This is a genomic window from Actinoplanes siamensis, assembly GCF_016862395.1.
GTDB classification, from domain to species: Bacteria; Actinomycetota; Actinomycetes; order Mycobacteriales; family Micromonosporaceae; genus Actinoplanes; species Actinoplanes siamensis.
Genome location: NZ_BOMW01000019.1, coordinates 115344 through 172550 on the forward strand (window position 1 = coordinate 115344; position 57207 = coordinate 172550).

Below are 57207 nucleotides of genomic sequence, written 5' to 3' on the forward strand. Positions count from 1 at the left end.
CGAGGATCCCGCCGACCCGGGCGGCGCGAACATCCGCGCGGAGCAGTGCAGCCCGGAATATCTGCGGCATATGCTGCAGAACGACGTCAAACTCCGGGCCCTGCTGGAGGACCGTCCGGAGCTGCGGCCCGTCCTGCGCGGCATCGTCGGCTCCGAGCGCCTGGGCAGCCTGCGCTACCTGTTGGTGCACACCGGCGTGACCGGGCACGTCACCGCGACGGACTACCTGCTGGCCCACGACCGCCTGCGGCCGGGATCGATCCGGCTGGCCGGCGAGAAACCCGCCGAGGGACCACGACCATGACACTGCCACCCGCCATCGACCAGCCGTCGCTGGAGAAACTGATCACCGGGATCCGGGACACCGCGTGGTCCTGGGACCGGGCCGGATTTCCCGCCCTGGCCGAGCGTCTGGGCTGGACGATCCGGCTGGAGAACGAGGACGGCGCGATCGCCGGCGGCCCCTGGCCGGCCGGCGACGACGCGATCGAGGTGACGTACGACGACGGCCGCGCCGACGAGGTGACCGTCACGCTGGCCTCCACGGCGGGCGCCGGCGACGTGCCGCCGGAGTTCCTCACCGACGTGTTCGCGACAGCGGTCCGGACAGCCACGGCCGTCCTCGGCGAGCCGGCCACCCGGACCCCCGGCGCGCGGCGCAGGGCCCGGTGGCGCGGCCCGTCGCACACTGTCGAGATCGCCCACCTGGGGGCCGCGGTGAACCTGGCCTGGGCCGCCAACGACTGGCTGGACCTGGCCGACCGGCAGAGCGAGCGAGCCGGCCGGTGACCGGGGACGGGTGGGCGTCGCTGGCCGCGGAGATCGCCCGGATCGTGCCCACGCTGGCCGACGGGGACACCTACATCCTGCGGTCCGGGCCGTACTTCGTGGCGATGCAGCAGCTGCCGGCGTACCTGGCGGTCGAGGCGCCGGCCGGCGGCGGGCACCTGCCCGAGGACGGCCGGCTCACCGGGCGGGACCGGCGGCACATGGTGGAACTGGGCTGGCGGCCGCCGCCGTTCCCGGACCGGGTGGACAACTTCGAGCGGCACTTCCGGTGGCCGCTCGGCTCGGCGGACGCGGCCGAGGTGGCCGAGCTGTTCGTCCGCACGCTGCGCGAGGTGCACGGCGCGACCAGCCCCGCCGATCTGGTGCGGGAACGGTTCAACGCGCTGCCCGGTCGGTGAGCCGGCGATGACGTACCCGCTGGCGCGGACCCGGCAGGAGGCGCACCTGCACATCGACCTCACTCCGTGCGAGTGCGGCGACCGGCGGCTGGTCACCGCAGGCGAGGCGGTGACGCTGCCGGACGGCACGCCCGGGCGCCGCTACGCCGGCCGGTGTCCGGGCTGCGGGCGCGACCGGCTGTTCGTGTTCCGGGTGCCGGAGGTCCCCGAGGACTCGGCGGGCGCCCGGGAGATCGTGTACGGGCGCGGCACCCGGCCGTCCGAGCTCCTCGACCCGGGGCAGTGGCTCTGGGCGGCGGAACAGTACGCGGATGCCGTACCGGCGAATCCCGGACATCTCGCCGGCGAACCGCGAGCCACCGCGCGGACCTGGCTGATGGCGGCCGTGGCCGCCCTCCGCGAAGCTGTCAAGTTCATCCCGGACGGCGCCGACCGGGTGCCCGCCGAGGCGTTCCGCAGCGCGCCCGGCCGGGACCGCTACGTCCGGGAGCCGGCCGCCTTCACCCGGCAGCGCCTGGTCGATCTGCGGCTGGGTGTGGAACGGCGGCTGCGGGCCCTGCGCGACGCGCCGGCGGCGCCGGACCCGGACGCGGTCCGGCGGCAGGCCGCCGAGAGCCGGGCGGTGGAGGCGTGGGCCCGGAGGCACGGCCTGGAGCGGGCCGCCCTCGGCGCGGGCACCGCGGAGCAGAACCGCGAGATCGAGCGGGAGCTGCGCGCGCTGAACGGCCAGGACCCGGAGACCGGTCTGGGCCGCGCCGGCCCGCGTGGCGGGTTCGCCGCGTTCCGGCAGCTGATCAGCGGGCTCGAGGCGGAACTGGCGGGCGACGTGCCGCAGCGGGACCTGCGGATCGGGCTGGCGCTGGCCGCCTACCAGGCGTGGCTGGAGCGGCACCGGATCGACGACACCGCATGGCGCGACCGGCTCTGGACCGGCAGCGTGGTCTGGGACCTGACCGACGCGGACCTGCCGCCGGCCGGGGCGGTGTGGGAGATGGTCGCCGCGGCGCGCGCCGCGGCCCGGCGGCAGCTCTAGGACGCCCGCCGGTACATGTCGTCGGCCAGCTCGCGGGCCAGCCGGCTGAGCTCGCCGCCGGACCGGATCGGGCCGGACTCCACGCCCGGGCGCAACCGCGCGGCCAGCTCGTCCAGCAGGTCGGCGATCACGCCGGCGCGCTGGATGGAGATCGCCACGATGTCCCGCGAGCCCGGGGCGCGGCCGTCGACCGCGGCTCCGGCGGCCAGCGCCGGGCGGGCCTCGGCGGCGAAGTCGTCGAGCGGCTTGGCGCCGTCCAGTGGGGACTTGCTGAGCCAGTGCCGGGACGGATCGCCCATGCTCTCAATACCCCGTTCCGCTGCGCAGGTGCCGGGCGGTGCGCGCGGCCAGCTCGCTCAGCGATCCGTCGCCCTGCACCGGGCCGGCGCCGAGGCCGGGCGCGAGCCGCCGGGACAGCTCGTCGAGCAGGGTGGCGATCACCTTGGCCCGCTGCCGGGAGAACGCCGCGACCTCGTCACGCGCGTCGTCCGGGTCGAGCCGGGCCTCGGCCGGGCGGCCCGCCTCGATCAGCTCGGCGAACTCGGCGGCCGCCGCGTCCAGCGGGATCGGGCTGCGTCGCTGCGTGCCGTCCGGCAGCCGGTCGTAGCGCATCCGGGCCAGCAGGTGGCGGGCCGGGTCATGCTCCACGTCGGTCACCGGGCCACCTTATCAACGGCGCCGGTGTGGCAGGGTGGGTCGCGTGTTCTCCGCGCAGACCTACGCCGAGGCGTATCTCTTCATCGATCTCACCCCCTGTGAGTGCGGGGAGACCGGGTTCACGCCGTCCGCGGAGCCGGCCACGCTGCCCGGCGGGGACACGGGCCAGCGGTGGCACGGCGTCTGCCCGCGGTGCGGCCGGCAGCGCTCGTTCGTCTTCCGGTTCCCCGCGGGCGCCGACAGCCGGGAGTTCAGCAACCGTCGCGAGCCGTCCGAGCTGATCGACGCCGGCCAGTGGCTGTGGGCCGCCGAGCGGTACCTGTCCGGCGTCCCGGGCGGCATCGGCGAGATCCGCGCGCTGCCCGAGGAGGCACGCCGGACCGCCGGGATGCTGCTCGGCGCCGCCGAGTCCGCGCTGGACGAGGCGGCGAAGTTCTTCGACGGCGAGGACCTGCCCGACTCGGCACTGTGGACGGCGTGGAGCCGGCGGGCCCGGGACGCCGGGCCGGACCGGTTCCGCCGGTCCTGGCTGCGCGACCGGCAGAGCCACGTGCACCTGCTGATGAGCGCCCTGCCGGCGTCGGCCGGCTTCGACGGGCCGGCCGACGCCGGCCATCTGGAGGTGGTCCGCCGCCGCGCCGAGGTCCGCGCGATGTGGGTGGCACGGCACGGGCTGGCCGGGCTCGACGACGACCGGGCCACCCCGCGGCAGCGGCACGAGCTGGTCCGGGCCGAACGCGCGGCGTCCGGGCTGGACGTCGCGACCGGGTTCTCGCTGCTGTCGCCGCCGGACGCGCTCGCCGCGTACAACGCGCTGGTCTGGGCGGTCGAGCGGGAGTTCGCGCGGGCGCCGGCGGACCGCGACAGGCGCCTGGCCGCGGCGGCCGCGGTACGCGCCGGCTGGCTGGCCCGGACCGGGCAGCCGGGCTGGGACCCGGACGAGGACGTGTACGCGATCCCCGCCGACCGGCTGCCACCGGCCGAGGCGGGCTGGGAGATGGTGCGCTCGGCGCGGGCGGCGGCCGGGATGGATCCGTACACCGGGGACTTCGCCGGACCGCTGCCGTGAGCGAGCGGATCGCCGGAGCGCGGTACTCGTTCCGCGCGGCGCACCCGGCCAGCCCGATGCTGCGGGTGCGGTACCGCCACGGCGTGCCGGTCGACCCGTCCGGCTTCCCGGACTGGACGCCCTACGCCCGCCTGCTGATCGCGTTGCCGCCGGCCACCCCGGACCTGACCGTGGACGAGTCCCGCGTCGTCGACGTCCGCGCCGCCGACCTGGTCGCCCGCGCCACCGGCGACCCGATCTGGGCCGGCGCGACCGGCACCCCGGTCGGCTGGACCTGGGCGCACCTGGCGCAGAGCCGGCACCTCGCGCTGATCCCGGCCGAGCTGCACGCCGGCTTCCGGCACCTGGGCGGGGTCAGCGTGGGCGGAACCCGCGCCGCCGGGCGCGGCCTGACTGCCGGCGCCGGCGAGCCGCCGGGCATCGTCGTCACGGAACGCCTCACCGAGGCGGCGCTGGCGGTGGGCGAGGAGATCCTGAAGGTGCGTCTGCCCGGCGCCTACCGGGACTTCCTGTTGCGTACGAACGGAGCGGCGCCGTCCGTGCCGGCCGTGTACCCGGGTCACGGGTTCGTGCTCGACCAGCCGCTGTTCGGGTGGCGTGAGGACCGGCTGCAGGACCTCGGCTACCTGAACGCGTGGTTCGGCGACCGGCTCACCCCCGACTGGCTGGCCGTCGGGTACCTGCAGGGCGGGCTGCTCACCGTGAAGGTGCGCGGCGAGGACACCGGCGCGGTGGGATACCTGGACGACGACGACTGGCGGGACCGGGACCACTACACCGCGGCCGACGTGTGCGAGCGGCTGCTGCACCGGCTGGCCGGGGACTTCGCGTCGTTCTGGTTCGGGCTGCGGCCCGTACCCGGGCAATTGTCGGATCTTGCCGCGGCGGCCGCGAGCGGCGCCACTCCGGCCTCCCCGGACCGCCTCGGCGCCCTGCTGCCCGCCACGCACCGCAGGCCCGCGCCGTGACCTGGGAGCCGGCGAACCCGGTCGAGGAGGCCCTGCTGGCCGCCGGGCTGGAGAACGACAGGCAGACGTTCTTCCAGGTGCTGGCGTCGGCCGAGCTGTTCCTGCCGCAGTTGAGCGGGACCGGCGGGCCGCAGCGCTTCCTCACCGTGCACGCCCTCGGCCAGGTCCTCCTGCCGGTCTTCACGTCGGTGCGGGCGCTCGCGGCGCAGTACGGCCAGGCCGTCGACGGGTACACGGTGACCAACTTCGCCGAGCTCAGCCGCAAGTGGCCGGACCCCGACTGGCGGCTGGCGATCAACCCGGGGACGCCTGTGGACGCGTACCTGTCGATCGAGAGCCTGAGGCGGGCCGCGGTGGGCGAGATCCAGGTGCCGACCGTGCGGGAGCTGGTGGAGACCGCCGAACGGGACGAACTCGTCGACGTCGAGCTGCGGGAACGCCACCGCGCCGGCGGGCCGTATCCGTCGCCGCGGGACGCGCTCGACGCCGGGGACGTCTACGGATATCTCGACCAGCTGCTCGACGCCAACGTCCTGATCCCGGTGACCCGGCCGGCGGACCCGGAGGAGATCCTGACCGGGGACTTCCCCTGGCGGCCCGGCGCGGATCAGGTGATCGAGGTGTTCACCAGCGCGGAGGAGCTGGCCCGGCGGCACCCGGACGCGGCGCCGCCGGTGGTCGAGGTGGCCCTGGCGTTCGCCCTGGCGATGTGGCCGGACGGGCACGGGATCTCGGTGGACGGACTCTTCCAGCTGCCCGCCGACCAGGTGCTCGCGCTGCTCACCTTCGAACCTTAGACCTTCAGGTACCTCTCGGTGCTGACCTCCGCCCGCGGCGGCGCGGCGACCAGCACCGGGATGCCGAAGTCGCGGAGGTCGAAAGTGGCCTCGACGGTGCTCGCCACGATCGGGTGCGACAGGTCCCGCACGTCCCGGCTGCCGTCCGCCTCCAGGTGGTCGAGCACCGCGAAGACTCCCAGGCGCCGCAGCCGGCCGTCGTCGTCCAGCCAGACCCGGAGGTCGGTGGCCTGCGAGGTGTTGAACGCGTCGTCCAGCTCGGTCTCGTAGGGCGGCGGGCACTGCGCGACCGTCGCGAAGCAGCGGAACAGGAACTCGTGCGGCGCGCCCGGCACGTCCGGCAGGTCGTGCTTGGCCTGCAGCGCGTGGGCCCGGTCGACCCCGCCCAGGAAGCGCAGCCAGGTGGTGACGTCGGCGACGCCGGTGCGCGGCGAGGAGATCGGGCCGAACGTCACGCTGGTGACGTCCGGATCGATCCAGGCACGCTCGTCGGCCGGCCGCAGCGCGGGCGACGACAGGTACTCGGTGCGCTCGTCGAGGTGCAGGCGGCGCATCGGGGCGGTGCCGTCGCCGACCGTGGCCCTGTCGTACGACGTGTCCCAGACCGGTGTCTCGCCGAAACGCACAGCGCTGGTGCCGGCCCACGCCCCGCCCGGGATCATCGTGGCGGTGAAGGTGACCCTCGCGGTGCCGGCGCGCACCAGCTCCGCGTTGATCCGCGCGAACCGGCGGTAGGTCTCGTTCTCGCCGTCCGGCAGCCGGATCAGCCGGCCCCCGCTGATCAGGTCGGCGGCCACCACGCCGGCCAGGACCGCGGCGATGCCGTAGAGGATGACGCGCTTCTTCATCACGGCCTCACAGGGTAGCTTTCTGACTGTGCTGCCGGTTGCCAGGACCCGTGACGAAGCCCATCTCTACATGGACCTGCACGGCTGTCCGGAGTGCGGCGGGGTGGACGTCTCCTGGGCCGAGGCGCTCGTCGACCGGTCCGGTGTGCTGGCGCGCCGCTATCACGGATCGTGCCGGGCCTGCGGGCGGTCCCGGGAGTTCGTGTTCGCGCTGCCCGACCGGCCGACGCCGCCGCGGGCGGGGGAGCACGTGACGTTCGGCTCCGACACCTCGCGGCTGTTCGACGCCGGGCAGTGGGTGGAGATCGCGGACATGCTGACGCTCGCCGCGGGTCTGTCCGACCCGGACTCGGCGCGGATCGCCGCCGCGTGCCTCGACGAGGCGCTGAAGTTCTGCCCGGAAGGCGCCGCCGAACTGCCGGACGAGGCGTTCTGGAGCCCCGCGGGGCTCGCCTTCCGGGCGCGGTCGCCGGAGCGGTTCCGGCGCGCCGACCTGCTGGCCCGGCGAGCGGCACTGGCATGATCCTCGGTCGTACGGCCGCGGTGGCCCTTCTCGTCGCTCCGCTCCTGCTCACCCCGGCGCCGGCCCGCGCCGCCGACTGCGCGACCGCCGGGCAGGTCACCGGGACCGCCGCGTGGCCCCGGCAGATGCTTGCGGTCGACTCGGTCAGCCAGTTCACCCGGGGCGGCAACGTCGTGGTGGCGGTGCTGTCCACAGGCGTCCAGGCCAGTCACCGGCAACTCGCCGGGCGGGTGCTGGCCGGGCGCGACGCGGACGCCGGGCGGGGCACCGCCGACACCGACTGCCTCGGGACCGGGACACAGGTGGCCGGGGTGATCGCGGCGTCCCCCGAGGAGGGCAGCCCGGTCGCGGGGGTGGCCGGCCGGGCCACCATCCTGCCGGTACGGGTGGCGCCGTCCACGCCGGGCGACGAGCCCTCGGCGGCCGGGCTGGCCCGCGGTGTCGAGTTCGCCGTGCAGAACGGCGCCCAGGTGATCGTGGTGGCGTCCGCTGTCTACCAGGACAGTGACCGGCTGCGGTCGGCGGTGGCCGCGGCGGTGGCCACCGGCGTGCCGGTGGTCGCCGCGGTGGGTGATCTCGGATCGGCCCAGGACCGGAATCCGGTGCCCTATCCGGCGTCCTATCCGGACGTGATCGGCGTCGGGGCGATCGATCAGAGCGGGCGGATCTACGACAGATCCCAGCATGGGAGGTACGTCGACCTGGTCGCGCCCGGGGTGGCGGTGCCCACCCTGCAGGGTGGCGATGCCGGGCCCCGGGGGTTGGTCGAGTCCGACGGGACGGCGCTCGCCGCGGGATATGTGGGCGGGACGGTGGCGTTGATCCGCAGCCGGCTCGGGCGGATGCCGGTCGCCGAGGTGACCCGGGTGCTGAAGGCCTCGGCCAGTCCGGCTGTCGACGGCGACGCTTTCGGGGCCGGGGTGGTGAATCCGTACGCGGCGGTGACCGGGAAGGCCGCCACCGGAAAGGGACGGGCGCTGCCGGGTCTGACGGCGCCGCCGGCTGCGCCGGGGTCGGCGGAGAGCCGGCGGCGGATGGTGGCGTTCACCGGCGCGACGATCGCCGGGATGGCGGTGGTGGCGGTTCTGCTGGTGACCGCGGCGATCCGGCGGAGTCGGCGGCAACACTGGCGGCCGACCACGGCGCCGCCCCTGCCGGAGTACGACGAGCCGGTCGAGCCCGGCCCTCCGGTGATGCTCCTCGACCCCCCACCCGGCGGAGCCCGCTGACCCGGTCCAGTCGCTGTGCGAGGCGCCGACCCGCCGGCGTCGCGTGCCCGGCCGGTTCCAGAGGCTTCCAGCGGTCGTCGCGACTATCCGCGCCGAAAAGCCTTGACGTCCTCCCCCGGCCGCCACCGTGTGATGACCAACTCGTCACCCTCGACCGCGGTGAGCACTGCTTCGGTGAGGTCGAGCCGGAACGCGTGAAAGTCGCCCGCCGCCGTCGCCATGCCGATGATTGTTCCGCCAGCCGCCCGGTCGGGCGCGCCCGTGAGTCAGCTCCACGAACATCCGCTCAGCGGCATTGTGCGGGTGGCCCCGGTCAGGTGGGTGATCTTGGAGCGCGTCGTCGGACAGCGGATCGCGCGGGCCGCCAAGATCCCGCGTCGGCCGCCGGTCAGCCTCCCGACGACGAGATTCCGCCGGCCGTGGAGCCGCTGCTCGCGCGACCCACGATGTTGGTCTTCACGGTGCCGTTGGAGACACGCCCGGCGGTCGGCAGCTTGAACGCGCGCCGGCTCGTGGTGTCCCCGGGTGGGAAATAGTCACCGCCGTCCAGGTGAGCCCCCGGCCCGAGGCCGCGGGAGTAGGACGTGGAGTGCCAGATGAAATACCGGCCGGTGTCGTCGTCGCAGTAATCCTCGTCGGCGATCTCCCCCTCCTCGTCCGCGCAGTAGAACACCTCCTCGGCGGCCTCCTCGTCGAGAAACTCCTCCTCGGCCGGCTCCTCGTCGGTGACCGGGTCCTCGGTGACCGGATCCTCGACGACCGTACCGCCGCCGCTGCTGCCGGAGTCGTAGGCGTAAGCCGGCTCCTCGGCGTACTCCCGCTCTTCGCCGGCTTTGTTGCAGGCCGCGGTGCTGCCAGCCGCCAGGGCGAGGAACGTGGCCGTCAGGACGACCTTGCGTGAACTGACGCGCCGGGTGCTCACCTTGGCGTGCCCGAAAGGCTGGCCGCCAACGACACCGTGGTGAGCAGAAGGACAGACCGAGACAGACGCAACATGAACCATCCTCCGGCACGTGGGGTCAGCAACGTACCTGTTCCCGGCAAGCGTCGGGTCCGCTCCGTGGCCGGAGGTTCACAACCGGGCACCGCCGTCCACGAATCGGTTGGGTCCCGCCGAGCTTCCGAACGGTTGAAAAAACGCTGGTCACACGGGTTGCGCCGGCGGCTCGCCGGTGAGGTGGCGGTGCGGTGGGGTCGCCCCGGGGCGCTGGTGCGCCGGCGAATCGCCGCAGGGGCCGCTGGCTACCAGCCGGGCGCGGTGGGCTGGTTCTGAGGGGGATCCCGCGGTCCGGGAGGGGCTTCCGGGCGCCAGCCGGGCCGGCGGTGGCCGGTCTTGGTGCGCCGGGATTCTGAGGGGCCGACCCGGGGTGAGGCCGCGGGCGTGCGGTGGCCGGGGTCAGTTGGTGGGGGCGAGGCCGCTGAGGGGCGCCGGGTGTGCGGTGGCCGGGGTCAGTTGGTGGGGGCGGGCTTGGCGGCCGCCGCCGGGTCGAGGGTGACGCCCGCCGGGATGGCGTTGACCAGAGCTGTCGGGACCACCGTCGCCGAGCCCGGGGCGTAGCCGAGACGGCCCAGAGCGTCCGCGTCCGGCACCGCGTGCCGCAGACCGAGATCGGTCACCACCTGGTAGCCGCCCGAGCCGGGCACCCGGACCAGGGCGAACCGGCCCGCCGGAACACCCACCGCGTCGGCCAGGGCGCGGCCGCCGGAGGCGCCGCTGGTGGGGACCGCCGAGGACAGGGCGGAGGCGGCCCCGCCGACGCTGATCGCCGGGGCCTCGGCGGCGGCCCGGGTGACCGCGCAGGCGGTCGTACCGGCCGCGACGGTGGCCAGTGTGGGCGGCGTCTCCGGCGGCTGCACCTCGGCGTTGCCGGCCGGCTTGAGCTGCGGGGCCCCCGAGACCACGGTGACCGGGACGTTCTTCGGGTCGGCCGGGAAGCTCGCGTTGAGCACCGCGCGCTGCAGGGCGCTGATCGGCAGCAGCCCGTTGTCCAGCACCAGGTAGAACTGCTTGCCGTCGACACCGACGTCGACCGCCAGGACCTGGCCGTTGGTGAAGCCGGGGACCAGTCTGGACGCGGCGCCGCGGTTCTGCACCCCGACGGCGGCGATGTCCGCGCCGGCCGGGAGGGCGTTCAGCCAGGCCGTGCCGACGGGGGTGGGGTCGACCGCCCCGTACAGCGCGGGAAGTGTGGTCCTCGAGTTTTGGATCTTGTGTTTCCGGCCGTGCCAGATCAGCTCGGTGTCGGTGCCGCCGTCACTGACCAGCAGGCCTCGCTCGCCCAGGTCGGCGCCCGCGGGACCGGCCGCGCCGACCAGCAGGACGGCGGCCGGGTTCTCGCCCGGCACCAGGCACATCGCCCAGGGGAGGCGGACCTGCTGGCCGGCGGCGGGCAGCGACGCGGGGGCGTTCGGGATGCCGACGGTGACACCGCGCGGGACGCCGGCCAGGGCCTTCGCCGCGACGCGGTAGACCGTGGGGTTGGCGCGGCCGGCGGCCAGCTTGGCGGAGGTGAAGTTGAGCGCCGGGTTGAGCCGGCCGCGCAGGTAGACGAAGCTCGCCCCGGACTCGCGCTCGACCACCACCGAGCCGTCGCTCTTCCACTGGTCGGTGCCGACCTTGGTGAGGATGCCGTAGATGCCGAAGCCGGCGCCGATCAGGATGGCCAGCATCAGCCCGCCGAACAGCGCGCCGATGCCGCGCCGCAACGGGGACTGCGCCGGGTCGGTCTCGCGCATCACGAACGCGGAGATGACCCGCTGGTTCAGGAACTGGTACGACTGGAGCTGGTCGCGCCGCGAGGCCATCCGCGCCTCACCCGCCGATCGAGGAGAACAGCCCGCGGATGTCGTCGAAGACGCCCATCACCGCGCACGCCAGCGGGATCAACGCCATGATCGCGATGACGTCCAGCAGGTCGGCGGCCCGGCCCAGGTAGGGCGAGGGCTGCTTCTGGCTGTAGATCACCGCGGCCGGCAGCGCCACCGCCCCGGCCAGCATCGCGCCGGCCAGCACCAGCAGGCCCGGGACCGTACCGGTGACCACCGCGCCGATGCCCAGCACCGCGAGACCGGCGACCCCGGCGACCAGCAGCGGGCCGCGCTGCCGCGGGGTGGCCAGCAGGCGGGCGCGCAGCATCAGCGCGGTCACCGCGGCGACGATCAGCAGCACCGCGGACGTGCCCGGACCGGACCAGGTGAGGTGGAGGATCGTGACGATGCTGCTGAACGCGGCCGCGAGCAGCAGGCCGGAGAGCACCTCGTCGGCCCGGACCACCGCGGCGAAGACGTCCGCCCGGCGGGGCATCGGCTTGTCCTTGAGGATCTCCTCGGCGCGGCTCGGCAGCTCCGGGAACGGCAGCCGGCCGATCCAGCTGGCCAGCACCGGATAACCCGGGAGCAGGCCGATCGCGGCGGTCAGCGCCACCGCGGCGGCGCCGTCGGCGGACACCCCGGCGAGCGTGAGCAGCGCGGCGAGCAGGCCGGTCAGCGCTGTCGCGATGCCGGCGACGAAGAGCCGGGGCAGCCCGGCCACCCCGGCATGGCCGAGCACGCTGAGCACCAGCAGCACCGCGGAGCCGAGCAGCAGGGCCGGCGCGCCGACGCCGAGCAGGCGGGACCCGGAGTCGGCGATCAGCCAGGCCCCGCCGAGGAACGCGTAGGGCAGGCCGCTCGCGGCGACCACGGCGCCCGCGCCGGCGTCGGTGAACGCCCGGGACAGCAGGATGCCGACCACGGCCAGGCCGAGCGCGACAGCCAGCGCGACGATCGCCGAGACCGGCCGGGACGGGCCGCCGATCGCCAGGCCGAGCAGGCCCACCAGCAGGGCCGCGGCGAAGACGGCCAGGCCGCAGCGGCGGGTGGCGGCGGCGCCCCAGGACCGCCCGGCGCGGCGGGCGCCGCTCGCGATCACTTCGACGACGTCGTCGTACGCCAGCTCGGGCCAGTCCTCCCGGGCCGGCTTGAGGTGCAGCAGCTCGCCGTCGCGGACGCCCTGCGCGGCCAGGTTGCGGTGCGGCTCGAGCGCGGCGCCGGTGGCCCGCCGCAGCACCCACCCGCCGTGCCGTTCGGCCGGCTCGCCGAGCGCCCCCTCGGCGTGCCGCAGCAGATGCGGCAGCAGCTCCCCGACGAGCATGTTGTCGGGCAGGGCGACGTCCATCCGGCGGGTCGGCGCGGCGATCGTCACCCGGGCCAGACTCGGGCCACCCGGTGCGGTCACGAGGTCACCTCCAGCTGTGCCTTTGCGCCCACCCGAACTCAGGAACCGGTCCCGCGGACCCCGCATCGCGCCCGCGCGATCCGTGTGACAGACCCTAACAGGCCCACTCCTGTGGGATTCGCCGCGGCGAATGGCTGGCTAGGATGGGACGAAGGGGAGTTCAGCAGCTTCGGGGAGAGCCAGCGTGACCGTCAGCATCGTCAAGCGCCCTCCCCGCCGGCCCGCGCCGGTGATGCCGTCGGGCGAGGTGCTGCTGGATCCGCCCCCGGAGATCCCGCCGCCCGGCGGCAAGGGCTGGACCCGGATGCTGATGGTGCTGCCGATGGGCGCCGGCGCGGCGGCGATGGGCCTGATGATGGGGGTGCAGCGCGGCGGCCCGCTGACCTACGTCGCCGGCGCGATGTACGGAGTGTCCGTCCTCGGCATGATCGCGATGATGGCGACCAACACCTCGGGCCCGGGCAAGCGCGAGATGATCGAGTCCCGCCGGCAGTATCTGCGTCACCTCTCCCAGTTGCGCGCCCAGCTGCGCAACACCATCCGGCAGCAGCGTGAGGCGCTCTACTACCGCAATCCCGACCCGGCGACACTGTGGACCTTCGCGGACAGCGGCCGGCTCTGGGAGCGGCGGCGCAACGACGCCGACTTCACCGTGGTGCGGATCGCGGTGGGCGTGCAGGAGGTGGCGACCCGGCTGGTCCCGCCGCAGACCCGCCCGGTGGACGAGCTGGAGCCGCTGTGCGCGATGGCGTTGCGCAAGTTCGTCAACACCTACTCGGTCGTGCCCGACCTGCCGGTCTCCGTCGCGCTGCGCGACTTCTCGCATATCTACCTGCGTGGCTCCGAGGAGGCGGTGCACGGGTTCTGCCGGGCGCTGACCGCGCAGATCGCCACCTTCCACGCCCCCGACGACCTGCGCGTCGGTGTCTGCGTGCCGGACCACCAGCGGCTCCGCTGGGAGTGGGCGAAATGGCTGCCGCACGCCCAGCACCCGGACAAGACCGACGCGGTCGGCCCGGTCCGGCTGGTCGCGCCCAGTGTGCCGGCGCTCGAGGCCATGCTCGACGACGTGCTGGTCAACCGGCCGCGGTTCGACCCGGTCGCCCCGCCGCCGGCCGGCCCGCACGTGGTGGTGATCATCGACGGCGGCTCGACGGCCGGCTCCGACCACCTGATGACCGAGGGCGGCGTGGCCGGCGTCACCATCCTCGACCTGTCGGTGCCGCCGCCGCGGCTGCTCGACGACAGCTCGGTGGTGCTGGAGATCGCGCCGGACGGGACCGTCACCGGCACCACGATGGACGGTTCCACGCAGGTGGGCCGGGCGGACACGCTCGGGACCGCCGAGATCGAGGTGCTGGCCCGGGAACTCGCGCCGCTGCGGCTGTCCGCGGCGACCTACGGCGACGCGCCGGCCATCTCCCAGGACATGGGGCTGGCCGAGCTGCTGGAGATCGACGATCCGTACCAGATCGAGCTGGCCGACCTCTGGGCCAGCCGGCCCAACCGGGACCGGCTGCGGGTGCCGATCGGCATCGGCGTCGACGGCCGCCCGGTCGAGCTGGACCTCAAGGAGTCCGCGCAGGACGGCATGGGCCCGCACGGCCTGCTGATCGGCGCGACCGGGTCCGGCAAGTCCGAGCTGCTGCGCACGCTGGTGGTGGCGCTGGCGCTGACCCACCACCCGGAGACGCTGAACTTCGTGCTGGTCGACTACAAGGGCGGCGCCACGTTCGCCTCGCTCGACCGGCTGCCGCACACCGCCGCGATGATCACCAACCTGCAGGACGAGCAGCCGCTGGTCGACCGCATGCTCGGCGCCATCCAGGGCGAGCTGACCCGCCGGCAGGAGCTGCTGCGCAAGGCGGGCAACTACGCCTCGGCGCGGGACTACGAGCGGGCCCGCGCGGCCGGGGTCCCGCTGGCCCCGCTGCCCAGCCTGATCCTGATCGTCGACGAGTTCTCCGAGCTGCTCGCCGACCGGCCGGACTTCATCGACATGTTCGTCCAGATCGGCCGGGTGGGCCGGTCGCTCGGCATCCACCTGCTGCTGGCCTCGCAGAAGCTGGAGGAGGGGCGGCTGCGCGGGCTGGAGTCCCACCTGTCGTACCGCATCGGTCTGCGCACCTTCTCCTCCATGGAGAGCCGGGCCGTGCTGGGCGTGCCGGACGCCTACGAGCTGCCGCACCACCCCGGCCACGGATATCTGCGCGCCGGCACCGACGGCCTGGTCCGGCTCAAGGCGGCGTATGTGTCCGGCGCGGTCCGCCGGGAGGGTGTGGTCGCGGCCGGCGGCGCCGGGGCCGGCAGCCCGATCCGCGAGTTCGGCACGTATTACGTGGCCCCCCTGCTCCTCCAGCGCCCGGAGCCGGAGGAGGCCGGCCGGGAGTTGGAGGAGCAGGTTCAGGGCGACACGCTGATGGACGTCCTCGCCCGGCAGATGGAGGGCCAGGGCACCCCGGCGCACGAGGTGTGGCTGCCCCCGCTGGAGAAGGCGCCCACGCTGGGCCAGATGCTGCCGCCGGTGATCTCGATGCCGGACCGCGGCCTGCAGGTGGACGCGGCCGAGCGCTTCGCCGGCCTGCACGCCCTGCTCGGCATCATCGACAAACCGTTCGACCAGCGTCGCGATCCGATGTGGCTGGATCTCTCCGGCGCCGCCGGCAACCTGCTCGTGGTCGGCGGCTCACAATCCGGAAAATCCAATCTGCTGCGTACGATGGTGACCAGCCTGGCGCTCACCCACACGCCCCGCGAGGTGCAGTTCTACGGGCTGGACTTCGGTGGCGGCCCGCTCAGCGGCCTGACGGACCTGCCCCACGTCGGCGGCATCGCCACCCGTCGCGACGTGGACCGGGTCCGGCGCACGATCGCCGAGGTGCACGGCCTGATGCGCGGCCGGGAGGACCTGTTCGCCCAGCGCAACGTCGAGGGCATGTCCGCCTACCGGCGGGCCAGACAGCAGGGCCGGTTCGCCGAGGACCCGTTCGGCGACGTCTTCCTGATCGTCGACGGCTGGTCCACGCTGCGCGCCGAGTTCGAGGACCTCGAGCCGACCGTCAACGACCTGGCCAACCGCGGCCTCGGCTTCGGCATCCACGTGGTCGCCGCGACGAACCGCTGGATGGACGTCCGCCCGCAGATCCGCGACGTCTTCGGCACCCGCGTCGAGCTGCGCCTCGGTGAGCCGTCCGACTCGCTGATCAACCGGCGGGAGGCGGTGAACGTGCCGGATGCCTCGCCCGGCCACGGCCTGACCCCGGACGGGCACCACTTCCTCGCCGCGCTGCCCCGCATCGACCGCGAGCAGCGCGCCGACGACCTGGCCGAGGCGGTCGCCGAGCTGGTCAAGCACGCCACCGAGCACTGGAGCGGGCCGCCCGCGCCGCGGGTCCGCCTGCTGCCGCCGGAGCTGCCGTTCGAGGCGCTGCCGCCGTCCCGCGGCCCGCTCGTCCCGATCGGCATCGCCGAGTCCGACCTGCAGCCGGTCTGGCTGGACTTCGACGCCGAGCCGCACGCGCTGCTCTTCGGCGACGTCGAGAGCGGCAAGAGCTCGTTCCTGCGCAGCCTGGCCAAGTCGCTAGTGGCCGGCAACAGCCCGTCCGAGGCCCGGGTGCTCCTGGTCGACCTGCGGCGCAGCCTGCTCGGCGTCGTCCCGCCGGAGAACACCATCGGCTACGGCACCTCGCACCAGGTCACCGCGGACCTGATCAGCCAGGTCGCGGTGGCCATGCGGGAGCGGCTGCCCGGGCCGGACGTCACCCCGGAGATGCTGAGCAACCGGAGCTGGTGGAAGGGCCCGCAGCTGTACGTCCTGGTCGACGACTACGACCTGGTGGCGGCCGCCGCGCAGAACCCGTTGCTGCCCCTGCTGGAGTTCCTCCCGCAGGCGCGGGACATCGGCCTGCACCTGGTGATCACCCGCCGGATCGGCGGCGCGGCCCGGGCCATGTTCGACCCGGTCATCGGGCGGATCCGGGAGCTCGCGTCACCGGGCCTCATGATGTCCGGTCCCCGGGAGGAGGGCCCGCTGTTCGGCAACCTCAAGCCGCAGACCCTCCCGCCGGGCCGGGCCTGGATGATCACCCGGAAGCACGGTGCCCGCCTGGTCCAGCTGGCCTGGACCCCGCCGGTCCGCTGACCGCCCGGCCCACCCGCCCGAGCCGGCCGTATGCGACCGGATCGGAGATCACCGCGGCGGATCGCCGCCGCGATCCCCGAGCTGACCGGCATGTCATGGTCAGAAGCGGACGCCAAGGACATCCGCGGCTTGCCGAGCCGCCTCACCGGGGCCGGCATCGCCGGAAGCCCACGCGATGTGCCCGTCCGGCCGCACCAGCGCCACAGTCCCGCCGGGCTGGTCTCCCGAGGTGCTTCCCGCGCCGCGCCGGGTCAACTCCAGATCCGGGTGCGTGCCGATCAGGTCGCCGAACAGCTTCCGCAGCGCCTGCCCGGCCGGCGTGATGGCGGTGATCAGGGCGGTCTGCGCCAGGGTGTGTTCGGCGACGTCGTGACCCCACGGGCGCCGCTCCGCGTCGTAGCTGTCCAGCAGTTCCTCTCCGGTGGGGTTCGCCGAGCAGGCGGTGCTGAGCCGCATCGCCCGCCGCTGGTGGGGGATGAGTCCCACTCAGCTGCGCGCGGCCGCGTCCGGCCCCGGCCCGCGCCCCGCCCCGGCCCCGACGCACCCCTGACCCCAGCCACCGAGCCGCGGACGGCGCTGCGGGGTGCGACCTCGGGCGTGAGGGGCCCCGGGCCGTCAACCGGCAAGCGGGGGCTGGCGCTCGGAGTGGATCAACGGCGGGGGAGGCCCACGAACTGTTGCTCGGTCGGGGTCTGGGCCAGGAACAGGTAGCGGTCCGTGCCCTCGCCGATCAGCGCCAGCATGTCGTCGGCCATGAACTGCAGGAACTGGCTGCTGTGCGGGCGCAGCCTGAGCGCCGAGGCGGCCAGCGCGGCCTCGTCCCCGCCGAGGCGCTGGAGCAGGGCCAGTTGGGCGTCCTGCAGCGCGGCGACGCCGGGACGGTCCAGCTGGCGCAGGATGGTGAGCTGGGTACGCCACGGGCCGAGCGGCGGGGCGGTGGCCGGGCCGGTCATGCCCAGGTCGTAGACCGCCAGGGTGGGCGTCTGGGCACTTCCGGCCGGCGCGACGCCCTGGTCGCTGCCGTGCACGGTGAGCCGGTTGTACTGCCCGGTGGCGCGCTCGCCGAAGCCGGCCCAGGCACGGGGCTCGGTGGTCACCACGCTCACCCGGGCGCCCAGCGCGAACGCCCGGAAGATCAGCAACTGGGCCGCCCACACCCCGCCGACCAGGACGATCCGGACCGGCTCGGGGGCGAACAGGTGCAGCGGGACCGGGGCGTGCTGACGGTCCCGGCCGAGGACCAGCCCGGCGCCGGCGGCCGGCGCGACGGTCACCCGGCGCAGCGTCCTGCGGGAGATCGCGTGCCAGCCGATGTGCAGCGGGGACGTCTTGCCGGACGGGCCGGTGCGCGCCTGCTCGTCCTCGCCGGACGGCTCCTCGGGCGGACCGTCCTCCTGCCCGGCCTGCGCGGCGGCCAGCGCGCGACCCTGCGCCCCGGCCAGCGGCGCGGAGGTGAGCTGCGGAGCGGCCAGGCGCCGGGCGGTCGCGTCCGTTACGCCTTGTCCCTCGGCCAGGCGCTGTCCCCTCGCATCGGTAAGGTCCTGCTGACCGGCCTGCTGGAACGGCACGATCTGCGGCGGGGCCGGGAGCGGCGCCACCTGGGTTTGCGGCGGTGACGGCTGCGCCTGCGGAAAACCGGCCGGTGCGGGCCGCGCGGACGTGGCGGGAGGGAACTGAGCGGGCGTGGTCTGCGAGAAGCCGGCGGGCGGCGGAGGCAGCGAGGACTGCGGAGGGCGCACCTGCGCCCGCGCCACTGCCGACGGCGGGAGAACCTCGGGCGGCGCGGGCAGGGGCCGCTGGTCGCCCTCGCCGGAGCCGGGGTCCGCGGACGCGGGGGAGGGCTCCGAGGAGTCGGGGGTCCGCTGCTGAGGGGGCCGCCAGGCGCCCTCCCGATCCGGTGGCGTCATCCCGCCCCACCTCCTGTCGGCGCCGTCGCATAGGCGGCGGGCCCGTGCTCCCCGTCCAGCGGCTGCAACTCCGCGCCCACCCGTCTGACCCCCTCGACCAGCACCCGGTCGAGCGCGCCGAGGTCCGCGTCGGGCCGGGTGGCCAGCCGGATGAACGCCCGGACCGCCACGTCGTCCCCGTCGGCCGCCGCGTTGAGGACCAGAGCCACGCTGGTCTGTGCGGTCGGCGCGGTCGCCGCCCAGGCGAACAGCGAGCCGATCTCGCCGGCCGACGCCGGCCAGGTCTTCAACCAGTACGTCCGGTGCACCAGCCGCGCCGACCGCCAGTGCGTCCACTCCTCGTCGACCTGCGAGCCCTCGGCCAGCGACCCGGCCTCGACGTCACAGGACCGGGCCAGCACCGCGAGCAGCTCGCCGGCGTCCAGCACCCGGCAGCCGATGCCGATCCGGCGCAGGCTGGTCGCCACCTTCCGGCCCAGGCCGGCCACCAGGGCGGCGGCCTCCAGGTCGGCGGTGTGGTCGTGCAGCGCCTCGGCGAGCACCCGGGCGTCGACCCGGACGCTGATCGTGGACTCCCGGTGCGCCGGGACCGGTTGCGGGCTGAGCGATTCGACCAGCTGCCGGTACGACGATCCGGCCGGCGACGCCGCGTGCACGTCCGGGCTGGGCGCCGGCACGGTGTGCGTGACCAGCTCCAGCACCACGCCCGGCTGCTCGGTCGCGGCCAGCACGCCGACCAGCGCGTCCAGCGGGATCGGCGCGGCGTCGTGGTGCACCGGCGCGGCCGGGGCCAGGGCCAGGACGCTGAACCAGCCGGCCTCGTCCCGGGCCACCCCGGCGCGGGCGCCGTCCTGGGACGTCAGGTCCCGGACGGCCAGGCCGGGTGCGATGGTGCGGAGCGCGGCCAGCACCGGCCCGGCGCCGGTCTCCAGCGCGGCGGCGCGGCGGCGCGCGTGCCCGCGGGCGACCTGGCGGTGCTCCAGCCACCAGCGGCCCCGTTGCCGGGCGAAGAAGATGCCGATCAGGACCAGCCCGGGTACGCCGGTGACCAGCCCGGGGATCAGTCCCTGGGTGGCCGCCGCGACGGTGGCGAGCACCGCCAGCTCGGCGATCACGATCTGGGTGAGACTCAGCGGGCCGACCTGGCCGCGGCGCGGAATGGCCCGGACCCCGGCGTCGGTGGACGCGTCGGCGGGGCTGGACGGCGGTGCCGGGCGCGGTGGCACTCCGGAGGTGGGCACCGGAACACTGCCCCGGGCCTGCGTGCCGGGGCGGCGCAGGGGAGTGGCCGCGGCGGCCGCGTGAGCCTGCTGCGGGACACCGGCCTGCTGCGGCGCCCCGAACGCCCCGGCCGGTCCGGCCGCCTGCGGGAGACCGGTCGTCTGCGGCTGCCCGGCCTGCGGCGGGATCGGCTGCGCGGCGCCGGCCGGCGGGAAGAGCGGCTGGGAGGCAGGTGGGTAACCGTCACCTGGATTCACCACAAGCCTCCCCCCCATAGAGAGCCCATTCTATGGGTCAGCGGATCGCGGTCAGCAGATCGTCGAGGACCAGAGTGGTCAGATCGTCCCGGCTCGGCATCCGGCCCAGCGACCGCAGCCGCCCCGACTGCGCCTTGCGCATCCCCTCCAGCAGCTTGCGCGCCTCCCGCGCGTTGCCGAAGTTGCGGTCCCGCTCGATCTGCGAGAAGTGCTCGTGCAGCGCCTCGGCGAGGCCTGGCGCGAACGCGTAGTCGTCGTTCTTCGCGATCCGGGTCGCGATCATCACGAGCTCGTCGGGCCCGTAGTTCTCGAATTCGAGGGTCTTGGCGAACCGGGAGGCCAGACCGGAGTTGGCGTCCAGGAAATCGAGCATCTCCCGGGTGTAGCCGGCGACGATCACGGCGACCTGGTCGCGGTGGTCCTCCATCAGCTTGACCAGGGTGTCGATCGCCTCCTGGCCGAAGTCGGCGCTGGCGCCGCCGGCCCGGGACAGCGTGTACGCCTCGTCGATGAACAGGACCCCGCCCATCGCCTCCTCGAACACCGAGGTGGTCTTCTCCGCGGTGTGCCCGATGTACTGCCCGACCAGATCGCGCCGGGACACCTCGCGGAACCGGCCGTTCGGCAGCACGCCGAGCGCCTTGAGCAGCTGGCCGTAGACGCGGGCCACGGTGGTCTTGCCGGTGCCCGGGGCGCCCGTGAAGATCAGGTGGTGGCTGGCGGCGCCGACCGAGAGCCCGGCGCTGCGCCGCCACTCGTTCACCTGGATCTCGTCGATCAGCGCGCGGACCTCGTTCTTCACCCCGGCCAGTCCGATCATCGAGTCCAGCTCGGTGAGCAGCCGGTCGACCTCGGCGGCGTCCTGCCCGCCGCCGGACTCGGTGATCCCGGCCCGCGGCGCCGGCCCGTCCTCGGAGAGCGTCACGGTGACCCGCGCGCGCGGGTCGACGGAGACCTTCGGCTCGGCGGTGCCCTCCACCCGGCACTGCTCGACCACACCGGTGCAGCCGGCGCCGAACACGATCCCGGGCCCGGCGGTCTGGTGCACCCAGGTCTCCCGGATCGCCGGGGCGCTGCTGTTGGCCACCACGATGCCGGCGTCGCCGGTGCCGGAGACGTCGCAGCGCTCGATCACCGGCCGGCCGGACTGGTAGATGTAGATCCCGCGGTAGCCGCATCCGGCCACCGTGGTGTTGCGGATCGCCGGGTCGGCGCCGAGCCGGACGATGACGCCGTCGTCGTTCACCCCACGGATCTCGCAGGACTCGACGGTGCCGCCGGAGTCGGAGAAGACCAGCCCGTTCTGGCCGCGCAGCACGCGCACCTCGGTGGCGTCGACAGTGGACATGTCGGTGGCCTGCAGGCCCGGGCCGTAACCGGCCCGGAGCCGGCACTTGCGGACGGTCAGGCGGGCGCCGGTGGCGGCGATCGCCGGATAGTCCCCGGAGGTCAGATCCAGCCCCTCGACGGTCACCTCGCCGCTGAGCACGGCCAGCGCGGGGCCCTCCAGCGCGGCCGCGTCCACCACGACGGCGCCCTCGTCCCCGGTGCCGCGCAGGGTCAGCCGCCGGCCGGTCAGCTCGATCCGCTCCCGGTACGTCCCGGGGCCGACACTGATCACCGCGCCGTCCGGTGCCACCTCCAGCGCGTCTCGGATCGTCGGGTAGGTCCCGGGGACCGCCAGGATGCTGGCCACGAGGATCTCCTTATTGCGTGTACGTGCGGTCGCGGACGGTGTCGGCTACTTTCCTCACCTCGGCCGCGGCGGCGGCCGGCGCGGTCATCCGCAGGACGACCTCCCGGTTCAGCACCTCTTCCGGGGCGCCGCGCCAGAATCCGACGTAGAGCACGCCGTAGGTCGGCTTGCCGTCGACCTCGGGGTTCTCGATCCAGGAGCGCAGGGACGTGCCGCTCGTCCACCGTAGACCCCACGCCTCCTCACGCTGTCGCAGGGCGACGCGGGCGGCGTCGTCGCAGACCGCCGGGCAGGCGCGGACGAACAGGTCGCCGCCGGTGGTGACGGTCTCGCCCGCGAAGATGCCGCAGCGGTAGTGCACGGCGGCCGCCGCCTTCTCGGCGAGCACGCAGCTCCAGCCCTCGGGGATCCGGAAGTCGAAGCCGACCCCGTCCAGATCTGTCACGTCGCGCACGCCGGACTCCTGGCCCTCGAACGTCGGCCAGTCCTCGGGCCACTCACCGTCCGGCGCCGGGGGCAGTCCGGGCGCGGCCGGTGGGGTGCTCGGCAGCAGCAGTTGGGCGTCGGTCCAGGTGGCCGGCGCGGGACCGGCTGTCGCCGCCGGCTCGCCGCCGCCGGTCGCGGCGACCACAGCCGCGCCGCCGGCGGCGCCGACCAGGAGAGAGACCAAGGTCACGATCAGCAGCAGGAGGCGGTCCGGCCGCGGTCCGTCGTCGGCGGTGCGAGGGTACGACGTGGGGGTCGCGGAGACGGGAACCGCGGAGATCGGGTTGCCGAACGCCGGGAGGTTCGACATCGAATCACCGGACACCGGCTGCGCGGACACCGGCTGCGCGGACACAGGCTGCGCGGACACAGGCTGCGCGGACACCGGCTGGGCGGAGGCCGGGCGGGGCACGGCCTGGAACGGGATCGTCGGTGGCTCCGGCTCGGCGGGCGCGGACTCCGCACGTACCGGATCGGCGGGTGGCTCTGCCGTCGTCTCGCCGGCGGCGGGCGGCGGACCCGGCACCGGCGCCACCGGTTCCAGGGTCTGGCCGAGCGCCGTGAAGATCTCCGCGGCGCTGCCCTCCGGGCCCGAACAGGCCACCCAGGGGCGCTCGGCGGCATGGTCGGAGGCCGTGACCGGCAACCGGTCGGCGCCGGCCTGGCCGAGCGCCTCGGCAGCCGCCTGGAAAGCGCCTCGCCAGCGCTCGTCTGCCGACGCCAGCTCGTTGAGCCGGGCGACCGTCACCGGACGCCCCCGCTCGCCGGCGCCCGACCAGACGTCACCGACCTCGCAGCGGGACAGCTGACGCTCCAGGCGGTAAGGCCCAGCGGTTGGCATCTCGTCTCCGTCTTCGGTTCGCGGCCCGGTGGTGGGGGTGGACCACCGGGTAGGGCGCGAAGCTCAGCGCGGGCGCTGCTGCCGGAACGCGCCCTTGCTCGGGCGCATGTTCTTCGGGATCGCTCCCTTCGGCATCTGCGGGCGGGCCATCAGCGCGCCGAGCCGCTTGTCCAGCGCGTTGACGTCCTTGCCGGTGAGGTTGCGGGGCAGCCGCAGCATGGTCGAGCGCAGCTTGCGGACCGGGAGCTGACCCTCCTCGGTGCCGATCACGTAGTCGTAGAGCGGCGCGTTGCCGATCACCTTCGACAGGCGCTTCTTTTCCTGGCCGAGCAGCGCCCTGACGCGCTGCGGGTGGCCCTCGGCCAGCAGGATCACGCCGGGGCGGCCGATCACCACGTGGACCATGTCGAACTGTGTGGTGGAGCTGGCCGCCGGGCGGACCCGCCAGTCGCCGCGCATGTTCTCCATCAGCGAGGCGGCGGCGCCGGGCTGGCCCTCCGCCACGTTCATCATCGCGGTGTTGGAACGCAGGTTCAGCACGATCAGCACGGCCAGCAGGGTGACCAGCACGCCGACCGGGATCCAGAGCAACCCCCAGCCCAGGAGCACGGCGAGCACGGTCAGCGCGACCGGGATCAGCACCGCCGCGGCGACCAGCGGGACGAACCACTTGTCCTGTTTCGCGGTGAAGCTGAACACCTGGCCGATCTGCTTCAGGCGCTCGACGAACGACACCTTCTCCTGGGGTTTTGCCATAGCCGGAAAGTGTAGTCAGCCTCAGGTACCTTACGGCGTCCCGGGGACCCGGGCGCGTCCCGGCCGAGGCGGTACCGGGCCGGAACCGCCCGCTGCGCCGGGTTGCCGGACCGGTGCGGCGGGTTGCCGGGCCGGAGCGGATACCGAGCTCCAGCGCTCGTCGCGGCGGTCCCGGCGGGCGAAGGCTAATCCCGTCCGGCGGCTGCCCGATATGTGGGGCCGACCAACAGCCTAGGGAGCCGTCATGTACGACAAGTTCCGTTCGTCGCCGGGGAGCCGGTGATGGACAACGCCGTCGACACGAGTTACCGGGTGGTGGAGGTGTTGTTCGGTCCGGATTCCGGGATTCCCTGGTGGGCCTGGACGGCGCCGATCTTCCTGGTCTTCGCCCGACTGATGTACCCGGTGATGTTCCCCGAGACGGCCGCCGCCGAGGGCGAGACCGATCGCCGGCTTGCCGAGTTCCGCCGGGAACGCGACGGCAGGGGCAAGCAGAGCAAGGACAAGAAGGGCAAGAAGGGCAAGAAGTGACCCGGCCGAAGGCCCGCAATCACTCCAGGCAACGGATGACCTGTGGCGGTTGCGGGCCTTCACGGCCTTGCGGGACACAGCGTCCCGTGCGGGGCGCGGCGGTGCACCCAGCGCCGGCAAGCCGCGGGACACGGCGCTCCGGGGCGGTCCACCGGGCGCCGGCGAACCGCGCGGGAAACGCGCCGGCCCCGGTGCGGGGCCGGGAACGGGATCCGGGTGACCGGGATCAGCCGCGGGCGTCGAGGGCCTGACGGTAGAGGCGACCCGCCCGGTACGACGAGCGGACCAGCGGGCCGCTCATCACACCGGCGAAGCCGATCGCCTCGGCCTCCTCGCGGAGCTCGACGAACTCCTCCGGCTTGACCCAGCGCTCGACCGGGTGGTGCCGCGGGGTGGGGCGCAGGTACTGCGTGATGGTGATCAGCTCGCAGCCGGCCGCGTGCAGGTCGCGGAGAGCGGCGGAGATCTCCGCGCGCTCCTCGCCCATGCCGAGGATCAGGTTGCTCTTGGTGACCAGGCCGGCGGCCCGGGCCTGGGTGATCACGTCGAGCGAGCGCTCGTAACGGAAACCGGGGCGGATGCGCTTGAAGATCCGCGGAACGGTCTCGACGTTGTGCGCGAGCACCTCGGGGCTCGCGCCGAAGACCTCGGCGAGCTGGGCCGGGTCGGCGTTGAAGTCGGGGATCAGCAGCTCGACACCGCAGCCGGGCTGCAGCTTGTGGATCTGCCGGACGGTCTCCGCGTAGAGCCAGGCGCCGCCGTCGGGCAGGTCGTCGCGGGCCACGCCGGTGACCGTCGCGTAGCGCAGGCCCATGGTGGCGACCGACTCACCGACTCGGCGCGGCTCATCGGCGTCGAACTCGGCCGGCTTGCCGGTGTCGATCTGGCAGAAGTCGCAGCGGCGGGTGCACTGATCGCCACCGATCAGGAAGGTCGCCTCACGGTCTTCCCAGCACTCGTAGATGTTGGGGCAGCCGGCTTCCTGGCAGACGGTGTGCAGGCCCTCCTTCTGGACCAGCCCGCGCATCTGGGTGTACTCAGGGCCCATCTTCGCCTTGACCTTGATCCACGGCGGCTTCCGCTCGATGGGAGTTTCGGCGTTGCGCGCCTCGATGCGCAGCATGCGGCGGCCCTCGGGAGCAATAGTCACAACCCCGAAGATACGCCGGGGAGCAACCGCTGCGGCGTAGGGGCGACGAGGCTCACGTGCCCTAGTCTGTGACCGCGATCACCGGCGCACGCGGAAAACCCGTTGAACAGAAGGCGAGACGGGGCTTAACGTCGGCGCACGGCAGTGATGGGACCGAGTAACGCTCCGATCCGCCGGCCGAGAGAGCCACCGGCAGCTGTGAAGGTGGCCCGAGCGCCGGAGCGTGAAGACACCCCGGAGCCGAGCAGTGCAAGAGGCGCTCCCGCCAGCAGGCGGGGCGCGAAGGTGCGGTGGTACCGCGAGGATCCCGCTCGCCCGCACCTCCCTGGGGCCGCGTTGCAGCAACCCGAGGAGGTAACCGCCGTGCAACGCATCCTCTCCACCGAACTGGCCGCCCACCCGCACGAGAAAGTGCTGGTCGAGGGCTGGGTGCACCGCATCCGCCGGCTGAAGTCGGTGTCCTTCCTGATCCTGCGGGACGCCGCCGGCCTGGCCCAGGTGGTGCTCCACGAGCCCGGCGGGATCCAGGAGGAGAGCGTCGTCTCCGTCGTCGCCACCGTCACCCCGAACCCGCAGGCGCCGGGCGGTGTGGAGCTGACCGCGCCGGAGGTCCGGGTGCGCTCCGCTGTGGACGTACCGCTGCCGTTCGAACTGCACCGGCCGGCGCTGACCGCGAGCCTGCCCACCCAGCTGGACCACGCGGCCCTCGCCCTGCGGCATCCGGCCCGGCGGGCCGGCCTGGCCGTGGCCGCGGCCGTCACCGCAGGTTTCCGCAAGGCGCTGGAGGCGCAGCGATTCGTCGAGATCCACACGCCGAAGATCGTCGAGTCGGCGACCGAGTCCGGGGCGGACGTCTTCGAGCTTGACTACTTCGGCCGGCCCGCCTATCTGGCCCAGTCGCCACAGTTCTACAAGCAGATGATGGTCGGCGTCTTCGAGCGGGTCTTCGAGGTCGGCCCGGTGTTCCGCGCGGAGAACAGCGACACCGCCCGGCACCTGACGCAGTACACGTCGCTCGACGCCGAGATGGGCTTCGTCGCCGACCACCGCGACGTGATGGCGGCGCTCACCAGGACGATCGCCGGAATGTTCGGCGAGGTCGCCGGGCGCACCGGGCTCGCGGTCCCGGAGGTGCCGGCGGAGATCCCGGCGGTGCGCTTCGCCGAGGCGCTGCGGATCGCCGGGGCGCCGGACGACGAGCCCGACCTGGCGCCGGCGCACGAGCGGGCGCTGGGCGAGTGGGCGCGGCGCGAGCACGGCTCCGAGTTCCTCTTCGTGACCGGCTACCCGATGCGGAAACGGCCGTTCTACACGCATCCGGACCCGGCCGACCCGGCGTACTCGAACGGGTTCGACCTGCTCTTCCGGGGTCTGGAGATCGTCACGGGCGGTCAGCGGCTGCATCGGTACGAGGACTACGTCGCCGCGCTGAGCGCGGCCGGGGAGCCGCTGGCGGCCTACCGGGGCTACCTGGACACCTTCCGGTACGGGATGCCCCCGCACGGCGGCTGGGCGATCGGCCTGGAGCGGTTGGTGGCCCGGCTGACCGGCGTCGCGAACGTCCGCGAGGTCACCGCGTTCCCCCGCGACCCGCACCGGATCGCGCCGTAGTCCGGAGCAGCGCTGATCGACCTCGGCGTGGCTCCGGCCCCGGTGCCGGAGCCACGCCGGGCGCCCTGGCAGCACGGCCGGGGCCGCCGTCGCGGTGGTCCGGCTGCTCCTGCGCGGGCCCGCCGCCACGCCGGCGCGCCCGCACTCGACCTGCCCGATCCGACCCCGGCGTGCTGATGCCCACCGACGCCACGCCCTACGGGCGACCACCTGGCGTGCCCCGGAAGAGGTGGCCCGGTGGTCTTCCGGATCAGAAGAGGGTGGTGAGGTGCCGCTCGACGACCGGCAGCACCTCGGCCACCGTGACCGGGCGGCCCAGCTCGGCGCTCAGCGAGGTCACCCCGGCGTCCCGGATCCCGCAGGGCACGAACCTGTCGAAATTCGCCAGGTCGCAGTCGCAGTTGAGCGCGAACCCGTGCAGCGTCACGCCGCGCGCCACCCGGATCCCGATCTGGGCGATCTTGCGGTCCGGCCCGCCGTCGGTGGCCCGGACCCAGGCGCCGCTGCGGCCCTCGACCCGCCCGGTGGCCACGCCGAACTCGGCGCAGACGTCGATCAGCATCTGCTCGACGCGGCGTACGTAGGCGACCACGTCGACCGGGTCCGGCAGCTTGAGGATCGGGTACCCGACCAGCTGGCCCGGCCCGTGCCAGGTGATCTTGCCGCCGCGGTCGACGTCGACGACCGGGGTGCCGTCCCACGGGTGGTCGGCCGGCTCGGTGCGCTTGCCGGCGGTGAAGACGCTGGGATGCTCCAGCAGCAGGACCGTGTCCGGCCGGTCGCCGTCGGCCACGGCCTCGTGCAGACGCTTCTGCTCGTCCCACGCGTCGCGGTAGTCGACCAGCCCAGGGCGCAGAACGGTGAGTACGGAGGTTGTCACAGCGCTCAGCCTAGCTCCGTACTCATCAGTACCTAACGGTCGACGGGGTCCACACCGCGACGGATGCGCCACACCAGCACGCCCCCGTCGGTCACCTCGGGCTCGCCGAGCAGCGCCCGGGCGGTGGTCTCCAGCGCGCTGCGGTTCAGCGTCTGGTGGTCCGAGCCGGTGATCTCCGGGAGCAGGAACACCGCGTCCAGCCCCCAGTACCCGAAGTCGGCCCGCGCCTGCGCGCGGTCCCCGTTGTTCACGTTGGCGACGTAGCCGTACCAGGCGGCGCGCAGGAACAGCCAGTCGGTGGCCTTCGGCGGCGCCCCGATCCGGCCCTCCTTCTTCCGGCCCTGCTCGTCGTTGCTCTGCGGGCCGAGGAAGTACCCGTCCGGGATGCGGAACTGCCGCCCGCCGCGCGCCATCGTGTACGACTGCCAGCGCTGCCCGTCCGCCGTCACGTTCGCCGCGAACGGCAGCGCGGACATCGTCCCGCCCGCCGGCACGTACTTCTTCCAGGTCCCGTCCGCGATGAACGAGGGCTCCGGGGCGCGCAGCTGGATCCGCAGCGGGAGCGGGACGATCGGGAGCAGGCTCACCACGACGGCCGAGGCCAGCGCGGTGTGCAGGACCCCGATCCGGTTCGACGGCCGCCGCCGGGTCAGCAGCTGGTCGATGAGCAGCGCCAGCAGGATGCCGAAGACGCCGACCACGACCAGCGCGAACCGCATCGGCAGCGCCGAGTCGAACAGCGGCAGGTGGACCAGCGCGGCGTAGGGCAGCGGGATGTCGTCGTGCTCGTGCTTGTTCCAGTTCAGCCGGGGGCCGAGGGAGAGCAGGAAGAACACCACGCCGACCACGCCGACCGCGCGCAACGTGGCCCGGCGCCCCGGATCGGACCGGCGCCGGATCAGGAAGAACGAGAAGACCAGCAGGGCCACCAGGGGTACGCCCAAGAACGACGTCTCCTCGGTCCGGTTCGGCGCCAGATCGGCGTGCCAGCCGAGCCAGCCCGCCAGCGAGCGGTTCGGGAACGACAGGTACGCCGCGGCGTCCTCGACGAAGTACCGCTGGTTGAAGCCGGTCCCGGAGAACGTCTGCGGCCCGGCGAAGTGCATGTAGAGCGGGTACCCGAGGAACGTCCCGGCGACCACCGCGGTCACGCCGAGCGCGCGCAGCACGGTCGGCAGGGCCTCCCGGGCCTCCGCCCGCACCGGCTTGGCGATCGACCACACCAGCACGAAGACGCCGCTGGCCAGGGCGGTGAAGAACAGGCCCTCGGCGGCGATCGAGAAGCCGATCGCGAGCAGCACCCCGAGCACGATGCCGTTGCGCAGCCAGCGGCCCGGCTGGCGCAGGCGCAGCACCTGCCAGATCACCACCGGGGCGACCCAGCCCGCGGTCCAGTTCAGGTGCCCGTTGGCGTGCGAGATGAAGCCCGGGGCGAACCCGCAGAACAGGCCGGCCACGGCGGCCGCCCCGGCGTTGCGGACCAGCCAGCGGCGCAGGAACAGGTACCACGCGAAGGCCGACCCGGCCAGGTTCAGCGTCAGCACGGTGACGAAGCTGATCTGCGGCCCGGCCAGGTGCGTCAGCGGCGAGAACAGCACGGTGTACACCGTGATCGAGGTGTTCGCGGCCAGGTTGACGCCGTTCGGGGCGTTCAGCAGGTGGGTGAAGAACGGGTCCGCGCCCTGGGTGACGGTGTAGTACCCGTACCCCATCAGCCATTCGAAGAAGGCTTGGTCGCCGACGTTGTCGGCGAGGACGTGGGTGTACGGATCCGACCACAGGCCACTCGTCACGTACACGCCGAAGGCGAGTGCGACGACGGCGAACGTGAGGTGCGTCGGCCACTCGCGCGGCCGGTGGCCGGGCGTGGTGACGGGCTCCTCGGACGGGGGATCGGCGGACGCGGCGGGGGCGGGGGCGGCGACGGACATCACGCGCAGGTTAGCAGCGTCGGTGGGGATTCAGCGGGTCATGGCCGGTTGCGGGCGGAGAGCTGCCGCCAGAGCGGACTGGATGTCCGGGTACGCCCACGAGAACCCGGCATCGCGCAGAACGCCGGGAATCGCCCGCTGACTGCGCTGCGCCTCGCCGGCCAGCTCGCCCAGCACCAGGTCGAGCACCGGCCCCGGCACGGTCAGCAGCGCCGGCCGGCGCAGTTGCCGGGCCAGTTCCCGGGTGAACTCCAGGTTGGTGCACTGCTGTGCGGAGACCAGGTTGACCGGGCCGGCCAGTTCCTCGCGCTCCAGCAGGAAGTCCGCGGCGGCCAGCCAGTCGGCCAGGGCGATCCAGGCCATCCACTGCCGCCCGCCGCCGATCCGGGCCCCGCCGCCCAGCTTGAACAATGGCAGCAGCGGCTTGAGCGGCGAGCCCTGCCGGTCCAGCACCGGTGCGGTGCGCAGCAGCACGACCCGGGCGCCGGCGTCCTCGGCCGGCCGGGCGGCGGCCTCCCAGACGCGGCAGAGATCGGCCAGGAACGTGGTCCCGGCCGGAGCCTCCTCGGCGACCTCCTGGTCGCCGGTGTCGCCGTACCAGCCGACCGCGGAGGACTGCAGCAGGGTGCGCGGGCGGTCGCCGGGCGGCAGCTTCGCGATGGCCCGGGCGATCGTGTCGGTGCTGTCCACCCGGCTGGCCCGCAGCACGTTCCGGTAGCTCGCGGTCCAGCGGCGGGCGCCGATGTTCGCGCCGGCCAGGTTGACCACCGCGTCGGCGCCGGCGAGCACGGCCGGGTCGAGCCGGCCCTGCGACGGCGTCCAGGCCGCCTCGCCCGCCCCGGGCGGCCTCCGGACCAGCCGGGTGATGTCGTGGCCGCTCCGGCGCCACCTGTCGGCGAGCCGGGCACCGAGGAAGCCGGAGGCGCCGGCCATGACGATCCGCATGGGGTGACTCTTTCCCGGAGATCTTTCGAAGCAAAACAAAAAGCCGGGAGTACGTACGGCGTACGCACTCCCGGCTTCTCACAAGGCGGTCAGAGGCCCAGGTCGGCCTCGAAGTGCCCGGCCTCCAGGCGCTCCTTGAGGGTCATCAGGAAGCGGGCGGCGTCCGCTCCGTCCACGATCCGGTGGTCGTAGCTGAGCGCCAGGTAGACCATCGAGCGCGGCGCGATGATCTCACCCAGGTTCGGGTCGTTCACGATCACCGGGCGCTTGACGACCGCGCCCAGGCCGAGGATGCCGACCTGCGGCTGGTTGATGATCGGGGTGTCGAAGAGCGCGCCCCGGCTGCCGGTGTTGGTCAGCGTGAAGGTGCCGCCGCCGATCTCGTCCGGACCGATCTTGTTGTTGCGGGTGCGGTCCGCCAGGTCCGCGATCCGCTTGGCCAGCCCGGCCAGGTTCAGGTCGCCGGCGTCCTTGATGACCGGGACGACCAGGCCCTTCGGCGCGTCCACGGCGATGCCCAAATGCTCGGCGCCGTGGTAGGTGACGGTGCCGGCCTCGACGTCGATCGAGGAGTTGACCACCGGGTGCTGCTGCAGCGCCTCGACCGTGGCCAGGGCGAAGAACGGCAGGAAGGTCAGCTTGACGCCGTGCTTGGCCTGGAAGTCGGCCTTGGCCTTGTTCCGCAGCGTGGCGATCTTGGTGACGTCCACCTCGACCACCGTGGTGAGCTGCGCCGAGACCTGCAGCGACTCCACCATGCGCCGGGCGATGGTGGCCCGGATGCGGGTCAGCTTCTCGGTGCGGCCGCGCAGCGGGCTCGGCTCCGGCTTGGCCTTGGTGGCGGGCGCCTGGGCGGCCGGGGCAGCGGCGGCGGCCGGGACGGCCTTCGCGGCGGCCTTCTCCGCGGCGTCGAGCACGTCCTGCTTGCGGATCCGGCCTCCGACGCCGGTGCCGGTCAGCGAGGACAGGTCCACGCCCTTCTCCGCGGCGAGCTTGCGGACCAGCGGGGTCACGTAGCCGGCGTCGCCGGCGCCGTTCGCCCGGACCGTCTCGGCGGCCGGCGCGGCCGGCTGCGCGGGAGCGGCGGCCGGGGCCGGCGGCCTGGTCTCGGCCTCGGGCGACGGGGTCGCGTAGGACTCGCCGATCGGGGCCTGCTCCGCCTTCGGCTGGGCCTGCTGCGGGGCCGGCGCGGGAGCGGCCTTCGGCTCCGGCTCGGGTTCCGGCTTCGGCTCGGGCCGGGGCTCCGGCTTCGGGGCCGCGGCCGGCGCCGAAGCGGCGGACCCGACGATGGCCAGCACGCCGCCGACCTCGGCGGTCTCGTCCTCCGGGACCTTGATCTCCAGGACCGTGCCGGCCACCGGCGACGGGATCTCGGTGTCCACCTTGTCGGTGGAGACCTCGAGCAGCGGCTCGTCCACCTCGACGGTGTCGCCGACCTGCTTGAGCCAGCGGGTGACGGTGCCCTCGGTGACACTCTCCCCGAGCGCCGGCATCTTCACCTCGGTGCCCTCGGCCGAACCGCTCGTGGCGGTCTGCGGCGCGGGCGCCTCCTCCTCGACCGGCTTCTCGGTCGACGGCGTGGTGGGCGCCGGCGGCTCCGGCTCGGCCTGAGCCTCCTGCTGGGGAGCGGCGGCCGCCGATCCGGCGTCCTCACCCTCCCCGGCGATGACGGCCAGCTCGCTGCCGACCTCCGCGGTCTCGTCCTCGCCGACCACGATGCGGGTGAGCACACCCGCGGCGGGCGACGGGATCTCCGTGTCGACCTTGTCGGTGGAGACCTCGAGCAACGGCTCGTCGACCTCGACCCGCTCGCCCTCCTGCTTGAGCCAGCGAGTGACGGTGCCCTCGGTGACGCTCTCACCCAGCCGCGGCATGGTTACCGATACCGGCATTTTTCCCCAAACTCCTTAACGCAGTGATGCGATCGAATCAGCTGTTCAGCTGTGCGCGTGCAGGGGCTTACCCGCGAGCGCGAGGAAGGCCTCGCCCAGCGCCTCGTTCTGCGTCGGGTGGGCGTGTACGAGCTGGGCGACCTCCTCCGGGAAGGCCTCCCAGTTGTAGATCAGCTGGGCCTCACCGACCAGTTCGCCCATCCGGGCGCCGACCATGTGGACGCCGACCACCGGGCCGTCCTCCACCCGGACCAGCTTGACGAAGCCCGCGGTCTTGAGGATCTGGCTCTTGCCGTTGCCGCCCAGGTTGTAGTTGTACGACGTGACCTTGTCGGCGCCGTACCGCTCCTTGGCCCTGGCCTCGGTGAGACCGACCGAGGCGATCTCCGGGTCGGAGTAGGTGACCCGCGGGATGCCCGCCTCGTCGATGACCGCCGGGTTCTTGCCGGCGATCTCCTCGGCGACGAAGATGCCCTGCTGGAAGCCGCGGTGCGCGAGCTGCAGGCCGGGCACGATGTCGCCGACGGCGTAGATGTTGCCGACCCCGGTGTGCAGGCGCTCGTTGACGATCACGAACCCGCGCTCCAGGGTCAGGCCCTGCTCCTCGTACCCCAGGCCCGCGGTGGACGGGCCACGGCCGACCGCGACCAGCAGGACCTCGGCCTCGAGGGTCTCGCCGCCGGCGATGGTGACCCGGACGCCGTTCTCGGTCTTCTCGACCTTCTCGAACGGCTTGCCCACCTTGAAATTGATCTTCCGCTTGCGGAACGCGCGCTCGACCGTCTTGGAGATCTCCTCGTCCTCCGCGGCGACCAGGCGGGGGAGGGCCTCGACAATGGTCACGTCCGCGCCGAACGACTTCCAGACGCTGGCGAACTCGACGCCGATCACGCCGCCGCCCAGCACGATCGCGGAGCTCGGCACCCGGTTCAGCTTCAGCGCGTGCTCGCTGGCGATCACGCGGGTGCCGTCGATCTCCAGGCCCGGCAGGGTCCGCGAGTAGGAGCCGGTGGCCAGGATGATGTTGCGGCCGGTGTAGCGCTGCCCGTTCACCTCGACGGTGTCCCGGCTGACCAGCTTGCCGGCGCCGGCGACCAGCGTGATGTTCTTGTTGTGGCCGAGCAGGCCCTGCAGGCCCTTGTAGAGACGGCCGACGACGCCGTCCTTGTACGCGTTCACCCCGGCCATGTCGATGCCGACCAGGTCGGCCTTGACGCCGAACTGCTCGCTTTCCCGGGTCTGATCGGCGATCTCCGCCGCGTGCAGCAGCGCCTTGGTCGGGATGCACCCGCGGTGCAGGCAGGTGCCACCGACCTCGGCCTTGTCGATCAGCGCCACCGAGAGATTCAGCTCGGCGGCGCGCAGCGCGGCCGCGTACCCGCCGCTGCCCGCGCCGAGAATGACGATGTCGAAGGTTCCGCCGTTCGGCTGGCTCACGTTGACTCCAGTAGTCGAGTCGTCGCCATGTGGGTCACACAATGGAAACGGTCACAGTCCCGTCTCGGACATCTTGTCACTTGAAGACCCGCTCAATGCAGTCAGGTGCCCCAAGACACGTCGCGTCGTCGTACCCTTGCGGCATTCGGCGTGAGGAGGAGCAGTGGCGTGGTTTCGGCGTCGCCCGCGCACCAGTGGACCCGGCGGGCGGCCGTTGGATCAGGCCGATCTGGAGCATCTTACGCAATTCGTCCGCACCAGGACGGGCGTCGAGGCCTTTGTCGAGCCACGCACGACGGTGACCGAGACCACCGTGTTGCTCGTCGCGCACGACGGCGAATGGACCCGTCGGCGCATTCAGTCGCCCGAGGTCGCGCGCCGTTTCGCCCAGCAGCTGTCACTGCCGATCTATGACGTCCGCCTGCTCGGGTATCCGCAGCGGATGCGCGATTACAACGCCCGGCAGAAGCGTCGCCCGGCCTGATCGGGCCGGGCGACGCCGGTCTTCTCAGAGAGTCTCGACCACCTGCAGCAGGGTGCGGATCGGCACCCCGGTCCCGCCCTTGGTCCAGTAACCGGTGGCCTCGCCGGCGTGGTAACCGGGCCCGGCGATGTCGATGTGCGCCCACTCCACGCCCGGCTCGACGAACTCGCGCAGGAACACGCCGCCCTGCAGCATGTGCCCGGCCCGGTCGAGGCTGGAGTTGGTCTGGCAGATGTCGGCGATCTCCGACTCCATGCCCTTGCGCACGTCGTCCGGCAGCGGCATCGGCCAGGCCGGCTCGCCGACCACGTCACCGGCCGTCCGGACCAGCTCGGTCGCCTCCGCCGAACCCATCAGGCCGGCGATCCGCTTGCCCAGCGAGATCACCTGGCCGCCGGTCAGCGTGGAGGTCTCGAACAGGTAGTCGGCGCCGTCCGCGCAGGCTCGGGCCATCGCGTCGCCGAGCACCATGCGGCCCTCGGCGTCGGTGTTGAACACCTCGACCCGCTTGCCGTTGAACATGGTGATCACGTCGCCCGGCCGGTACGCCGACCCGGAGGGCATGTTCTCGGCGATCGCCAGGTAACCGGAGACCGCCACGCCCGGCTTGAGCGCGGCGATCGCCAGCATCGCGGCGCCGACCGCGGCCGCGCCGGCCATGTCCGACTTCATCTCCCACATGCCGGCCGCCGGCTTGATGCTCACGCCACCGGTGTCGAACGTGATGCCCTTGCCGACCAGCGCGACCCGCTTCGGCTCGGCGACGCCCTCCGGCGTGTAGGTCAGCTTGACCAGCCGCGGCGGCGCCTCGGAGCCCTGGCCGACCGCCACGATGCCGCCGTAGCCGCCGGCCTTTAGCTGGTCGAGGTCCAGCACCTCGACAGCCAGTCCGGCCTCGCCCGCGGCGGCCGCCACCAGGTCGGCGAAGTGCGGCGGGCGTAGCTCGTTCGGCGCCATGTTGACCCAGTCCCGGGCCTGGCGGACGGCCCGGGCGACCACCTCCGCGCGGACCAGCTCGGCGGCGGCCGCGGCGTCGGCGGCGTCCGGCACGTGCACCTGCAGCGCGCCGACCGGGTCGCGGCGGCCCTTCTGCGGCTTGGTCTTGTAACCGGCGAACCGGTACCCGCCGAGCAGCGCGCCCTCCAGCACGGCGCGCAGCACCGCCGGGGCGCCCTCGTCGTCGGGCAGCGGCAGGGCCAGCGCCACGGTGGCGCTGCCGGCCAGGGCACGGACCGCTGCGCCGGTGCCCCGGCGCAGCGTCTCCAGCTCGGGCGCGGGACCGGCCGGCTCGTCACCGAGACCCACCGCGACCAGCAGCGGGGCGGCGACCGTGCCGAGGGTGGCCAGCTTGGTCACCTCGCCCGGCGCGCCGGTCGCGCCCAGCAGGGCGAGCGTCGCGGTCAGCCGCCCGTCGAACGCCGCGGCGATGCTCTCCGCGCCGGGCGCCGGAAGCAGGGCGCCGTCCTGCAGGCCGATGACGATGGCATCGACCGCCAATTCGGCCGGGTCGGAGTCGACCAGGCTGAGGCTGGGTTGGGTCACTCGAGCACTCCGCGACGTCAGAGCCGGTTCCGCCGGTGGGCGGTGCTCCCGGCTGGTGGGAAACACTTGGCGTTCCCCGCGACTCTAACCAGCTCCAAGGTCACCGGTAAGTTGAGTCTCATGTCTGCCGACCTGCTCCGCTCGCCGCTGCACGATCGCCACGCCGCGCTGGGCGCGAAGTTCGCCCCGTTCGGCGGCTGGGAGATGCCGCTGGAGTACGCCGGTGGCGGCGTCCTGAAGGAGCACGCGGCGGTCCGCGAGGCGGCCGGCGTCTTCGACGTGTCGCACCTGGGCAAGGCCCGGGTGCTGGGGCCCGGGGCCGCCGAGTTCGTCAACTCCTGCCTGACCAACGACCTGGGCCGGATCGCTCCCGGCCAGGCGCAGTACACGCTCTGCTGCGACGAGTCGGGCGGCGTGGTGGACGACCTGATCGCGTACCTCTACGGTCCCGGCGACGTCTTCCTGGTCCCGAACGCGGCGAACACCGCAGAGGTGGTCCGCCGGCTCTCCGCCGCCGCGCCCGACGGCGTCACGGTCACCGATCTGCACCGTGACTTCGCGATCCTGGCCGTCCAGGGTCCGCGCTCGGCGGCCGTGCTGGCCGCGCTCGGGCTGCCGGACGGGCACGACTACATGTCGTTCGCCGAGGCCCGGTTCGGCGGCGCGCCGCTGGTGGTCTGCCGCACCGGGTACACCGGCGAGCACGGCTACGAGCTGGTCGTCCCGTGGGACGCGGCCGGCGCGGTGTGGGACGCGCTGATCGCGGCCGGCGTGCGGCCGTGCGGGCTGGGGGCACGCGACACGCTGCGCACCGAGATGGGCTATCCGCTGCACGGGCAGGAGCTGTCCCTGGAGATCAGCCCGGTGCAGGCGCGGTCGGGGTGGGCGGTGGGCTGGTCCAAGCCGGCGTTCTGGGGGCGGGCGGCGCTCACCGCCGAGAAGGCCGCCGGGCCTCGCCGGACCCTGCGCGGGCTGGAGCTGACCGGGCGGGGGATCCCGCGGGGACACATGCCGGTCTTCGCCGGGGACACCCGGGTGGGGGAGATCACCAGCGGCACGTTCTCGCCGACCAGGAAGGTGGGGATCGCGCTGGCGCTGATCGACACCGCGCCGGGCCTGGCCGACGGCGATCTCGTGGAGGTGGACGTCCGCGGCCGGCGGATCGAGGCGCGGCTGGTCAAGCCGCCGTTCGTGCGGCCCTCCGTGCGCTGACCCGGCCCGCCGCGCCTTCCAGGCCCTTTCCGCGGGTACGGCTTTTCCGGGTACGGCCTTTCCCGGTACCGCTTTCCGCGGTACGGCCGGAGCCGGGTTCAGCCCAGCGTGACCGTGATCAGCATGACCGTGGTGGCCAGCTCCACGCAGGCCCCGAGGACGTCGCCGGTGATGCCGCCCAGCCGGCGCACGCAGTGCCGGAGCAGCACCAGCACGGCGCACCCGGCGACGGCGACGCCCACCGGCCCCAGCCACGGACGGTCCGGGGCGGCGGGCACGGCGGCGGCCGCGACGAGCGCCACGGCGAGCAGGACCGCGGGCGTGGGGACCGTCGAGGCGACCATCGCGCCCAGGCCCTCCGGGCGGGCCGGCGGGACGCCCCGGCGGCAGGCCAGGGTGATCGCCAGGCGGCCGGTGGTCCAGGCGGCGACGATCGCCCACCACGGCACCGCGGCGATCGCCGCGGCCTGGATGAGCACGGTCACGGCGAGCGCCACCACCCCGAACGGGCCGATGTCCGGCTTCTTCATGATCTCCAGGGCGGCGGGGCCGGAGCGGTAGGAGCCCAGCGCGTCGACCGTGTCCGCCAGGCCGTCCAGGTGCAGGCCGCGGGTCAGCAGCGCGCCCGCGGCCACCGCCACCCCGGCGGCGACCAGCGCCGGGGCGCCGAGTACCCGCAGCCCTCCGGCCAGGCCCGCGACGGTCAGGCCGAGCAGGGCGCCGACCAGCGGGGCGAGGCCCATCGCCACGGCCGCGGTGGGCCGGTCGACCCGGCCGCCGCGTACCGGCAGCACGGTCAGCGTCGTCACCGCCAGCCGCAGCCCGTCGGCCGCCCGGCCCGCGGCGCGCTTGGTCACGATGCCCGGCGGACGGCGAGCCCGGTGGTCACGAGCGGCCGGCCGCGCCGTCTTCGACGCCGCCGGCCGCGCTGTCTCCATCCCTGCCGGCCGGGCTTTCCTCGGCTGCGCCGGCCACGCTGCCCCCGGCCACGCCGGCCGCGCTGCCCTGCGCTACCCCGGCCGCGCTGCCTTCGGCTGCGCCGGCCGGGTTGCCGAAGCCGTCCGGGGCGGTCGCGGTCGCCGGCTCGTCTGCCGCCTCCGGGTCGTCGTCCTCCTCGGTCAGCCCACCGTCCCCCGGCTCCGCGAGCAGTGCCGGATGCACCGGCAGCGACGCCGCCAGTCCCAGCACGGTCCGCAGCATCGGCAGCGCCGCCAGCGCGTTCGCGCCCTCGCCCAGGTCCAGCCCGAGCTCCAGGACCGGCGTCAGCCCGAGCACGTCCGCCCCCTGCTTGACCAGCGCCAGCGTCCCCGCCTCGGGCAGCAGGCACCAGTGCCGGGTCTGCCCGGCCAGATCCCGCGCGACCAGTCCGGCAGCGATGCCCAGCGGACCGTCGATCAGCACCGGCAGGCGCCGCGCGGCCGCGCCGAGCAGCACGCCGGTGGCCACCGCCAGGTCCAGGCCGCCGATCTCGCGCAGGATGTCGTGGGCGCCGCGCGGCTCCTGCCGGATCCGGTGCAGCGCGTCGCGGACGGCGGCGCAGCGCACCATCCACGCGTGGTCGTCGAACCGCCCGCCGGGCAGCAGCACCCGGGGCAGCGCCGTGGCGGCCTCGGCGCCGGTGGTCGCGGCCAGCACCGCGGTCGCCGCGGCCTCCACGCCCACGCCGATGCCGGCCAGCAACAACGCGTCCCGCCCGGCGTCGGTCGCCTCGTCGGCGAGCTGCCAGCCCTGGCGCAGCGCGGTCTCCACCGCGTGCGCCTCGGTCACCGGGCCGTCCTCCATCGCGCCGGAGGCCTGCACGCGCAGCACCGCGAGGTCCGCGCCGGCCTGCCCGGCCAGCCGGCCCAGCAGGCCGATGCCCAGCTCGGTCTCGGCGACCCGGCGCTCGACGTCGAGCGGGTCGGCGCCGGCCGCGGCCCCACCGCCGTGCCGGCCGGAGATCACCACGACCCGCACCGAGGACCACGGTTGCGGGCTGGTGGTGTCCTGAGTGGCCGCGGCGAACTCGACCGCCTCGGCGACCATGCCCAGCCCGGCGCCGGGCAGGTCGACCAGGCCCAGCCGGTCCCGCGCGTCCGGGCCGGCCTCGCTGCTGGGCAGCGGCAGGTCCATGCCCGGCTGGATTCTGGTGAGGCCGGACGAGACCAGCGGCAGGCTCATCGTGGAGCCGTCCAGCGCGTCCGAGACCGGGGGCTCCGGCAGCGGGTCGGCGGCCGGCGGCGCCACGACTGTCGCCTCGACAGGCGCCGTGGCGAAGGCCGGATCGGCGGCGGGAGTGACGAAGACCGGCGGCGGGGGCGGCGCCGGCGTGGCGGTGACCACGGGCGCGCGCCGTGGGGCCGCCGCGGTGACCCTCTTCAGCCAGGTCGGCTGCCCGGCGACCACGAGCACGACGCCGTCACAGGCCGCCGCGAGCGCCTGGTTGGTCGTGCCGAGCGCGTCGGCGAACGCCCGTCCGACCGGGGTGACCGGCACCAGCGAGAGCCCCACCTCTGGGCTGACCAGCACCACCCGGGCCCGGCAGGCGCGTACCGCCGCGGCCAGCGCCGTCACGTCCGCCTCGTCGTCGTTCGGCTGCCGGGCCGGGTCGAGCACCGCGGCCACCCAGCCGCCCAGGTCGTCGACGAGCAGCGTGTCCTCCGGCCCGGCAGAGGACAGCAGCTCGGTGAGCGCCGTTGGGTCGGCGCCGGTCTCCTCGGTCGACCAGGACTGCGGCCGGCGCCGCTGATGTTCCTCGATGCGTGCCAGCCACTCGGGATCGTCCTCGCCGCCGACCGCGGTCGCCACGTACCGCACCGCCGGCGCGTCCGCCACCAGCGCTTCGGCGAACGCGGATTTGCCGGAGCGGATCCCGCCGAGCACCAGGACCGTGTTCCACCGATCTTCGGACATGCCCCGTACCTTAGAGCCGGACCGCACACGTGCACGCCGTAGGGTGGAAGCCCACCGACAGACGACGTGAGGGGGCGGCTCAATGCCGTGGAGTTGGCGGTACGAGGACGTCGACGGCAAGCCGGTCGACGGGCCGGCCGAGACGTTCAGCAGCCAGGCCGACGCCGAGTCCTGGATCGGCCAGGAGTGGCGTCAGTTGCAGGGCGGCGGCGTCAGCACGGTCACCCTGGTCGAGGACGACCGGGTCGACTATCAGATGAGCCTGCAGCCGGCGGATTGACGTGACCTACGAACCGGTCTACACGCGCACCCCGCGGAACGCGTTCGTACCGAGCCCGGTCTTCGTCGCCATCGTCGCGATCTTCGCGGTGAGCGGCGTGATGATCTGGACGAGGTTCGGCAACGTCGGGTTCGACGCGTTCCTGTTCGTCGTCTCGGGCTGGCTGGTCTCGCTCTGCCTGCACGAGTACGCGCACGCCGTCGCCGCGTACTTCTCCGGCGACCTGACCGTGGCCGAGCGGGGCTACCTGCGGCTCAACCCGCTGAAGTACACCAGCCCGCTGCTGTCCATCGTGCTCCCGGTGGTCGTGGTGATCCTCGGCGGCATCGGCCTGCCCGGCGGCGCGGTCTGGATCGACCACCGGTACATCGACAGCCGCACCAAGGATTCGCTGATCAGCGCGTCCGGGCCGCTCACCAACGTCATCCTGGCGTTGGTGGCGGCGTCCCCGTTCCTGGTCGGACTCGGACCGGACATCGTGGAGACCGGCTTCCGGACGGTCGTCTACACCGACCACCCGGAGTTCTGGCAGGCGCTCTCACTGCTCGCGTTCCTGCAGATCACCGCGAGCGTGCTGAACCTGCTGCCGATCCCGGGCCTGGACGGCGGCAGCATCCTGCGGCCCTGGCTGAGCCCGGCCTACCGCCGGGCCTGGGACACGTTCGCCCCGTTCGGTTTCCTGCTGCTGTTCGTGGCGCTCTGGCAGACCGATCTCGGAAGGTACTTCTCCGATCTGGTCTCCTGGCTCGCCGAGTTCATCGGGCTGAACACCGGCCTGATCTCCGGAGGCCTCGATCTGATGCGTTTCTGGAGCTGAGATCGGTGGCCGCGCCCGCGCTCCGGGGATCGCGCCCCGGAGAGCCGTCGACGAGGACCGGAACGGACGAGGCGAAGCCGTGGTCCGTTCCGGCGCCCTCGCCGACGACGGGCGCAACCGGGTTTACGGGCGCTTGGCGGGGCTGGTCGTCAGCCCGGGGTCGCGGGTGACGATCGGGTCGACGATCTCGTCGATCGCCTTCAGCAGTGCGGGCTCCAGCTTCACCCCGGACGCCTTGACGTTGTCCCGGACCTGCTCGGGCCGGGACGCGCCGATGATCGCCGCGGAGACGTTCGGGTTGTTCAGCACCCAGGCGATCGCGAGCTGCCCCATGGTCAGCCCGGCCTCGTCGGCGAGCGGCCGGAGACGGGCGACCGTGTTCAGCACGTCGTCCTCCAGCCAGCGGGCGATGAACCCGGCGCCGGACTTCTCGTCGGTGGCCCGCGACCCGGCCGGCGGCTGCTCGCCCGCCTTGTACTTGCCGGTCAGCACCCCCTGCGCCAGCGGCGACCAGACGATCTGACCCAGCCCCAGCTCCTGCGACGCCGGCACCACCTCGGCCTCGATCACCCGCCACAGGATCGAGTACTGCGGCTGGCTCGACACCAGACGGATCCGCAGGTCGTCGGCGAGCGCCTTGGCGGCGCGGATCTGCGAGGCGTCCCACTCGGACACGCCGATGTAGTGCGCCTTGCCCGCCCGGACCACGTCGGCGAACGCCTCCATGGTCTCCTCCAGCGGCGTGTTGTGGTCGTACCGGTGTGCCTGGTAGACGTCCACGTAGTCAGTGCCGAGCCGGCGCAGCGAGCCGTCGATCGAGGTCATGATGTGCTTGCGGGACAGGCCGCTGTCGTTGGCGCCCGGCCCGGTCCGCCAGTACACCTTGGTGAGGATTTCCAGGCCGTCGCGGCGCTCGTCCTTCAGCGCCCGGCCCAGCACCTCCTCGGCCCGGGTGCCGGCGTAGACGTCGGCGGTGTCGAACGTGGTGATCCCGGACTCGAGGGCCGCGCGCACACAGGCGAGCGCGGCCTCCTCCTCCACCTGGGACCCGTGGGTGATCCAGTTGCCGTAGGCGATCTCACTGACCAGAAGGCCGGAACGGCCGAGATGACGGAACTCCATACCTAGAACCCTATCGAAGTACTAGAGAACCGGCCGCCGGTCCGGGCGTGCCCGCCCGATCTCCTCGACCGCGTCGGCGCGCTCCACGTACCGGGTCTCCACCAGCAGCTGGCCCTGCCGGTCCACGGCGCCCCAGCGCCCCGCCTCGTCGGCGATCAGGAACGCCGACGGGTGCAGCACCACGGCCTTGTGCACCGGCGCCAGCACCTGCTGCCCGGCCCGGTCCACCACGCCGAAGCCGGTGCCCGCGTCGACCACCGCGAATCCGGTGTCGCTGAAGCCGTCGACCGGCCCGCCGGTGCTCAGCACCGTGGCGAACTGCCGGTACTTCGGCTGCACCGCGATCCGCCCGTGCTTGTCGACGGCACCCCAGGCGCCGCCGCGCCGGAACAGCGCCAGCCCGTTGCGGAACGGCCGGACGTCCTCGAACCCGCCCGGCACGATCAGCCGCTCGTTCCGGTCGATCGCGAACCAGCCGCCCTCGGCGTCCCGGGTCACCCAGGCCACACCCTCGGCGAACCCGCCGGCCGCGAGATACCCGGAGTCCGCGCCGATCAGCACCGCCCCGGAGGCGTCGATCAGCTCCCAGGCCGGCGACTCGGGGCGCCGCACCCACGCGACCCCCTCGGCGAACGGCTGGGCCTGCGCGTACCGCGGCTCGACCGCCGCGGCGTACCCCCAGAGGTTCGTCCCGTCGTCGCGCAGCGGCACCGGCGCCGGTGGCAGGTTCAGCAGCTCCTCGCGGGAGCGGGGGTACGGGCCCCAGCCGTCGCCGGACCGCCGCGAGATCACGTCGAGCGCCAGCTCGATCCGCTCCACCAGCTCCGGATCGCCACCCTGACACAGGTCCAGCGCCCGCTCGAAGTGGTTCACCGCCTCCAGCAACCGCCCCTGCTCGAACGCCGACCGCCCGGCCAGCTCGCGGATCTCCGCCCGCACCCGCGCCGGCAGTTCCGGCGAGTCGGCCCGCGCGTACAGCCGGTCCGCCTCGCCGAACTCGCCACGCCACTGCAGCACGTGCGCCAGCCGGGTCTGCGTGATCGACACGGTCCGCGCCTCGCCGGAGGCCTCCGCGTGCCGCAGCGCCTCGCGCCCGTCGGCCAGCGCGTCGTCCAGCTCGCCGAGCACCCGGGAGACGACCGCGCGCAGGCTGAGCAGCCCGGCGCGCACGTTGTCCCGCTCGGCGAACTCCAGCCGGTCGGTCAGCCGGTCGATCAGGTCCCAGAGCCGGTCCGGCTCGTCGATCTGCTCGCGTAGCGTCCGCGGATCGAACATCCAGGGGTAGGCGGCGAGGATCTCCTCCGGGTCGGCACGCCGCCGGTCCGCCGGGGCGCGCTGGTCCCGCCGCTGCCGGATCGGCTCGATCGCCGCCTCTCCGAGGCGAGGACCAGGTTCCTGGTCCGAGCCGTCCGCCGCGGCCGGCTCGCTTCCCGATGCGACGGTACGTACGTCCGGGTCCGCGACCGGCCCGTCCACGATCCCAGCCGCCTCGGTCGCGACGGGCGTCTCCGCCACGGTGCCCGTGGTCTCAGCGACCTGGCTTGTGGCCGGCGCCTCGGCCGCGGTGTCCGCGGTGTCAGCGACCTGGCTTGCGGCCGGCGTCTCGGCCGCGGTGTCCGCGGTGTCAGCGACCTCGCTTGCGGCCGGCGCCTCGGGAACTCCGGCGGGTTCAGCCGTTCCGGCCGCGGCCGGCGTCTCGGCCGCGGTGTCCGCGGTCTCGGCCGACCCGGTCGCGGAAGTGTCGCCATCGACGGATGCGGACTCCCTGTCCGTCCCGCCCGCCACGGGCTCCTCGACGATGGGCGGGACGGCGGCGGTCGTCTCGGTCGCGGTGTCGTCGGCGAGTGCGATGACCGGCTCGGTCCCGCTGTGGTGGTGCGCAGCGACGGATCCCGGTTCGGACGAGCCGTGGGCGTCCCCGGACGCCGGTCCCGCACCGGCACTCGCCGTTCCGGCCGAGACACCGCCGTCCTTCGGAGCGCTCGCCGTCCAGGCGACTTCAGCCGCCGCAGCCGGGCCGTCCTCGTCCAGCTCACCCGCAGCAGCCGAGTCCCCCTCGTCCGGCTCACGCGCTCCAGCCGGGTCCCCTTCGTCGGGCTCGTCGGTCGTGGCCGGGTCCGCTTCGTCGGGCTTATCGGTCGTGGCCACGGGCTCCGCCACGGCGGGCGGCCACCCCGGAATGCTGACATCCACCTCAGCGCCGGCCAACTGCCCGGCAAAGCCGCTTACCGGACTGACCGGCCGTTCCGCGATCTCGGCGTCCTCCGTGCCGACCTCGGAGCCACCCACCCCGCTGACCGGCCGCGCCACGAGATCAGGCGTGGGGGCCGGGCTGGCCGGCTGGGCCGGGAGGTCAGGGGCCGGGGCCGGGCTGGCCGGCTGGGCCGGGAGGTCAGCGGCCGGGGCCGGGCTGACCGGCTGGTCCACCGGGGCGGTGGCGGGTACGGCGCTGACCGGTTCCTCCACGAGGTCGCGGACCAGCACGATCTCATCGGCGGATTCGGTAGGCACGGCGACGTCGCCGGGCGTCGGCTCGGCCAGCGGCACGCCCGCCCCGGAGACGGGCACCAATTCCGCCGGTTCCGGCTCACCCGGCGACGCCTGGTCCGCGGCTTCGTGCGCGCCGGCGGCCCGTTCGGTCTCCGGCTGCTCGTGCCGGCCCGGCCGCTCGAAGACCTCGGCCCGCTCATGCCGCCCGAACCCGGCGTGCGCGGCAGCGATCCACTCCGGAATGTCCCCGCCCGGGTTCTCGTTCCCGAGCGGACTCTCCTGCAGCTCCTCCACCCGCGCGTGGCTGTGGTGTCCCACCGGGCCGGCCGGGGACGCCATCTCCGGCTCGGCGGCCTCCGACGTGGACTCCTCCCAGTCGCCCGCCGCCGGAACGTCCTCCAGCGCCAGCCGTGCCTGCGTGACCTCCAAGGCGCTCGGCTCGGGACCCTCGATCGTCAGGCGGGTCTGGGTGATCTCGGCATCGTCCGGCATCGGAACCGTCAGCCGAGCGTGCGTGATCTCCGCATCGCTCGCCGCAACAACCTCCGCCTGGCCGGTCCGGGCCGGAGCAGTCTGTGCCGCGGCGGCGTCAGGCGAAGCAGTCGGCGCCGCGGCGACCTCGGCCGGAGCGGCCTGCGGCGCGGAGTTCTGAGCAGCGGCCTCGGACTCGGCGCCCGGGGACTCCGCGTCCGAGGCGGCCTCGGCCTCGGCGATGAACCACCCGGCCGGCCTGGCCGGTTCCGCCTCGACCACGATCTCCGGGTCCGCCAGCGGCGAGGTCTCCGGAACCGGCGTCTCGGCGCCGAGCCCGCTCATCGACAGCAGCCAGCCGAGCCCACGCGGCTCCGTGGCGGGTTCCGCCGCGCCCGCGGGCTGCGGCGTGCCCTCTCCGAGCGGAAGCCCGGTGACCGGCCGCTCGACCCCTGCAAAGGACTGCGGCGTGGCCGGAGCCTCCGCCTCCGCAAAGGACTGCGGCGTGGCCGGAGCCTCCGGTCCTGCGAACGGCATGTCCGAGACGGCCCGGCGGGGATCGATGGCCTGGGTGCGCTCCTCCGACGGGAACGAGGCTCCGGCGGGCTGACCCGGCTGCACCTGGCCGTGCGCGAACTGACCCTGGCCGAGTTCCTGCTCCGGCACCCCGGCGGCGCGCCACCCGGCAATCCCGGAGACGGGGGCGGCCCCGGCGGCCGGACCCTGCCCAGGAACCGGCGCCGACGCGATCCCGGAGACGGGAGCGGGAGCCATCCCGGAGACGGGTGCCGGAGCCATTCCGGAGACGGGTGCCGAGGCGATGCCGGAGACCGGAGCGGAAGCCACCCCGGAGACCGGATGCACCGGAGCCGGCCCGGGCCGCGGGGCAGTGCCCGGCCGCCCCTGGCCCGGATGCGCCGGAGCCTGCCCGGGATGCGCCTGGGCCGGCGGCGGGGTGTACCCGGGCGGCAACGGCGCGCCCGGGTAGACCGCCGCGGGCGGCACCACCGGCTGCTGCGGCGTCACCCGGGTCGGCTGAGCAGCCGGCCGCGCAGGAGCCGGACTGTTCCGCTCCTGCGGGACCGGCCGGAGGTCGAAGGGCGCCTCGGGCGTACGCCCGGCGTCACGCCGTGCCGGGAACGCGCTCGGCGGGGCAGGTCGCGCACTGCCGTAGGTGGGTCCGGCCGGCGAGACCTGCCGTGGCCCCGGACCGGTCCGCGGCCCACCCTGCTCGGGCATGGGCCGCCGCTGGGGAAGCCCGCCCTCCTGTTCGGGCGCGGGCCGGCGCTGCGGGAACCCGCCTTCCTGCTCGGGCATGGGCCGGCGCTGCGGGAACCCGCTTTCCTGCTCGGGCCGCCCCGCGAAACCACCCTGAGCCCCGAACCGGGACTGCGACGGGGGCGGAGGAACCGGCGCACCCGGCGCCGCGGCCCCACCCCGCACCGGCTGCCCCGCACCAGGCCCCGGCCGTCCCCACTGCTGCTGCGGCTGGGGGCCGGGCTGCTGCGGCTGGGGGCCGGGCTGCTGCCCCCACCCCTCCGGCCCGCGCGGCGCGGGCCCGTCCGGGCGGGGCACCCGGGCCGCTCCGGCAGCACCGGACCGCCCCGGCGACACCGGACCGGAGGCGGGCCGGCCGGGCGAGACGGGCGCCGACGATCCCGGGACGGAGCCGGGATTCACCGGTACGGAAGGAGCCCCGCGCCCGTAGACCGCAGCCGCCCCACGCCGCTGATCCCCGTACGGCCGGTTCCACGACGCTTCGTCCCGGGAGTCACGCCGGCCACCGCCGTACCGCTGCGGATCCTCGGCCGGAACCCGGCCACGGCCCTGCGGCGCGCCGCCTCCCGGAGCCGAGCTGACCGGCGCCGCCCCGGACGAGCCGTGCGGCGTCTCGGAGACCGGGGTGTACACGGCCTTGCGCCGGCCCGGATCGCCGGGGTACCGCTGGCCGGGAAGCGGCTCCCACTCCCAGGTGATCTCGTAGACCCACGCCGGTTCGTCGTCCCAGCCTTCCGCGCCCGGGCGGGAGCTCCAACCGTTCATCGGGCAGCCAGGCCCGGCGATTGGCAACGCTCCGTCACGGCGAACTCCAACGTGTGTCAAAAAATCGAGCCGTGGCCGGCCGGGGACCCGGGTACAGTCTCCCGGCTCCACTGCGGGTCGGTGGAAAGGAGACTAGCGGCGTGGCCGGGAAGGACGCCAGCGTGCTCACGATCTCTCCGGATGGGCCGTTACGCGGCTCGATTACTACTTTCGGTGCACTGGCCGGGTCGGGTTTCCGGCGCTACACCACCTATCGTCAGGCCACCATAGCCGGAACGTTCACCAATGTGGTCTTCGGCTACCTGCGCTGTTATGTCCTGCTCGCGGTGGCGGCGAGCACGCTGGGCAACCGACCGGCCGGGTACGACACGGAACAGCTCGCCACGTACGTCTGGTTGGGTCAGGGGCTACTCAGTGTAGTGATGCTGTGGGGCTGGTCGGAGCTCGCCGAACGCATCCGAACCGGTGACGTCGCGTCCGATCTGTTACGTCCGGTTCCGCCGCTCGTGGCATATCTGGCGGCCGACCTGGGCCGGTCGGCGCACGCCATGCTCACCCGGTTCGTCGCCCCGGTGGTGGTCGGCGCCCTGTGCTTCCCGCTGCGGGTGCCGACCCGCTGGCAGACGGTCCCGCTCTTCCTGGTCTCGGTGCTGCTCGCGGTGGTGGTCAGCTTCGGCTGCCGGTACCTGGTGAACGCCACCGCGTACTGGCTGCACGACGCCCGCGGCCCGATCATGATGTGGGTGCTCGGCGCCGGCGTGCTGGGCGGCCTGTACTTCCCGCTGCGCCTGCTGCCGGACTGGCTGGCGATCACGCTCTGGCTGGGCACCCCGATGCCGAGCATCCTGCAGACCCCGCTGGACGTGGCCGCCGAGCGGGACGGCCCGGACCTGCAGCTGGCGCTGGTCGCGCTGCAGGCCGGCTGGGCGGTCGCGTTGCTGGCGCTGGCCGCGGCGGTGCAGCGCCGGGCCGAGCGCAGGCTGGTGGTGCAGGGTGGGTGAGCTGCGGGCGTACGCGGCCCTGGCGGGCGCCCAGGCCAGATCGGTGCTCGCCTACCGTGCCTCGTTCGTCGTCGAGCTGCTCGGCAACGTCGGTGCCACGGTCTTCGACGTGCTCACCGTGCTGGCGCTGTTCCGCGCCACCGACCGGATCGGCGGCTTCGCGCTGCCCGAGGCGCTGCTGATGACGAGCATCACGTCCGCCGGTTTCGCGCTGGCCGACTTCCTGATCGGCAATGTGGACCGGCTCAAGACCTACGTCCGGGCCGGCACTCTGGACGCGGTGCTGGTCCGGCCGCTCGGCGCGCTGCCCCAGTTGCTGCTCATGGACCTGCCGATGCGCAAGCTGCTGCGGGTGGTGTTCGGGTTCGGCGTGCTGGCCGTCGCGCTCGGCCTGAACGACATCGACTGGACGCCGGCCCGAGTGTTGTTGATCACCCTCTCGCCGCTGTGCGGCATGGTGTTCCTCGGCTCGATCTTCGTGATCAGCGCGAGCCTGGCGTTCTGGTGGGTGGACTCGGGTGAGGTCGGCTCCGCGTTCACCTACGGGGGGCGGGACTTCGCGTCATACCCGATCACCGTCTACGGCCCGGTCTTCCGCGGCCTGTTCGCGTACGCCCTCGGTTTCGCCTTCGTCTCCTACCAGCCGGCGCTGGCCCTGCTCGGCCGCGCCGACCCGCTGGGTCTGCCGTCCGGGGCCGGCTTCGCCGCGCCCTTGGTCGCGCTCGCCGCGGCGGCCGTCGCCACCGGTGTCTGGCGCACCGGGATCCGCCACTACCGGAGCACTGGATCATGATCAGAACCGACAACCTCACGAGGAATTTCACCGTACGGATCAAGCGCGGCCGGTTCCGCCGGGAGAAGCGCACAGTCGAGGCGGTCGCCGGCGTGTCCCTGGACATCGGGGCGGGGGAGATGGTCGGCTACATCGGCCCGAACGGCGCCGGGAAGTCCACCACGTTGAAGATGCTGACCGGGGTGCTCACCCCGTCCAGCGGCGAGGCGCGGGTGTGCGGCCTGCGCCCGGTCCCGGAGCGCACCAAGCTGGCCCTGCGCATCGGGGTGGTCTTCGGCCAGCGCTCGCAGCTCTGGTGGGACCTGCCGCTGCACGAGTCGTTCGCCCTGCTCCGGCACATCTACCGGGTGCCGGCGGGGGAGCATGCCGCCCGGCTGCGCCGCTGCCGCGAGCTGCTGGACCTGGACGACTTCCTGGACACCCCGGTCCGCCAGTTGTCCCTGGGCCAGCGGATGCGCGGCGAGCTGACCGCGGCGCTGCTGCACGGCCCGCGGGTGCTGTTCCTGGACGAGCCGACGATCGGCCTGGACGTGGTGAGCAAGCAGGCGGTCCGCTCGTTCCTGGCCGAGCTGGGCGCGAGCGGGGACGTCACGCTCGTGCTGACCACGCACGACCTGGCCGACATCGAGCGGCTCTGCGAGCGCCTGGTGGTGATCGACCACGGGCGGGTGGTGCACGACGGGACGATCGAGGCGCTGCACGCCCGGTACGGGTCGCGCCGCAGCCTGGTCGCCGACCTGTCGTCGCCGTTGCCCGAGGGTTTCGAGCTGCCCGGCGCCACGCTGGTCGGCGTCGAGGCGGACCGGCACCGGGTCACGTTCGCGCTGGACGGCGTGACCGCCGGGGCGGCGGTGGCGCAGCTGGTGGCCGCGGTCCCGATCCGCGACCTGTCGGTCGTCGAGCCCGACATCGAGGACGTGGTGGCCCGCCTCTACACCACTTGACCACACCCGCGGCTTGCGGTTGCCGGCCGGCTTCCGGAGGCGTCTCGGCCCCGGAGGGCCTCTCGGAGCCGGCTCGCGGCCGATGCCCGGCTGTCAGGGGTGCCTCGCGCGTTCTGGTCAGCGGTGTTCCATGATCAGGACGGCCCAGGACGGTTCGAGCGCCTCGTACCGGTGCGCCACGTCACCCGCGAACGTCACGTAGTCGCCAGGCCCCACCTCGACCGGCTCCTCCACCGGCCCGGTCCGGATCCGCCCCGCGCCCACCACGATGTGCTCCACGCTGCCCGGGATGTGCGCTTCCGCCTCCCGGGCTTCGCCCGGTTCGAGCTCCATCAGATACAGATCCCGCCGTACGTGCGGTGAGCCGGCCGCCAGCAGCGTCGCCACGAAGTCGGCGCGGTCGGCGCGCAACCGCGTCGTTCCCTCGCCCGCGCGGATCACCCGCACCCGGGCCGGCTCCGGCTCGACCAGCCGGCTGAACGGCACCCCGAGCGCCACCCCGAGCGCCCACAGCGTCTCGATGCTCGGGTTCCCGCTGCCGGCCTCGAGCTGCGACAACGTCGACTTGGCCAGTCCGGCCCGGCGGGCCAGCTCGGCCAGCGAGATCCCGGCCCGGTCGCGCTCGCGGCGCAACGCGGCGGCGATGACGGCGAGCGGCGGCGCCGGCTGATTCATCCCTGTTCGCTCCATCGTTCACTTCGTTCGGTTTGACGAACGCTCGACCTTCGTTCAGCATAACGAACCATGGGTACGTTATATCGAACGCGCGCCCGCCCCCGCGACGTGGCCGCGCTGGCCGCCGCGACACTGGCCACCGGGGCGTCGTTCGGCGCCATCACGATCGCGTACGGCCTTCCGGCCTGGCTGCCCAGCCTGATGTCGACAGTGGTCTTCGCCGGCGGCGCCCAGTTCCTCGCCGCCGGTCTGCTGGCCGCCGGCAACCCGGTCGCCGCGGTCCTGGCAGGCCTGCTGCTGAACGCCCGCCACCTGCCGTTCGGCCTGGCCGTCGCGGACACGCTGGGCCCGCGGTGGCGCGATCGGCTGATCGGCAGTCACCTGATGACCGACGAGGTGGTCGCGTTCACGCTGGCCGAGGAGACCCCCGCGGCCCGCCGCCGGATCTACTGGCTGGTCGCCGTCGCCCTGGTCATCGCCTGGAACATCGGCACGGTCCTCGGTGTCCTGTTGGGCGGGGTCACCGGCGACCCGGACACGTGGGGCCTGGACGCGGCCTTCCCGGCGGCGCTGCTCGCCCTGATCCTGCCGTCGCTCAAGGACCGCGACACGCGCCGGGTGGCTCTCTCCGGAGCCGCGGCGGCGGTGCTGCTGACGCCGGTCCTGCCGGCCGGGGTCCCGGTGCTCGCCGCGCTCCTGGGCCTGCTCACCCTCCTCCGCCCCGCCCGCTTCACCCGTGCCCACGCGGTCGCCGCCACGCCCGTCGATGCCCACGCGGTCGATGCCCACGCGGTCGGCGCCGCGCCGGCCGGTGCCGACGCGGGTGAGATCCGCGCCATCGAAGCCCACGACGGCGCTGCCCGCGCCGAGCCGATCCCCAGCTCCCGGCCGGACGAGCCGGATCTGGCCGTCTCGGAGGAGCCGGTACCCGGGAGGAACCCATGTTGATCGCCGCGATCGTCGCCCTCGGCGTCGGCACCTACGCCATGCGCCTGAGCGGCGTTCTGCTCCGCGACCGCCTCGAACTCTCGCCAGCCCTGCAGCGGCTGCTCCCGATGACCGCCGCCGCTCTGCTGGCTGCCCTCACCGGAACCGCGGCCCTGATGGCCGGCACCGAGTTCGCCGGTGTCGCGCGCCCGGCCGGCGTGGCCGTCGGCGCCCTGCTGGCCTGGCGCAGAGTCCCGTTCATCCTGGTGGTGGTAGCCGCCGCGGCCACCGCCGCCCTGCTCCGCCTGGCCGGCGTGCCGTGATCCGGGTCCCGGCGCCCGCCGGGCCCGGCCGGACCTCAGATCTTCGCGCCGAGCTCCACCTTCGGCTTCGGGACACGCATCCGGCGGAACGTCAGGGCCCGCATGATCCCGTAGAGATACAGCGAGCCCATCCGCTGCGTCGTGTCCGGGAAGCGCGCGCTGATCGCGCGCTTGATCCGCCGTGCGATGAAGATGCTGTCCACCACCACGGCCAGCGCCAGCAGCGCCCACAGCACGTTGCTGGCCAGCTGGACCGTCGTGTTCCGGATGACCGAACCGACCATCACGATCACCGCGCCGGCGATGAAGAACGAACCGACCGTGCGGCGGGAGTCGACGATGTCGCGGACCAGGGAACGCTCCGGGCCGCGGTCGCGGGCCAGCAGGTAGCGCTCATCACCGTTGCGCATGCCCTCGGACGCCTCGGCACGCTCCGCCCGCTGCCGCTCGCGCATCTGCTTGAGCGCTTCCTTGCGGTCGGCCGGCGCCGCCTCCACCCGGCGGCCCTGCGGGACGCGCTTGGGCGTCACCACGCCGAGCTCCTTCTTGCTGGGCGTGTAGCTCTTGCGGCGGTTCTCGGCGGCGGCCGTCTCCTCGGCTAGCGAGGTGGTGGCGTCTTCGACGAGGTCGGCTGGCTTGCGGCGAAACAGCGGGGACACGACACGAGCGTAGCCAAACGGCGCGGTGCGTCGTACACCGCGCCGTTGATCGAAACGAAAATGCAGCTCAGGGACGTTCGACGTGCGCGCCCAGGGCGGCCAGCTTCTGCTCGAAGTCCTCGTAACCGCGCTTGATCAGGTTGACTCCGTAGACCCGCGAGGTGCCCTCGGCGGCCAACGCCGCGATCAGGTGCGCGAATCCGGCCCGCAGGTCGGGGATGACCAGGTCGGCGGCGTGCAGTTTGGACGGGCCGGCGATCACCGCGGAGTGCATGAAGTTGCGGCGGCCGAACCGGCACGGGGTGCCGCCCAGGCAGTCCCGGTAGACCTGGATGGTGGCGCCCATCGAGTTGAGCGCCTCGGTGTAGCCGAGCCGCTGCTCGTACACCGTCTCGTGCATGATCGAGATGCCGCGGGCCTGGGTCAGCGCGACCACCAGCGGCTGCTGCCAGTCGGTCATGAACCCGGGGTGCACGTCGGTCTCCAGCGCCACGGCCTTGAGCTCGGTGCCCGGGTGCCAGAATTTGATGCCGCCCTCGGCGCCGGTCACGCCGTCGCGGGCCACCCGGTCGTCGGTGATCTTCAGCTCGCCGCCGATGTTCCGGTAGACGTTGAGGAACGTCATCATGTCGGTCTGCCGGGCGCCGAGCACCTCGATCTCGCCGCGGGTGGCGAGCGCGGCGGCGGCCCAGCTGGCGGCCTCGATCCGGTCCGGGATCGGCTTGTGCTCGTAGCCGTAGAGCTTCGGCACGCCCTGGATCTCGATGACCCGGTCGGTGTGCACCGTGATGATCGCGCCCATCTTCTGCAGGACGCAGATCAGGTCGATGATCTCCGGCTCGATCGCGGCGTTGCGCAGCTCGGTGACGCCCTCCGCGCGGACCGCGGTGAGCAGCACCTGCTCGGTGGCGCCGACGCTCGGGTACGGCAGCTCCAGCTTGGCGCCGTGCAGCCCGTTCGGCGCGCTCAGGTGCATGCCCTCGGGCGTCTTGTCGACGACCGCGCCGAACTCGCGCAGCGCCTTCATGTGGAAGTCGATCGGGCGCGGCCCGATGTGACAGCCGCCCAGGTCCGGGATGAACGCGTGCCCGAGCCGGTGCAGCAGCGGGCCGCAGAGCAGGATCGGGATCCGGCTGGAGCCGGCGTGCACGTTGATCTCGTCGGTGCTGGCGCTCTCCACGTTCGTGGGGTCCATCACCAGCTCGCCGTCCTCGGCGCCGTCACTCACCTTGACGCCGTGGAGTCCGAGCAGGCCGCGGACCACTTCGACGTCGCGGATGCGCGGCACGTCGTAGAGGCGGCTCGGCGACTCGCCGAGCAGCGCGGCGACCATCGCCTTGGAGACCAGGTTCTTGGCGCCACGGACCCGGATCTGTCCCTGCAGCGGCGTCCCGCCGTGCACGATCAGGACATCTTCGGTCAACGTAACCTCCAGCCGGCGGGCGCGCTGCGCCCAATGATCGAGGGGCAGGAAACTCGGGCGGGGGTACCCGATTCTGCAACCGGGGAAGCATAGCGCTGAGTGACAACTTTGCCAGTCGTGGCGCGGCTGGAAAACGGAGTAGCCGGGCAATCACCCAACGGTAGGAGATCTCCCGACTACACAGCGTTACGGCAGGGCCAGCATCTGGTCGAGCGCGACACGCGCCTCGTGCGCGGTCTTCTCGTCCACCGTGATCACGTTCGGCACGCGGCCGGCGACCAGCTCCTCCAAGGTCCACACCAGGTGGGGGAGGTCGATCCGGTTCATCGTCGAGCAGTAGCAGACCGTCCGGTCGAGGAACATGATCTGCTTGTCGGGGTGTGCCAGGGCCAAGCGGCGGACCAGGTTGAGCTCGGTGCCGACGGCCCAGGCCGATCCGGCCGGAGCGGCGTCGAGGGTCTTGATGATGTATTCGGTCGAGCCGACCTGGTCGGCGGCGCGCACCACCTCGTGCCGGCACTCCGGGTGGACCAGCACGTTCACCCCCGGGACGCGCTCGCGCACCTCGCGCACGCTGTCCAGGGTGAACCTGCCGTGCACCGAGCAGTGCCCGCGCCAGAGGATCATCCGGGCGTTGCGCAGCTGCTCGTCGGTCAGGCCGCCGTGCGGCTTGTGCGGGTCGTAGAGCACGCAGTCGGCCAGATCGAAGCCCATCTCCAGCACCGCGGTGTTGCGGCCCAGGTGCTGGTCGGGCAGGAAGAAGACCTTGGAGCCCTGCTCGAAGGACCAGGTCAGCGCGCGCTTGGCGTTGGACGAGGTGCAGACCACACCCTTGTTGCGGCCGACGAAACCCTTGATGTCGGCTGACGAGTTCATGTACGTCACCGGGACGACGTCGCCGGCGATGCCCAGGTCCTGGAAGTGCTCCCAGGCGGTCTCCACCTGGCCGAGCACCGCCATGTCGGCCATCGAGCAGCCGGCCGCCAGGTCGGGCAGGACGACCCGCTGCTCGGGCTTGGTCAGGATGTCCGCGCTCTCGGCCATGAAGTGCACGCCGCAGAAGACGATGAACTCGGCCTCCGGGCGGGCCGCGGCCTGCTGGGCGAGCTTGAACGAGTCGCCCGTGACATCGGCGAACTGGATCACCTCGTCGCGCTGGTAGTGGTGCCCCAGCACGAACACCCGGTCGCCGAGCGCGGCCTTGGCCGCCGCGGCGCGGGCGACCAGATCCGGGTCGCTGGGGGCGGGCAGCTCGCCGGGGCAGTCCACGCCCCGCTCGCTCGCCGGGTCGGTGCCCCGGCCGAGAAGCAGCAGGGCAACGGGGGTGTTTCCGGGTTCGGTCCAGGTCGACGTCACGGGACTCATGGTCGCACAGCCCCCCGGACGGCAGCTGCGGCCCGACGGGGTGTGCTGGCACACTCCTGGGGTGCGCGTACTGATCTGTCCGGACAAGTTCGCCGGCACCCTTTCCGCCCCGGAAGTCGCCCAGGCGATCGCCGACGGCTGGGCCGTCCCGTCCGACGAGCTGATCCGGCTGCCGATCGCGGACGGCGGGCCGGGCTTCGTCGACGTGCTGGCCACCGCGCTGGACGGGCGCCGGATCCCGGTGCACACGGTGGATCCGCTGGGCCGCCCGGCGCGCGGGGAGATCCTCTACGCGAACGGGACCGCCTATGTGGAGAGCGCGCAGGCCTGCGGCCTGCACCTGCTGACGCGCGAGGAGCGGAACCCCAACACCACCACGTCGTACGGCCTGGGCCTGCTCCTGGCTGCCGCCGTCGAGACCGGCGCGGCCCAGGTGGTGGTCGGCCTCGGCGGGTCGGCGGTGAACGACGCGGGCGCCGGCATGCTCGCCGCGCTGGGCGCCGCCCCGGTCGACGCCGCGGGCTACGCGCTGCCCTACGGCGGCGCCCCGCTGATCACCGCCGCCGCGCTCACCGGCCCGCCCCGGTTGCGGCAGGTCGCGCTGGTGGCGGCCACGGACGTGGACAATCCGCTGACCGGGCTGCACGGGGCCAGCAACGTGTTCGGGCCGCAGAAGGGCGCGACCCGTGACGACGTGCTGCGGCTGGACGCCGCGCTGGAGCACTTCGCCGCCGTGCTGGAGCAGGCTTTCGGTCTCGAGGATCTGGCCACCCGGCCCGGAGCCGGAGCGGCCGGCGGGTTGGGGGCCGCGCTGATCGCCCTCGGCGCCCGGGTGACCTCGGGGATCGGCCTGGTCAGCGAGCTGATCGGGCTGAACCGGGAACTGGACGCGGCGGATCTGGTGATCACCGGGGAAGGCAGCTTCGACCACCAGTCGCTGCGCGGGAAGGTGGTGGCCGGCATCGCGGCCGGCGCGCGCGACCGGGGCCTGCCCTGCGTGGTGCTGGCCGGGCGCAACGAGACCGGGCACCGGGAGGCCTCGGCGGCGGGGGTGACCGAGACGCACACGCTCGTGCAACATTTCGGCTCGGTCGCGACCGCGATGGCGGAACCGGCGCGCGGCCTGCGGGAACTCGCCGGACGCCTGTCCCGGCAATGGAGTCGCTGATCTCGGCCCGCCCGGATTGGGAATCCCGGGGAATAGGGTTAGCGTTGCGTGGTACGGCACATGACCGCACTTGGCAGGGAGATACCCAGTGACCACTGAAGCGCACACCGAGGCGACCGAGGCGACCGCCCCGACCGGCGTCATCTTGACCGACGTCGCGGCTGTGAAGGTCAAGGCCCTGATCGAGCAGGAAGGGCGCGACGACCTGCGCCTGCGCATCGCCGTACAGCCCGGTGGCTGCTCCGGCCTGCGCTACCAGCTCTTCTTCGACGAGCGTTCGCTCGACGGCGACGTCGTGAACGACTTCGGCGGCGTCGAGGTCGTGGTGGACCGGATGTCCGCGCCGTACCTGGCGGGCGCCACCATC

The 57207-nt window shown here is 73.6% G+C and carries 51 protein-coding genes (2 of these 51 running past the window's edge); 23 read left to right on the plus strand and 28 right to left on the minus strand.

Going from position 1 to position 57207, the window contains the following annotated elements; genetic code table 11:
- The 4 genes in view from Asi03nite_RS09905 to Asi03nite_RS09920 are tightly spaced (at most 7 nt apart) and all read left to right on the plus strand, a layout consistent with a single transcriptional unit that may run on beyond the window.
- A protein-coding gene (locus tag Asi03nite_RS09905; RefSeq protein ID WP_203678266.1) for a glycosyltransferase crosses the window boundary here: on the plus strand, positions 1-304 show its end. Its footprint begins 10409 nt before the window's first position; 304 of the gene's 10713 nt are visible here — the last part of the coding sequence; its start codon lies off the left edge, out of view; it ends in the stop codon at positions 302-304.
- Positions 301-789 carry a DUF6301 family protein gene (locus Asi03nite_RS09910; RefSeq protein WP_203678267.1) on the plus strand — a complete coding sequence of 163 codons (489 nt, stop codon included), beginning with the start codon at positions 301-303 and terminating at the stop codon, positions 787-789. The genes Asi03nite_RS09905 and Asi03nite_RS09910 overlap by 4 nt, the downstream gene beginning before the upstream one ends.
- Positions 786-1187: a TY-Chap domain-containing protein gene (locus Asi03nite_RS09915; protein ID WP_203678268.1), complete on the plus strand. Its 402-nt coding sequence runs from the start codon at positions 786-788 to the stop codon at positions 1185-1187. The genes Asi03nite_RS09910 and Asi03nite_RS09915 overlap by 4 nt, the downstream gene beginning before the upstream one ends.
- Positions 1188-1194: 7 nt before the next feature.
- Positions 1195-2220, plus strand: a complete 1026-nt coding sequence (locus Asi03nite_RS09920) for a hypothetical protein (protein ID WP_203678269.1) — start codon at positions 1195-1197, stop codon at positions 2218-2220.
- Here Asi03nite_RS09920 and Asi03nite_RS09925 read toward each other — a convergent pair.
- On the minus strand, positions 2217-2519 hold the full coding sequence (locus Asi03nite_RS09925; RefSeq protein WP_203678270.1) for a hypothetical protein: 303 nt from the start codon (positions 2517-2519) through the stop codon (positions 2217-2219). The two genes, Asi03nite_RS09920 and Asi03nite_RS09925, sit on opposite strands and share 4 nt — an antisense overlap.
- Positions 2520-2523: 4 nt before the next feature.
- A complete protein-coding gene (locus Asi03nite_RS09930) occupies positions 2524-2877 on the minus strand; it encodes a hypothetical protein (RefSeq protein WP_203678271.1) in 354 nt (117 codons plus the stop codon).
- Positions 2878-2920: 43 nt separating this feature from the next.
- On the opposite strand from Asi03nite_RS09930, the gene Asi03nite_RS09935 reads away from it, so the two are divergent.
- The 3 genes from Asi03nite_RS09935 to Asi03nite_RS09945 are packed head-to-tail and all read left to right on the plus strand — an operon-like array spanning position 2921 to position 5711.
- Complete coding sequence (locus tag Asi03nite_RS09935; RefSeq protein WP_203678272.1) at positions 2921-3946, plus strand: hypothetical protein; 1026 nt, start codon at positions 2921-2923, stop codon at positions 3944-3946.
- A complete protein-coding gene (locus Asi03nite_RS09940) occupies positions 3943-4914 on the plus strand; it encodes an SMI1/KNR4 family protein (RefSeq protein WP_203678273.1) in 972 nt (323 codons plus the stop codon). The genes Asi03nite_RS09935 and Asi03nite_RS09940 overlap by 4 nt, the downstream gene beginning before the upstream one ends.
- Positions 4911-5711, plus strand: coding sequence for an SseB family protein (locus tag Asi03nite_RS09945; protein WP_203678274.1), 801 nt, complete (start codon positions 4911-4913; stop codon positions 5709-5711). Before Asi03nite_RS09940 ends, Asi03nite_RS09945 begins: the two co-directional genes overlap by 4 nt.
- On the opposite strand, the gene Asi03nite_RS09950 is transcribed toward Asi03nite_RS09945, so the two are convergent.
- On the minus strand, positions 5708-6562 hold the full coding sequence (locus Asi03nite_RS09950) for a hypothetical protein (RefSeq protein WP_203678275.1): 855 nt from the start codon (positions 6560-6562) through the stop codon (positions 5708-5710). The genes Asi03nite_RS09945 and Asi03nite_RS09950 overlap by 4 nt on opposite strands.
- A 25-nt stretch (positions 6563-6587) precedes the next feature.
- On the opposite strand from Asi03nite_RS09950, the gene Asi03nite_RS09955 reads away from it, so the two are divergent.
- Entirely contained in the window at positions 6588-7082 is a 495-nt protein-coding gene (locus tag Asi03nite_RS09955; protein WP_203678276.1) for a hypothetical protein, read from the plus strand.
- Complete coding sequence (locus tag Asi03nite_RS09960; RefSeq protein WP_203678277.1) at positions 7079-8311, plus strand: S8 family serine peptidase; 1233 nt, start codon at positions 7079-7081, stop codon at positions 8309-8311. Before Asi03nite_RS09955 ends, Asi03nite_RS09960 begins: the two co-directional genes overlap by 4 nt.
- Before the next feature lie 83 nt (positions 8312-8394).
- On the opposite strand, the gene Asi03nite_RS09965 is transcribed toward Asi03nite_RS09960, so the two are convergent.
- The 4 genes from Asi03nite_RS09965 to eccD form a co-directional block, all read right to left on the minus strand.
- Complete coding sequence (locus tag Asi03nite_RS09965; protein WP_203678278.1) at positions 8395-8532, minus strand: hypothetical protein; 138 nt, start codon at positions 8530-8532, stop codon at positions 8395-8397.
- Between the two features lie 167 nt (positions 8533-8699).
- Positions 8700-9233, minus strand: coding sequence for a hypothetical protein (locus Asi03nite_RS09970; protein WP_203678279.1), 534 nt, complete (start codon positions 9231-9233; stop codon positions 8700-8702).
- Between the two features lie 527 nt (positions 9234-9760).
- Positions 9761-11116: a type VII secretion protein EccB gene (gene eccB, locus Asi03nite_RS09975; RefSeq protein WP_203678281.1), complete on the minus strand. Its 1356-nt coding sequence runs from the start codon at positions 11114-11116 to the stop codon at positions 9761-9763.
- Positions 11117-11123: 7 nt separating this feature from the next.
- Entirely contained in the window at positions 11124-12527 is a 1404-nt protein-coding gene (gene eccD, locus Asi03nite_RS09980) for a type VII secretion integral membrane protein EccD (protein ID WP_203678287.1), read from the minus strand.
- Between the two features lie 184 nt (positions 12528-12711).
- Between eccD and eccCa the strand changes: the two genes are divergently transcribed.
- Positions 12712-16668 (plus strand): type VII secretion protein EccCa, encoded by a 3957-nt coding sequence (eccCa, locus tag Asi03nite_RS09985; RefSeq protein WP_203678288.1) that lies wholly within the window; start codon positions 12712-12714, stop codon positions 16666-16668.
- A 99-nt stretch (positions 16669-16767) separates the two neighbouring features.
- Here eccCa and Asi03nite_RS09990 read toward each other — a convergent pair whose 3' ends face one another.
- The 6 genes from Asi03nite_RS09990 to Asi03nite_RS10015 all read right to left on the minus strand — a co-directional run bounded on the left by Asi03nite_RS09990 (position 16768) and on the right by Asi03nite_RS10015 (position 23832).
- Positions 16768-17124 carry an aromatic-ring hydroxylase C-terminal domain-containing protein gene (locus Asi03nite_RS09990; RefSeq protein ID WP_203678291.1) on the minus strand — a complete coding sequence of 119 codons (357 nt, stop codon included), beginning with the start codon at positions 17122-17124 and terminating at the stop codon, positions 16768-16770.
- Between the two features lie 194 nt (positions 17125-17318).
- Positions 17319-18575, minus strand: coding sequence for a hypothetical protein (locus Asi03nite_RS37730; RefSeq protein ID WP_239102572.1), 1257 nt, complete (start codon positions 18573-18575; stop codon positions 17319-17321).
- Positions 18572-20053, minus strand: coding sequence for a type VII secretion protein EccE (locus Asi03nite_RS10000; RefSeq protein WP_239102573.1), 1482 nt, complete (start codon positions 20051-20053; stop codon positions 18572-18574). The genes Asi03nite_RS37730 and Asi03nite_RS10000 overlap by 4 nt, the downstream gene beginning before the upstream one ends.
- Before the next feature lie 37 nt (positions 20054-20090).
- Positions 20091-21749, minus strand: a complete 1659-nt coding sequence (locus Asi03nite_RS10005) for a right-handed parallel beta-helix repeat-containing protein (RefSeq protein WP_203678294.1) — start codon at positions 21747-21749, stop codon at positions 20091-20093.
- A gap of 10 nt (positions 21750-21759) precedes the next feature.
- A complete protein-coding gene (locus Asi03nite_RS10010) occupies positions 21760-23076 on the minus strand; it encodes a hypothetical protein (protein ID WP_203678295.1) in 1317 nt (438 codons plus the stop codon).
- 63 nt (positions 23077-23139) lie between these two features.
- Positions 23140-23832, minus strand: a complete 693-nt coding sequence (locus Asi03nite_RS10015) for a DUF4191 domain-containing protein (protein ID WP_203678296.1) — start codon at positions 23830-23832, stop codon at positions 23140-23142.
- 282 nt (positions 23833-24114) lie between these two features.
- Here Asi03nite_RS10015 and Asi03nite_RS10020 point away from each other — a divergent pair, with 282 nt between their 5' ends.
- A complete protein-coding gene (locus tag Asi03nite_RS10020) occupies positions 24115-24363 on the plus strand; it encodes a hypothetical protein (RefSeq protein WP_203678297.1) in 249 nt (82 codons plus the stop codon).
- A 226-nt stretch (positions 24364-24589) separates the two neighbouring features.
- Here the strand turns inward: Asi03nite_RS10020 and lipA are convergent, their stop codons facing one another.
- The gene (gene lipA, locus Asi03nite_RS10025; RefSeq protein ID WP_203678449.1) at positions 24590-25486 is read right to left on the minus strand and encodes a lipoyl synthase; all 897 of its coding nucleotides are present in this window, start codon (positions 25484-25486) and stop codon (positions 24590-24592) included.
- Between the two features lie 390 nt (positions 25487-25876).
- Between lipA and aspS the strand changes: the two genes are divergently transcribed.
- Positions 25877-27124 carry an aspartate--tRNA(Asn) ligase gene (aspS, locus tag Asi03nite_RS10030; protein ID WP_203678298.1) on the plus strand — a complete coding sequence of 416 codons (1248 nt, stop codon included), beginning with the start codon at positions 25877-25879 and terminating at the stop codon, positions 27122-27124.
- 250 nt (positions 27125-27374) lie between these two features.
- Here aspS and lipB read toward each other — a convergent pair whose 3' ends face one another.
- From lipB to lpdA, 5 genes are all read right to left on the minus strand, one after another.
- Positions 27375-28004: a lipoyl(octanoyl) transferase LipB gene (gene lipB, locus Asi03nite_RS10035; protein ID WP_203678299.1), complete on the minus strand. Its 630-nt coding sequence runs from the start codon at positions 28002-28004 to the stop codon at positions 27375-27377.
- Positions 28005-28036: 32 nt separating this feature from the next.
- Entirely contained in the window at positions 28037-29935 is a 1899-nt protein-coding gene (locus tag Asi03nite_RS10040) for a DUF6311 domain-containing protein (protein ID WP_203678301.1), read from the minus strand.
- Positions 29936-29965: 30 nt separating this feature from the next.
- Positions 29966-30880, minus strand: a complete 915-nt coding sequence (locus tag Asi03nite_RS10045; RefSeq protein ID WP_203678302.1) for a TIGR01777 family oxidoreductase — start codon at positions 30878-30880, stop codon at positions 29966-29968.
- Between the two features lie 89 nt (positions 30881-30969).
- Positions 30970-32772, minus strand: a complete 1803-nt coding sequence (gene sucB, locus Asi03nite_RS10050; protein ID WP_203678303.1) for a 2-oxoglutarate dehydrogenase, E2 component, dihydrolipoamide succinyltransferase — start codon at positions 32770-32772, stop codon at positions 30970-30972.
- 45 nt (positions 32773-32817) lie between these two features.
- Positions 32818-34209: a dihydrolipoyl dehydrogenase gene (gene lpdA, locus Asi03nite_RS10055; RefSeq protein ID WP_203678304.1), complete on the minus strand. Its 1392-nt coding sequence runs from the start codon at positions 34207-34209 to the stop codon at positions 32818-32820.
- A gap of 163 nt (positions 34210-34372) precedes the next feature.
- On the opposite strand from lpdA, the gene Asi03nite_RS10060 reads away from it, so the two are divergent.
- The gene (locus Asi03nite_RS10060) at positions 34373-34693 is read left to right on the plus strand and encodes a hypothetical protein (protein ID WP_203678305.1); all 321 of its coding nucleotides are present in this window, start codon (positions 34373-34375) and stop codon (positions 34691-34693) included.
- Positions 34694-34717: 24 nt separating this feature from the next.
- Here Asi03nite_RS10060 and Asi03nite_RS10065 read toward each other — a convergent pair whose 3' ends face one another.
- Entirely contained in the window at positions 34718-36235 is a 1518-nt protein-coding gene (locus tag Asi03nite_RS10065; protein ID WP_203678306.1) for a leucyl aminopeptidase, read from the minus strand.
- A 120-nt stretch (positions 36236-36355) separates the two neighbouring features.
- Here Asi03nite_RS10065 and gcvT point away from each other — a divergent pair, with 120 nt between their 5' ends.
- Complete coding sequence (gene gcvT / locus Asi03nite_RS10070; protein WP_203678308.1) at positions 36356-37447, plus strand: glycine cleavage system aminomethyltransferase GcvT; 1092 nt, start codon at positions 36356-36358, stop codon at positions 37445-37447.
- Between the two features lie 98 nt (positions 37448-37545).
- Here gcvT and Asi03nite_RS10075 read toward each other — a convergent pair whose 3' ends face one another.
- Together Asi03nite_RS10075 and Asi03nite_RS10080 are read right to left on the minus strand one after the other, a co-directional pair.
- Complete coding sequence (locus Asi03nite_RS10075) at positions 37546-38304, minus strand: adenosylcobinamide-GDP ribazoletransferase (RefSeq protein ID WP_239102574.1); 759 nt, start codon at positions 38302-38304, stop codon at positions 37546-37548.
- A gap of 28 nt (positions 38305-38332) precedes the next feature.
- Entirely contained in the window at positions 38333-40339 is a 2007-nt protein-coding gene (locus Asi03nite_RS10080) for a bifunctional adenosylcobinamide kinase/adenosylcobinamide-phosphate guanylyltransferase (protein ID WP_239102575.1), read from the minus strand.
- Positions 40340-40421: 82 nt separating this feature from the next.
- Between Asi03nite_RS10080 and Asi03nite_RS10085 the strand changes: the two genes are divergently transcribed.
- Both Asi03nite_RS10085 and Asi03nite_RS10090 read left to right on the plus strand, forming a co-directional pair.
- Positions 40422-40619 carry a hypothetical protein gene (locus Asi03nite_RS10085; protein WP_203678312.1) on the plus strand — a complete coding sequence of 66 codons (198 nt, stop codon included), beginning with the start codon at positions 40422-40424 and terminating at the stop codon, positions 40617-40619.
- Between the two features lies 1 nt (position 40620).
- A complete protein-coding gene (locus Asi03nite_RS10090) occupies positions 40621-41436 on the plus strand; it encodes a site-2 protease family protein (RefSeq protein ID WP_203678313.1) in 816 nt (271 codons plus the stop codon).
- 123 nt (positions 41437-41559) lie between these two features.
- Here the strand turns inward: Asi03nite_RS10090 and Asi03nite_RS10095 are convergent, their stop codons facing one another.
- A complete protein-coding gene (locus Asi03nite_RS10095; RefSeq protein WP_203678315.1) occupies positions 41560-42558 on the minus strand; it encodes an aldo/keto reductase family protein in 999 nt (332 codons plus the stop codon).
- Positions 42559-42579: 21 nt separating this feature from the next.
- Positions 42580-46836 carry a WG repeat-containing protein gene (locus tag Asi03nite_RS10100; RefSeq protein ID WP_203678317.1) on the minus strand — a complete coding sequence of 1419 codons (4257 nt, stop codon included), beginning with the start codon at positions 46834-46836 and terminating at the stop codon, positions 42580-42582.
- Positions 46837-47702: 866 nt separating this feature from the next.
- Between Asi03nite_RS10100 and Asi03nite_RS10105 the strand changes: the two genes are divergently transcribed.
- From Asi03nite_RS10105 to Asi03nite_RS10115, 3 genes are read left to right on the plus strand one after another with little or no spacing between them, the layout of a single operon-like run.
- On the plus strand, positions 47703-48563 hold the full coding sequence (locus Asi03nite_RS10105; RefSeq protein WP_203678324.1) for an ABC transporter permease: 861 nt from the start codon (positions 47703-47705) through the stop codon (positions 48561-48563).
- Positions 48556-49356: an ABC transporter permease gene (locus tag Asi03nite_RS10110; RefSeq protein WP_203678329.1), complete on the plus strand. Its 801-nt coding sequence runs from the start codon at positions 48556-48558 to the stop codon at positions 49354-49356. The genes Asi03nite_RS10105 and Asi03nite_RS10110 overlap by 8 nt, the downstream gene beginning before the upstream one ends.
- The gene (locus Asi03nite_RS10115; protein ID WP_203678335.1) at positions 49353-50300 is read left to right on the plus strand and encodes an ABC transporter ATP-binding protein; all 948 of its coding nucleotides are present in this window, start codon (positions 49353-49355) and stop codon (positions 50298-50300) included. The genes Asi03nite_RS10110 and Asi03nite_RS10115 overlap by 4 nt, the downstream gene beginning before the upstream one ends.
- A 117-nt stretch (positions 50301-50417) precedes the next feature.
- Here the strand turns inward: Asi03nite_RS10115 and Asi03nite_RS10120 are convergent, their stop codons facing one another.
- The gene (locus tag Asi03nite_RS10120) at positions 50418-50975 is read right to left on the minus strand and encodes a helix-turn-helix domain-containing protein (RefSeq protein ID WP_203678336.1); all 558 of its coding nucleotides are present in this window, start codon (positions 50973-50975) and stop codon (positions 50418-50420) included.
- 69 nt (positions 50976-51044) lie between these two features.
- Between Asi03nite_RS10120 and Asi03nite_RS10125 the strand changes: the two genes are divergently transcribed.
- Positions 51045-51923 (plus strand): AzlC family ABC transporter permease, encoded by an 879-nt coding sequence (locus Asi03nite_RS10125; protein ID WP_203678337.1) that lies wholly within the window; start codon positions 51045-51047, stop codon positions 51921-51923.
- Positions 51917-52225 carry an AzlD domain-containing protein gene (locus Asi03nite_RS10130; RefSeq protein WP_203678338.1) on the plus strand — a complete coding sequence of 103 codons (309 nt, stop codon included), beginning with the start codon at positions 51917-51919 and terminating at the stop codon, positions 52223-52225. The genes Asi03nite_RS10125 and Asi03nite_RS10130 overlap by 7 nt, the downstream gene beginning before the upstream one ends.
- Before the next feature lie 35 nt (positions 52226-52260).
- Here Asi03nite_RS10130 and Asi03nite_RS10135 read toward each other — a convergent pair whose 3' ends face one another.
- The 3 genes from Asi03nite_RS10135 to nadA all read right to left on the minus strand — a co-directional run bounded on the left by Asi03nite_RS10135 (position 52261) and on the right by nadA (position 55663).
- Positions 52261-52884, minus strand: a complete 624-nt coding sequence (locus tag Asi03nite_RS10135) for a DUF3043 domain-containing protein (protein ID WP_203678340.1) — start codon at positions 52882-52884, stop codon at positions 52261-52263.
- 67 nt (positions 52885-52951) lie between these two features.
- A complete protein-coding gene (murA, locus tag Asi03nite_RS10140; RefSeq protein WP_203678341.1) occupies positions 52952-54307 on the minus strand; it encodes a UDP-N-acetylglucosamine 1-carboxyvinyltransferase in 1356 nt (451 codons plus the stop codon).
- A 186-nt stretch (positions 54308-54493) separates the two neighbouring features.
- Positions 54494-55663, minus strand: coding sequence for a quinolinate synthase NadA (gene nadA, locus Asi03nite_RS10145; RefSeq protein ID WP_203678343.1), 1170 nt, complete (start codon positions 55661-55663; stop codon positions 54494-54496).
- A 70-nt stretch (positions 55664-55733) separates the two neighbouring features.
- On the opposite strand from nadA, the gene Asi03nite_RS10150 reads away from it, so the two are divergent.
- Complete coding sequence (locus tag Asi03nite_RS10150) at positions 55734-56840, plus strand: glycerate kinase family protein (RefSeq protein ID WP_239102576.1); 1107 nt, start codon at positions 55734-55736, stop codon at positions 56838-56840.
- 88 nt (positions 56841-56928) lie between these two features.
- Positions 56929-57207: the 5' portion of an iron-sulfur cluster insertion protein ErpA gene (gene erpA, locus Asi03nite_RS10155; protein ID WP_203678347.1), read on the plus strand. 90 nt of this gene lie beyond the right edge of the window; only the first 279 of its 369 coding nucleotides appear in the window; its start codon is at positions 56929-56931; its stop codon lies beyond the right edge, outside the window.

Bases quoted from the DNA above. Each gene is read 5' to 3' on its own strand.
- gcvT (WP_203678308.1), top strand. From the start codon at position 36,356: ATGTCTGCCGACCTGCTCCGCTCGCCGCTGCACGATCGCCACGCCGCG.
- Asi03nite_RS37730 (WP_239102572.1), bottom strand. From the start codon at position 18,575: ATGACGCCACCGGATCGGGAGGGCGCCTGGCGGCCCCCTCAGCAGCGG.
- Asi03nite_RS09960 (WP_203678277.1), top strand. From the start codon at position 7,079: ATGATCCTCGGTCGTACGGCCGCGGTGGCCCTTCTCGTCGCTCCGCTC.
- Asi03nite_RS10010 (WP_203678295.1), bottom strand. From the start codon at position 23,076: ATGCCAACCGCTGGGCCTTACCGCCTGGAGCGTCAGCTGTCCCGCTGC.
- Asi03nite_RS10130 (WP_203678338.1), top strand. From the start codon at position 51,917: ATGTTGATCGCCGCGATCGTCGCCCTCGGCGTCGGCACCTACGCCATG.
- eccB (WP_203678281.1), bottom strand. From the start codon at position 11,116: ATGGCCTCGCGGCGCGACCAGCTCCAGTCGTACCAGTTCCTGAACCAG.
- Asi03nite_RS10085 (WP_203678312.1), top strand. From the start codon at position 40,422: ATGCCGTGGAGTTGGCGGTACGAGGACGTCGACGGCAAGCCGGTCGAC.
- Asi03nite_RS10020 (WP_203678297.1), top strand. From the start codon at position 24,115: ATGGACAACGCCGTCGACACGAGTTACCGGGTGGTGGAGGTGTTGTTC.
- sucB (WP_203678303.1), bottom strand. From the start codon at position 32,772: ATGCCGGTATCGGTAACCATGCCGCGGCTGGGTGAGAGCGTCACCGAG.
- lipA (WP_203678449.1), bottom strand. From the start codon at position 25,486: ATGCTGCGCATCGAGGCGCGCAACGCCGAAACTCCCATCGAGCGGAAG.
- Asi03nite_RS10045 (WP_203678302.1), bottom strand. From the start codon at position 30,880: ATGCGGATCGTCATGGCCGGCGCCTCCGGCTTCCTCGGTGCCCGGCTC.
- Asi03nite_RS10115 (WP_203678335.1), top strand. From the start codon at position 49,353: ATGATCAGAACCGACAACCTCACGAGGAATTTCACCGTACGGATCAAG.
- Asi03nite_RS09910 (WP_203678267.1), top strand. From the start codon at position 301: ATGACACTGCCACCCGCCATCGACCAGCCGTCGCTGGAGAAACTGATC.
- Asi03nite_RS10095 (WP_203678315.1), bottom strand. From the start codon at position 42,558: ATGGAGTTCCGTCATCTCGGCCGTTCCGGCCTTCTGGTCAGTGAGATC.
- Asi03nite_RS10015 (WP_203678296.1), bottom strand. From the start codon at position 23,832: ATGGCAAAACCCCAGGAGAAGGTGTCGTTCGTCGAGCGCCTGAAGCAG.
- Asi03nite_RS10040 (WP_203678301.1), bottom strand. From the start codon at position 29,935: ATGTCCGTCGCCGCCCCCGCCCCCGCCGCGTCCGCCGATCCCCCGTCC.
- Asi03nite_RS10100 (WP_203678317.1), bottom strand. From the start codon at position 46,836: ATGCCCGAGCAGGAAGGCGGGTTCCCGCAGCGCCGGCCCGCGCCCGAA.
- Asi03nite_RS10120 (WP_203678336.1), bottom strand. From the start codon at position 50,975: ATGAATCAGCCGGCGCCGCCGCTCGCCGTCATCGCCGCCGCGTTGCGC.
- Asi03nite_RS09990 (WP_203678291.1), bottom strand. From the start codon at position 17,124: ATGCGGCTCAGCACCGCCTGCTCGGCGAACCCCACCGGAGAGGAACTG.
- Asi03nite_RS09965 (WP_203678278.1), bottom strand. From the start codon at position 8,532: ATGGCGACGGCGGCGGGCGACTTTCACGCGTTCCGGCTCGACCTCACC.
- Asi03nite_RS10080 (WP_239102575.1), bottom strand. From the start codon at position 40,339: ATGTCCGAAGATCGGTGGAACACGGTCCTGGTGCTCGGCGGGATCCGC.
- Asi03nite_RS09925 (WP_203678270.1), bottom strand. From the start codon at position 2,519: ATGGGCGATCCGTCCCGGCACTGGCTCAGCAAGTCCCCACTGGACGGC.
- Asi03nite_RS10125 (WP_203678337.1), top strand. From the start codon at position 51,045: ATGGGTACGTTATATCGAACGCGCGCCCGCCCCCGCGACGTGGCCGCG.
- Asi03nite_RS09920 (WP_203678269.1), top strand. From the start codon at position 1,195: ATGACGTACCCGCTGGCGCGGACCCGGCAGGAGGCGCACCTGCACATC.